General features: G+C 32.8%; 42 protein-coding genes (2 of these 42 only partly in view). 16 read left to right on the top strand and 26 right to left on the bottom strand.

Annotation, left to right across the window (positions count from 1 at the left end):
- From ABEY15_RS07715 to ABEY15_RS07700, 4 genes are all read right to left on the bottom strand, one after another.
- Positions 1-1,148, bottom strand: partial view of a UDP-glucose dehydrogenase family protein gene (locus ABEY15_RS07715; RefSeq protein ID WP_429889536.1) — the 5' portion only. 163 nt of this gene lie to the left of the window's left edge; only the first 1,148 of its 1,311 coding nucleotides appear in the window; the start codon lies at positions 1,146-1,148; its stop codon lies beyond the left edge, outside the window.
- A 1-nt stretch (position 1,149) separates the two neighbouring features.
- Positions 1,150-2,055: a UTP--glucose-1-phosphate uridylyltransferase GalU gene (galU, locus tag ABEY15_RS07710; RefSeq protein ID WP_429889535.1), complete on the bottom strand. Its 906-nt coding sequence runs from the start codon at positions 2,053-2,055 to the stop codon at positions 1,150-1,152.
- A gap of 135 nt (positions 2,056-2,190) precedes the next feature.
- Positions 2,191-3,912, bottom strand: coding sequence for a glycosyltransferase family 4 protein (locus tag ABEY15_RS07705; RefSeq protein WP_429889534.1), 1,722 nt, complete (start codon positions 3,910-3,912; stop codon positions 2,191-2,193).
- Entirely contained in the window at positions 3,909-5,006 is a 1,098-nt protein-coding gene (locus ABEY15_RS07700; RefSeq protein WP_429889533.1) for a CotS family spore coat protein, read from the bottom strand. The genes ABEY15_RS07705 and ABEY15_RS07700 overlap by 4 nt, the downstream gene beginning before the upstream one ends.
- Before the next feature lie 300 nt (positions 5,007-5,306).
- On the opposite strand from ABEY15_RS07700, the gene ABEY15_RS07695 reads away from it, so the two are divergent.
- Positions 5,307-6,275 (top strand): NAD-dependent epimerase, encoded by a 969-nt coding sequence (locus ABEY15_RS07695; RefSeq protein WP_429889656.1) that lies wholly within the window; start codon positions 5,307-5,309, stop codon positions 6,273-6,275.
- Between the two features lie 122 nt (positions 6,276-6,397).
- On the opposite strand, the gene ABEY15_RS07690 is transcribed toward ABEY15_RS07695, so the two are convergent.
- Positions 6,398-7,678 (bottom strand): helix-turn-helix domain-containing protein, encoded by a 1,281-nt coding sequence (locus ABEY15_RS07690; protein ID WP_429889532.1) that lies wholly within the window; start codon positions 7,676-7,678, stop codon positions 6,398-6,400.
- 301 nt (positions 7,679-7,979) lie between these two features.
- Between ABEY15_RS07690 and ABEY15_RS07685 the strand changes: the two genes are divergently transcribed.
- The 4 genes from ABEY15_RS07685 to ABEY15_RS07670 are packed head-to-tail and all read left to right on the top strand — an operon-like array spanning position 7,980 to position 11,949.
- On the top strand, positions 7,980-8,105 hold the full coding sequence (locus ABEY15_RS07685) for a hypothetical protein (RefSeq protein ID WP_091021959.1): 126 nt from the start codon (positions 7,980-7,982) through the stop codon (positions 8,103-8,105).
- A gap of 5 nt (positions 8,106-8,110) precedes the next feature.
- On the top strand, positions 8,111-9,673 hold the full coding sequence (locus ABEY15_RS07680; RefSeq protein ID WP_429889531.1) for a spore germination protein: 1,563 nt from the start codon (positions 8,111-8,113) through the stop codon (positions 9,671-9,673).
- A 25-nt stretch (positions 9,674-9,698) separates the two neighbouring features.
- Entirely contained in the window at positions 9,699-10,802 is a 1,104-nt protein-coding gene (locus ABEY15_RS07675; RefSeq protein WP_429889530.1) for a GerAB/ArcD/ProY family transporter, read from the top strand.
- Positions 10,789-11,949: a Ger(x)C family spore germination protein gene (locus ABEY15_RS07670; RefSeq protein ID WP_429889529.1), complete on the top strand. Its 1,161-nt coding sequence runs from the start codon at positions 10,789-10,791 to the stop codon at positions 11,947-11,949. The genes ABEY15_RS07675 and ABEY15_RS07670 overlap by 14 nt, the downstream gene beginning before the upstream one ends.
- A gap of 56 nt (positions 11,950-12,005) precedes the next feature.
- Here ABEY15_RS07670 and ABEY15_RS07665 read toward each other — a convergent pair whose 3' ends face one another.
- On the bottom strand, positions 12,006-13,046 hold the full coding sequence (locus tag ABEY15_RS07665) for a CotS family spore coat protein (RefSeq protein ID WP_429889528.1): 1,041 nt from the start codon (positions 13,044-13,046) through the stop codon (positions 12,006-12,008).
- Positions 13,047-13,411: 365 nt separating this feature from the next.
- Here ABEY15_RS07665 and ABEY15_RS07660 point away from each other — a divergent pair, with 365 nt between their 5' ends.
- The gene (locus tag ABEY15_RS07660) at positions 13,412-13,621 is read left to right on the top strand and encodes a hypothetical protein (RefSeq protein ID WP_429889527.1); all 210 of its coding nucleotides are present in this window, start codon (positions 13,412-13,414) and stop codon (positions 13,619-13,621) included.
- On the opposite strand, the gene ABEY15_RS07655 is transcribed toward ABEY15_RS07660, so the two are convergent.
- Genes ABEY15_RS07655 through ABEY15_RS07645 form a run of 3 tightly spaced genes read right to left on the bottom strand, consistent with a single transcriptional unit; the run spans position 13,607 to position 17,462 of the window.
- Entirely contained in the window at positions 13,607-14,704 is a 1,098-nt protein-coding gene (locus tag ABEY15_RS07655) for a GerAB/ArcD/ProY family transporter (protein ID WP_429889526.1), read from the bottom strand. The genes ABEY15_RS07660 and ABEY15_RS07655 overlap by 15 nt on opposite strands.
- 9 nt (positions 14,705-14,713) lie before the next feature.
- A complete protein-coding gene (locus tag ABEY15_RS07650) occupies positions 14,714-15,907 on the bottom strand; it encodes a Ger(x)C family spore germination protein (RefSeq protein WP_429889525.1) in 1,194 nt (397 codons plus the stop codon).
- Complete coding sequence (locus ABEY15_RS07645; RefSeq protein WP_429889524.1) at positions 15,891-17,462, bottom strand: spore germination protein; 1,572 nt, start codon at positions 17,460-17,462, stop codon at positions 15,891-15,893. The genes ABEY15_RS07650 and ABEY15_RS07645 overlap by 17 nt, the downstream gene beginning before the upstream one ends.
- Positions 17,463-17,804: 342 nt before the next feature.
- Here ABEY15_RS07645 and ABEY15_RS07640 point away from each other — a divergent pair, with 342 nt between their 5' ends.
- A complete protein-coding gene (locus ABEY15_RS07640; RefSeq protein ID WP_429889523.1) occupies positions 17,805-21,932 on the top strand; it encodes a S8 family serine peptidase in 4,128 nt (1,375 codons plus the stop codon).
- Positions 21,933-22,004: 72 nt separating this feature from the next.
- On the opposite strand, the gene ABEY15_RS07635 is transcribed toward ABEY15_RS07640, so the two are convergent.
- The 7 genes from ABEY15_RS07635 to kynU form a co-directional block, all read right to left on the bottom strand.
- On the bottom strand, positions 22,005-23,483 hold the full coding sequence (locus ABEY15_RS07635) for a sodium:solute symporter family protein (protein ID WP_429889522.1): 1,479 nt from the start codon (positions 23,481-23,483) through the stop codon (positions 22,005-22,007).
- Positions 23,480-23,680, bottom strand: a complete 201-nt coding sequence (locus ABEY15_RS07630; RefSeq protein ID WP_429889521.1) for a DUF3311 domain-containing protein — start codon at positions 23,678-23,680, stop codon at positions 23,480-23,482. Before ABEY15_RS07630 ends, ABEY15_RS07635 begins: the two co-directional genes overlap by 4 nt.
- A gap of 17 nt (positions 23,681-23,697) precedes the next feature.
- Positions 23,698-24,888, bottom strand: coding sequence for a M20 family metallopeptidase (locus ABEY15_RS07625; RefSeq protein ID WP_429889520.1), 1,191 nt, complete (start codon positions 24,886-24,888; stop codon positions 23,698-23,700).
- A gap of 176 nt (positions 24,889-25,064) precedes the next feature.
- On the bottom strand, positions 25,065-26,366 hold the full coding sequence (locus tag ABEY15_RS07620; protein WP_429889519.1) for a hypothetical protein: 1,302 nt from the start codon (positions 26,364-26,366) through the stop codon (positions 25,065-25,067).
- A gap of 203 nt (positions 26,367-26,569) precedes the next feature.
- On the bottom strand, positions 26,570-27,364 hold the full coding sequence (locus tag ABEY15_RS07615) for an alpha/beta fold hydrolase (protein ID WP_429889518.1): 795 nt from the start codon (positions 27,362-27,364) through the stop codon (positions 26,570-26,572).
- A 197-nt stretch (positions 27,365-27,561) separates the two neighbouring features.
- Positions 27,562-28,992 carry an amino acid permease gene (locus ABEY15_RS07610; RefSeq protein ID WP_429889517.1) on the bottom strand — a complete coding sequence of 477 codons (1,431 nt, stop codon included), beginning with the start codon at positions 28,990-28,992 and terminating at the stop codon, positions 27,562-27,564.
- Positions 28,993-29,030: 38 nt separating this feature from the next.
- Positions 29,031-30,317, bottom strand: a complete 1,287-nt coding sequence (gene kynU, locus ABEY15_RS07605; RefSeq protein WP_429889516.1) for a kynureninase — start codon at positions 30,315-30,317, stop codon at positions 29,031-29,033.
- A 221-nt stretch (positions 30,318-30,538) separates the two neighbouring features.
- Between kynU and ABEY15_RS07600 the strand changes: the two genes are divergently transcribed.
- On the top strand, positions 30,539-31,150 hold the full coding sequence (locus ABEY15_RS07600; protein WP_429889515.1) for a TetR/AcrR family transcriptional regulator: 612 nt from the start codon (positions 30,539-30,541) through the stop codon (positions 31,148-31,150).
- Between the two features lie 56 nt (positions 31,151-31,206).
- Here ABEY15_RS07600 and ABEY15_RS07595 read toward each other — a convergent pair whose 3' ends face one another.
- Both ABEY15_RS07595 and ABEY15_RS07590 read right to left on the bottom strand, forming a co-directional pair.
- Positions 31,207-32,739, bottom strand: coding sequence for a long-chain-fatty-acid--CoA ligase (locus tag ABEY15_RS07595; RefSeq protein WP_429889514.1), 1,533 nt, complete (start codon positions 32,737-32,739; stop codon positions 31,207-31,209).
- A gap of 30 nt (positions 32,740-32,769) precedes the next feature.
- Positions 32,770-33,951 (bottom strand): CaiB/BaiF CoA transferase family protein, encoded by a 1,182-nt coding sequence (locus tag ABEY15_RS07590; RefSeq protein WP_429889513.1) that lies wholly within the window; start codon positions 33,949-33,951, stop codon positions 32,770-32,772.
- A gap of 241 nt (positions 33,952-34,192) precedes the next feature.
- Here ABEY15_RS07590 and ABEY15_RS07585 point away from each other — a divergent pair, with 241 nt between their 5' ends.
- Positions 34,193-34,426 (top strand): hypothetical protein, encoded by a 234-nt coding sequence (locus ABEY15_RS07585; RefSeq protein ID WP_429889512.1) that lies wholly within the window; start codon positions 34,193-34,195, stop codon positions 34,424-34,426.
- A gap of 479 nt (positions 34,427-34,905) precedes the next feature.
- Here the strand turns inward: ABEY15_RS07585 and ABEY15_RS07580 are convergent, their stop codons facing one another.
- The gene (locus tag ABEY15_RS07580) at positions 34,906-35,055 is read right to left on the bottom strand and encodes a hypothetical protein (RefSeq protein ID WP_429889668.1); all 150 of its coding nucleotides are present in this window, start codon (positions 35,053-35,055) and stop codon (positions 34,906-34,908) included.
- A gap of 261 nt (positions 35,056-35,316) precedes the next feature.
- Here ABEY15_RS07580 and speB point away from each other — a divergent pair, with 261 nt between their 5' ends.
- The 6 genes from speB (at position 35,317) to ABEY15_RS07550 (ending at position 41,323) form a co-directional block, all read left to right on the top strand.
- Positions 35,317-36,261 carry an agmatinase gene (gene speB / locus ABEY15_RS07575; protein ID WP_429889511.1) on the top strand — a complete coding sequence of 315 codons (945 nt, stop codon included), beginning with the start codon at positions 35,317-35,319 and terminating at the stop codon, positions 36,259-36,261.
- Positions 36,262-36,798: 537 nt separating this feature from the next.
- Positions 36,799-37,380 (top strand): TetR/AcrR family transcriptional regulator, encoded by a 582-nt coding sequence (locus ABEY15_RS07570; protein ID WP_429889510.1) that lies wholly within the window; start codon positions 36,799-36,801, stop codon positions 37,378-37,380.
- Positions 37,381-37,847: 467 nt separating this feature from the next.
- A complete protein-coding gene (locus ABEY15_RS07565; protein ID WP_429889509.1) occupies positions 37,848-39,023 on the top strand; it encodes a glycosyltransferase family 4 protein in 1,176 nt (391 codons plus the stop codon).
- Between the two features lie 12 nt (positions 39,024-39,035).
- On the top strand, positions 39,036-40,082 hold the full coding sequence (locus tag ABEY15_RS07560; protein WP_429889508.1) for a CotS family spore coat protein: 1,047 nt from the start codon (positions 39,036-39,038) through the stop codon (positions 40,080-40,082).
- Complete coding sequence (locus ABEY15_RS07555; RefSeq protein WP_429889507.1) at positions 40,075-41,100, top strand: CotS family spore coat protein; 1,026 nt, start codon at positions 40,075-40,077, stop codon at positions 41,098-41,100. Before ABEY15_RS07560 ends, ABEY15_RS07555 begins: the two co-directional genes overlap by 8 nt.
- Before the next feature lie 16 nt (positions 41,101-41,116).
- Positions 41,117-41,323, top strand: a complete 207-nt coding sequence (locus ABEY15_RS07550; RefSeq protein ID WP_429889506.1) for a hypothetical protein — start codon at positions 41,117-41,119, stop codon at positions 41,321-41,323.
- Positions 41,324-41,465: 142 nt separating this feature from the next.
- Here ABEY15_RS07550 and ABEY15_RS07545 read toward each other — a convergent pair whose 3' ends face one another.
- The 7 genes from ABEY15_RS07545 to ABEY15_RS07515 all read right to left on the bottom strand — a co-directional run bounded on the left by ABEY15_RS07545 (position 41,466) and on the right by ABEY15_RS07515 (position 56,838).
- Positions 41,466-41,720 (bottom strand): spore coat protein, encoded by a 255-nt coding sequence (locus ABEY15_RS07545; RefSeq protein WP_429889505.1) that lies wholly within the window; start codon positions 41,718-41,720, stop codon positions 41,466-41,468.
- Between the two features lie 13 nt (positions 41,721-41,733).
- Positions 41,734-41,922 (bottom strand): hypothetical protein, encoded by a 189-nt coding sequence (locus tag ABEY15_RS07540; protein ID WP_429889504.1) that lies wholly within the window; start codon positions 41,920-41,922, stop codon positions 41,734-41,736.
- Positions 41,923-42,192: 270 nt separating this feature from the next.
- Entirely contained in the window at positions 42,193-43,674 is a 1,482-nt protein-coding gene (locus tag ABEY15_RS07535) for an amino acid permease (RefSeq protein WP_429889503.1), read from the bottom strand.
- A gap of 500 nt (positions 43,675-44,174) precedes the next feature.
- Positions 44,175-45,068 (bottom strand): LysR family transcriptional regulator, encoded by an 894-nt coding sequence (locus tag ABEY15_RS07530; protein WP_429889502.1) that lies wholly within the window; start codon positions 45,066-45,068, stop codon positions 44,175-44,177.
- A gap of 320 nt (positions 45,069-45,388) precedes the next feature.
- A complete protein-coding gene (locus ABEY15_RS07525; protein ID WP_429889501.1) occupies positions 45,389-49,606 on the bottom strand; it encodes a S8 family serine peptidase in 4,218 nt (1,405 codons plus the stop codon).
- 577 nt (positions 49,607-50,183) lie between these two features.
- Positions 50,184-54,389: a S8 family serine peptidase gene (locus ABEY15_RS07520; protein ID WP_429889500.1), complete on the bottom strand. Its 4,206-nt coding sequence runs from the start codon at positions 54,387-54,389 to the stop codon at positions 50,184-50,186.
- A 454-nt stretch (positions 54,390-54,843) separates the two neighbouring features.
- Positions 54,844-56,838 (bottom strand): alkyl/aryl-sulfatase, encoded by a 1,995-nt coding sequence (locus ABEY15_RS07515; RefSeq protein WP_429889499.1) that lies wholly within the window; start codon positions 56,836-56,838, stop codon positions 54,844-54,846.
- 287 nt (positions 56,839-57,125) lie between these two features.
- Here ABEY15_RS07515 and ABEY15_RS07510 point away from each other — a divergent pair, with 287 nt between their 5' ends.
- On the top strand, positions 57,126-57,671 hold the 5' portion of the coding sequence (locus tag ABEY15_RS07510) for a LysR family transcriptional regulator (protein WP_429889498.1). The gene runs 363 nt beyond the window's last position; the window shows 546 of its 909 coding nt (coding positions 1-546); its start codon is at positions 57,126-57,128; its stop codon lies beyond the right edge, outside the window.

Here is a 57,671-nt window from a genome sequence, read left to right as displayed (position 1 = left end):
ACAATAAAAATTGCATCTGTATCAGTTACGCATTCATTTATTGAACTAGCGAATGTAATATTACTACCTAGAATTTTTTTAGCGTTTTCAATTGCAACAGGGTCATATGCATTTACTTCTGCACCTAATTTTATTAAAGAATTTACAATTTTAATAGAAGGTGCTTCTCTCATATCGTCTGTATCTGGTTTAAAAGATAAGCCTAAACACGCTATCTTTTTCCCTTTTAATTCACCAAATCGTTCAATAGCTTTCTTTACAAGCAATTCGTGTTGAAATTTATTTATCGAAATAATTTCTTCTAAAAAACCAAATTCAACCCCATTTAACTGAGCTGTGTGCAATAATGCTTTAACATCCTTTGGGAAACAAGAACCGCCATAACCAATACCTGCATATAAAAATGCTTCACCGATTCTTTTATCTTTCCCCATTCCTTTTGCCACATCTTCAACATTTGCACCAACTGCTTCACAAAGATTTGCAATTTCATTTATATAACTTATTTTGCTAGCTAAAAATGCATTAGACGCATATTTAATCATTTCTGCACTTCGAATACTAGTAATTAAGATTGGTACATTTAATGGTTTATACATTTCTTCAACAATTCTAGCAGACTCTTGATTATTGCTACCAATAATGATTCGATCTGCTTCCATAGTATCTTTAATTGCAGATCCTTGTCTAAGGAACTCAGGATTTGACACGACGTCAACTACAATCTCTTTACTGCAATTTTGTTGAATAATTTCCTTTACGATTTCATTCGTGCCAACCGGAACTGTACTTTTTATAGCAATAATTACATCATGTTTAATATTTTTTGCGATATCAATTGCTGCACTTTCAAGATAGGATAAATCTGCTCCTCCATCTTCTCTTTGAGGGGTACCTACTGCAATTACAATAACTTGAGCAGCTTCTAATCCTTTATCGTATGAGGTTGTGAATAATAATTTTCCTAACTTTATATTTCTTGTTATTAATTCTTCTATTCCTGGTTCATATATTGGAGATATACCAGCACATAAATTATTAATTTTAAGTTCATTTATATCAATACAAGTAACTGAGTGACCAATCTCTGCTAAACAAACTCCTGTTGTTAAACCTACATAGCCCGTACCTAATATAGAAATTTTCAAGTTATTCCACTTCCTGAATCTTCATATTTGGGGCTTCCTCTGCTATGACCTCATTTAAAAAAGCAATTACTTCATTTTTTATATCTTCTCTATTGATTGCAAAATCAATCGTAGCCATTATGAATCCAATTTTATTTCCAATATCATAACGTTTCCCTTCGAAATTAAATGCTAGGACAGACTGATCTTTATTTAATTCATTAATCGCATCAGTTAATTGCAATTCACATCCTTGTCCAACAGATAGTGTTGATAAAATATCGAAAATTTCTGGAGTAAGAATGTATCGTCCCATAATTGCATAATTTGAAGGAGCATCTTCTAATTTTGGTTTTTCTACAAGACAATCAACTTTAAATAAATTTGTATCATAAGTACTTTCTTTAGGTTTAATTACTCCATATTTACTTACTTCTTGATCAGGAACACCTTGAACTGCTATAACTGGGGCATTATGTTTCTCGTAGACTTTAATAATTTGCTGTAAGCAAGGTGTTGTGGACTTAACGATGTCATCTCCTAGCAAAACAGCAAACGGTTCATTTCCTATAAAACTCTTAGCACATAAAATTGCATCCCCTAATCCCTTTGGTTCCTTCTGACGCACATAAAAGATTTTCACCATATTGGATATCTTCTGCATCTCTTCCAATACTGTTAACTTGTTTTTACGAGATAATGATTCCTCTAATTCATATGATTTATCAAAATGATCCTCGATCGCTCGCTTGCCTCTACCACTAATAATAATGATTTCTTCAATTCCAGAAGCTACGGCTTCTTCAACAATATATTGAATAGTTGGTTTATCAACTATAGGTAACATTTCCTTTGGCAGTGCTTTCGTTGCCGGCAAAAAACGAGTCCCGAGACCGGCAGCGGGAATAATAGCCTTGCGGATTTTCATTATACTTACCTCCAAATATTTGTTCATTCTACTTTATATGTAAATAATGGTGTACTTGTCACCATATATACCTATTAGGCTTAGAAAATTTAAGGCTTAGAAACTAGTAAAAAAAAGCATGTAAAATCTACATGCTTAAACGGTTTTATTTAGATATAAATCAATTACACTAGTAATTCTCTTTAATTTCTTTTGTTCTGCATTAACCCCAGAATTTTGTTCGTTACTTCTAATTTCTAAATTTGTTACTTCATTCACTTTTTCATTTATAGTAACCTTTTCAGTTACTTTTCTAATACGTTTTAATACCATTGGATTAGGATTAGCTGTCAACTCACTAACATCTAGTTTTTCTCGAGGAATTGACCTCGCTTTTTCTACTAATACTTCTTCCATTGTCTTTGATTCAGTGTTAGATTTTGATTTGGATTTCGCTACTAATACTTCTTCCATTGACTTGATATCAGTAATTGATTTTGTTTTTGTTTTTGTTTTCTCTACTTTTACTTCTTCATTTACTTTTGTTTCAGTAATTGATTTTGTTTTTGTTTTTGTGTTTGTCTTTGTTTTCTCTACTTTTATTTCTTCATTTACTTTTGCTTCAGAATTATTATTTGTATCATTCATAACTGCAAACTCTAAATTTGGCACAACTGATTTAGATACAGCCTTTGATTCAAATTGCTCTAATTGTTCTGATGAAATTGATGAATTAAATTCAGCTTGCTGCCATACTGATAGAATATCATCCGCTACACGGTTCCATAAATATTTAGAAACTGCAAGCTCTCTACCTTTTCTTCCCATATTCTTCATTAAAGTTTTATTTGATAATATTTCTGTTATTTTAGTGGCGAATTCATTTGGGTCTTCTGGATTTTCAACGATTAATCCGTTCTCTCCTGGTATTATTACTTCAGGATTTCCTCCCCTAGCTGTCGTTACAATTGGAAGACCAGCTGCCATAGCTTCATAATGAACCCTTGCAAGCGGCTCCTGCCATAAAGAAGTACATACAAATAAATCGGCTACTGCAAACCAGTTTTGAATTTCAAATGGAGATACAAATCCTGTTGTAATAATCGGAACATCTTGTCTTTTTGATATAGCTCGAATATAGGCAACATAGTCCGTAACATGATTTTGACTAAACCAATTGCTACCTACAATGACTAAAGCTAAATTATTAAAGGATTTTGAAAGTGTTGGTAATGCTCTTACTAAGCGATCTACGCCTTTGTTTTCTGAAAGTCTTCCTGCAAATAAAATTACAGTCTTATTTTCCAAACCAAATTCTCTTCTTAGCGTATCTCGCGTATTTATGATCCTCGAATCATTTCCAGGTAAAAAACGATCAGAATCGACGCCTGAGTAGATTGTACTAATCTTATTAGCGCTTTGTGGATAAAGCTCACGAATTACATTCCCAACATAATCGCTAACTGTTACGATCCTTGAAACTTCTTCTACTACTAAATTAGCCTCATCAACATCGATTTTTCCTATATTAAACATATCATTATGCATACTTAAAGTGATTTTTGCTTCGGGAGCCACTTTTCTAATCGGTAGAACAAGTCGAGGTCTGTTAAAAATGTGGATCAAATCAAATTGATTTCCTTCAATGTATCGAACTACCCCTTCACGATATAGTTCCAATACTTTACCAGGGACACGTACATAATGTACACCATCGATTGTTTCTTCATCTGGTAATGATGGATCGTTTACACCTAATATCGTTATATTGTGAACTTTGCTTAAATAAGGTAAACTACCTGCAATGTAAGTCTGAATCGCACCACCTAATACTGGAGGTACTGGTAGGTTTTCTGTACAAACCATTAATATTTTCATAAATTTCCACTCCAGTCGTTGCGAATTTCATTCAATGTAGCCCATTTTGATTCCTCTAAATCAACGATTGATTGAATTAATTGTTTTGTAGTTTCGCCCAAAAATAATTCTGGTTCATAAAGAACTTCTTTAATATTTTTATAAAATTCATTTGGCATTGCAAAATCAATCATCAATACGTCATATAACTCTGGTGAGATTGGATTTGCCTCATGATATGCGTTAATCATTTCCCTTACCCATGTTACATCCCATGCGAATAAGTCAGACATTGTGCCAGATATAAGTTTTCTAAGATCACGAATTGGCAAGTCAAATGCAACTCCATCTAAATCAATAATCCACATTCCATTCGGACCCATTTGACCATTTGACCATCCGTAATCCTGGTGAACTAAGCCCCAGCTTGCGTTTCCTTCTTTTACCATTGTAAAATAACCTGAATTATTTAGGTCTTCGATACATTTTCTTGCTTGCTCTTGAAAAGTATCTACTACATATAATAAATCCTGACTAGCAGGCATTTCTTCATAAGCTATCGCAATTGTTCGGAACCAATCCATTTTGTTATATACTTTTTCATAACTTTTTGGCCATTTGTGTAATCTCGATGCAATCTCTGCTTGGTTCGGTGGTTCATATCCTTTACTTAAGCGATGAAACTCACCAAGTGCGTAACATAGCTGCTTTGCACCTTCCAAATCTTTAGAAACAGGCGCCAACTCTTCAATCCATTCTGCAACGAACCAAAGCTTACCACCTGCTTCTACAAATTCCTCACCATCTCTAGTTCGAACGATTGCTGGAACTCTTGCATTTTGTACTTCAACTAAATACTTTTGAGCCCCTAAACTAAACATACTTCTAGTAGGTCTCCTGTGTAAAAGTTTAAAGCTTTTTGGACCATCGTTTGTTTCAATTTTCCAAATCGCTCCACCTTTGTCTGCCTTCGTAGTAATTACTTGCATACTGTTGACTTGAAGATCATAAAACTTAAGTACTTCAAGACCAATTTGTTCAATATATTCAGGCACATAGAACTCATCATGAATAAGCTCATCGACGATCCATGGCTCAATTATTATATTATTCAATTTATCCCTCCTACTTTTTAAAGCCCATAAAAAAACGAACATTTCTTTTTATGTGAAATGTAATAAAGAGTTACTTTTCTTAGATATCATGCTCAAAGTGAGCTTAGACCTACTGTATAAATATGATTTTGTCCAAGTTTTGTGAGGGTAAATGTGTATTCTACTAAAAGTATTTCTCTTAATCTGGTTAAATACATATTTCTTAATGTTTTCGAACTTTTGCGTTTCAACCTACATATGATATTGCAACTCTAGTTAAGTAAGGAGGTTTTTATAATTAATAAAACTGATACTAAGAGCATCTTGATTACTGGATGTGCTGGATTCATTGGTTTTCATTTAAGTAGACGCTTATTAGAGCAAGGTTCACATATCGTAGGCATTGATAATATAAATGATTACTATGATAGAAGTCTAAAATATGATAGATTGGATCTTTTAAAAAATTATGAGAACTTTAGTTTTGTAAATGGTTCAATCGATAATATGGAACTGTTAGAAGAACTCTTCGAACACAATGATTTCGATGTAGTTATTAATCTAGCAGCACAGGCTGGAGTAAGATATAGCTTAGAAAATCCCGGATCATATATACAATCTAACCTTGTAGGTTTTGCCAATCTATTAGAGTGTTGTAAAAATCATCAAATAAAACACCTCATATACGCCTCTTCAAGCTCTGTTTACGGTAATACTAAACAAACTCCCTCTTCAATTAATGATCGAGTTGACCAACCAATTAGTTTATATGCAGCTACAAAAAAATCAAATGAATTAATGGCACATTCTTATAGCCATACATTTAATCTACCTACTACTGGTTTGCGGTTTTTTACTGTATATGGACCGTGGGGTAGACCAGATATGGCATTATTTAAATTTGCCAATTCAATCATTAATGGACAACCAATAGATGTTTATAATTATGGAAATATGAAACGAGATTTTACTTATATTGATGATGTAGTTGAATCGATAGTTAGAATCATTAAAAATGGGCCACCAAATGAATCCTCCTCGTATTATAAACTTTATAATATTGGTAACCATAGCCCAGTTAAATTAAATTATTTTATCGAAGTTTTGGAAAAGCAACTTGGTATAAAAGCAAATATTCGATTATTGCCGCTGATTTCAGGAGAAGTACTTGAAACATATGCCGATATTGATCAACTTGTAAATGATATTCAATATAGTCCAACTACTTCAATTGAAGACGGTATTGCTAAATTCGTTGAATGGTTTAAGGAATATAAAAAAATAGACTAATAACTTATATAAATAAGGTTACAAATGAAATAGCCACAAGGATTTCAACCTTGTGGTTCATTTGTCTAATCTAGAAATAATTTTCAGCTATTGCTGTTTAATGACAAAAAAAGAAGCCCAGTTTAAGGGCTCACTACATATAAAATATTCGCCTGATTCCGATCATCACTTAACATTTGAATATAATCCTCATTTAATTGATCTGTTAAATGATCTCTATAGTGCCAAATTGATAATAAGCATAGTTTAAATTTTTCAATTATACCTACGTTTTTAACTTTTCTAGCTACATTTATTAAATCATTTAACCCTTCAATATATTGTTTATTCTCACATTTTAAAATTGATTGTGCATAGCAGAAATCCAAATACAAATGTTGTTTATACAAATTTGAACTATTGGCCATTTCATTAATTATCTTTTCATGATAATTGATTAAAGCTGAAGCATCTCCTAATCTTCCTAGCTTTACATAGGATTCAATAATTCTCGGAATGCCTACATATAGATCATCTCGATCTTTAATCCAATCGTAGTATTCATCAACAAAATGTAACTCGCCGAAATCAAGTAATGTAACATATCGGTTCCCAATCGCAGCCTCTGCAAAAAAATCATTTATTTTACCGTACTTCTTTATTATTTTAAGCACTTCATCTAAAGAATTACTTAACCTATTCAAAGCGAAGCCTTGGTATACTAATGCATAGCCGTAATGTTTTTCATTTTTCGCCATTTTTTCTAACCGCTTAGCATAATGAAGGACTTTGTCCCATTGTTTTAACATATAGTAAGTAGCCGTAATCCATAAAATCGTTAATTCCTGAAAATCATCTGGCATATAGCTCACATATTCTAGAACATGAACAAGAGTTGCTGGTCCTTCCTCTGTTAGTCTATTTAAATAGTACTTTCTAAAATAGCTAATAGCAACTTCCTCTGCTGTTTGATCTGGCATGTGATGAATAATGATTTCATATAAAGGCAAAGCCTCTTTTTCTTTACCTTCAGCAAATAACTTTTCAGCGATCTCATATAAATTTTGTAAATTTTTTGTACGAATTGTCTTAGATTTCTCCTCTAACATTTCAGAAATAATAAAGTCTAACTCTTTATTAAATCCATTTATTGCACATTTATAAATAAACGCTACACTTCTTCGTTTATCTAAATATCGATTCTGATTAAAGCATAATTGTGTATAGCTTGAGTAAAAATATCCTTCTGCCAAACCGAACGCTTCTGTAATTGCATCTAAATAATGCAAAGAAAGAGGCTTTTTATTGTTAAATACTCTACTAATATCACTAATATGGATTCCAGAATATTTAGCCAAATCAGCTTTATTCCAATTTTTGTCATTCATAAATGTAAGAAAATCATATAGAAGTATCTGATTCATAAGCTTTCCTCTCCATACTCGGTAATATCTTTTAATTCAACGATTCCTCCATTTTGTCTAGATGAAAAATGGAAAATTAGGTAAAATCACACGTAATCTACTAGGTTTATTATACTATTTTGTCATTTTTTTAAAATAGGAAATATTCAATTTTTTATTAAAATTGATTAATTTTTTAAATTCTGTTTCTTTATCAATTGTTTTTATTTCAGTATGTATAATACTTTTCCTACCCTTTGCGCATTCTTTTCCTATAATGGGAAATAATACCTTTATCATTTTAAATATTGGGGTGGATTAAATGTTCAAGAAAATTATTTCATTTATTCCGGAGTATCCGATTTTCATCCAAGCTTTTGTTACCTTTATCGTTCCTGTAGGATTATCAAAATTTTTCAAATGGGTTCATATTATGGAGAAAGAGTGATTTAAATGAAGCGTTGGAGATCCAATAAAATCTCAGAAAATATGGCATCTCTAAATAATGAATCTCAAAATAGTAATGAAATCTTATCCAGTGATCTCCAAGTAAATTTGGATTGGATTTTTAATGAAATTGGACATAATTCTGATGTTAAATTTAGAGAATTTTTATTAGGTGAAACAGATATTCAAGTAGCAATCATTTTTATTGATGGCTTATCTAATGCAGACTTAATTCAAAAGCATATTTTGGGCGAATTAATGACGGGACTTACTGCCGTTGCAATCAATCAAAAAAATAATGGGCAGTCTCTAAATATGGAAGACATTAAAAGATGTATTAAAGAGAAATCACTTACTGTTTGTACAATTGAAGGTGTCACTACTTATAAAAAATTAAAATCAGATGTTCTATTTGGTTCAATTGCTTTGTTAGTAGATGGTATTTCTGAATGTTTTTTAATCGGTGAAGCACTAACAAAAACTAGAGAAGTAAGGGAACCTGATTCTGAGGCACTTGTTCGTGGGCCAAGACTTGGCTTTGTTGAAAGCTTAGCTGATAATACAGCCATGTTAAGACGCGCCGGTAAAAACCCGGATTTAACGATGATTGGTTATGAAGTTGGAGAAATTTCAAAAAAACAATTAGTTATAGCATATATCTCAACTATTGCCGATTCTCAATTTATTGACGAAGTAAAAAAGAGAATAAAAAGGATTGAAATTGATAACGTTCCCGATTCTGGCTATATCGAACAATTAATAGAAGATGATTATTTAAGTCCTTTTCCTCAGATTCAAAGTACTGAACGTCCTGATCGGGTTATGAGTGCTTTAATGGAAGGTAGGGTGGCCATTATATTGGATGGCTCACCATTTGCATTAATTGCTCCTGTAACGTTTCAAATGTTAATACAATCCCCTGAGGATTATTATGAGAGATGGATTGCCGCTTCTTTAGTTCGATTATTAAGATATCTTTCTTGTTTTATTTCATTGTTTGGACCATCTTTATACATTGCTTTTATTTCATTTCACCAAGGCTTAATCCCGACGAAACTTGTATTCCATATAGCGGCCACTAGAGGTGGTGTCCCTTTTCCGCCACTAATTGAAGCACTTATAATGGAAATCTCGATCGAAGTCTTAAGGGAAGCTGGACTACGTTTGCCTAAACCAATTGGGCAATCTTTAGGAATAGTTGGAGGATTAATTATCGGTCAAGCCGCAGTTGAAGCAGGTATTGTCAGTACGATCATGGTTATTGTAGTTGCAGTAACGGCAATTTCGTCATTTACATTACCTCAATATAATGTAGGAATTGCCCTTCGTATGCTTCGTTTTTTATCAATGCTTTTTGCAAGTGTGTTCGGTTTATATGGAGTCGTTTTATTTTTCCTATTGCTTTGTAGCCATTTAGTTAAACTCAAAAGCTTTGGTGTTCCTTATCTAAGTCCCGCTTCTCCAATTCGATTTGGTGATTGGAAAGATTTCTTCATAAGAGCCCCAATATTTTTTATGAAAAACCGGCCAAAAAGTATGCAAACAAAAAAAAATACAAGGATGAAATAGCTTAAGAAAGGAGGAGTACTAGGTTATGAATTCAGATCCTAATGATCGAATATCAACAAATCAAACTGTTATGTTTTTTGTAAATTTCATTTTTGGTGCAGGTATTTTAATACTACCAAGAACGATTACCGACAAAGTAAAAACGCCAGATGGTTGGATTTCCGTTGTCATATCCGGCTTACTTATTACCCTCTTAGTCTTTTTACTAGCTATGCTGTGTAAACAATATCCTAATGAATCATATTTTCAATTTACACAAAAAATAATTGGTAAATGGTTAGGAATTACATTATGTATTTTTATTATTATATATTATATTTGCCTTTCAGCTTTAGAAGTTCGGGTAATGGCAGAAACTACACGATTATTCTTACTACAAGGTACTCCTTCTTGGGCTATTTTAATTCCTTTCCTGTGGATTGGTTTATATATAGTTCTAGGAGGGATCAACCCAATCGCGAGATTATTGGAAATTATTTTTCCAATTACTGTATTATTCTTTCTATTAGTTATTTTTTTAGGAATAGGCATTATTGAAATAGACAACCTACGTCCTGTTCTTGGAGATGGTTTCAAACCCGTTCTTAATGGTCTTAAAACAACTTCCCTTTCATTTTCAGGTTTTGAAGTGATTTTATTTATTTTTATGTTTATGAAGGATAAAACGAAGGTATCAAAATCAATTATGTTAGGGATCGGTATACCTTTTGTTTTTTATACGATTACCGTTGTCGCTGTAGTCGGTGCTTTCTCAGTGAATGGAGTTTTATTACAAACTTGGCCTGTACTTACTTATATCCGAAGCTACGATATACAAGGGCTATTTGTAGAAAGATTTGACTCACTACTTCTAGTCATTTGGATTATGCAAATTTTTGCTACATATATTATCGCATATTATATTTGTACCCTTGGAATGGCGCAAATTTTTAATAAAAAAAGTATAAAGCCGTTTCTTTTTGGTACATTACCATTTATTTACATTATTTCAATGATTCCTAAAGATATAAATCAAACTTTTACAATGGCTGCTACGATCGGTAATACTGCATTTTATTTATTTGGAATCATCCCAATTATCCTACTAGTGATTTCATCTGTGAGGAAAAAAATAAATGAGAAAATGTAGGTTAACACGAATCGTAATTTTAATTTCTAATACTATTCTCCTAATTTTATTATCGGGTTGCTGGAGTAGTAGACCAATTGAGGACTTAAACATTATCATAGGTTCTTCATTAGACAAGGATGGTGACGGAAAAATAAAATCGACTTTACAATATGTCGTTCCCGAGGCATTGGATACAAAATCTGGTGGAGATAATGCATCAAAACCTTATATAAATGTGATCGGTAAAGGTGTTTCGTTAGAACCTACAGGATGGGACACTACTTTAAGTAGACAAGGATACATTTTTGGAGCACATCAAAAATGCGTTATTATTAGTGAAGAACTTGCTAGAGAAATAAACCTCCGAGAGCTTACTGATTTATATTTCCGTGATATCGATATTCGTGGAAGTACACTAATATTTATTGCAAAAGGTGAAGCCACAAAGGCATTAGAAACGACTGAACCAAATGTCATTCCTTCATTACGAATCGTTGAAATTGCAAACGAATCATTAACTTCAGTAATTGTCAGTAAAACACCGTTAATAAAAATTGGTGGATTAATGAATTCTGGTTCTAGTTTTCTCCTCCAATTATTAGAAACAACTGATAAAGGTGTTAAGTTTTCTGGCGGTGCAATTTTTAATGGTAAAAAAAATAAAATGATTGGCACTCTTAATCCACAAGAAGTAGAAGGAATTAATTGGATCACTGCACAAGGAAAAGGCGGAGCAGTAAAGGCATACACGAAAAAATCAAATGGTCCGACTTGGTTTCAAATTGAATCGATGAAAAGTAAAGTGACACCTCATATAAAAGGTGATAAAATCACTTTTGACGTCAAAATTGAGTCCGAAGGTAGAGTAGCAGAATATTGGAATCCTAAATTAAGACCTTTATTTGAAGAAAAAAATATTAAAAGGATCGAAAAAGCAACCGATGCGGAAGTCACAAAAATAGTAGAAAATGTAACAAACAAGCTTCAAAATGAATTTAAAACAGATGTTGCTGGATTTGGAAACGAAGTAAGAATCCAATACCCCCAAAAATGGAAAAAAATGAGTAAGAATTGGGATGAACTATTTAGTAAAGCTAAAATAAACTACGATGTTCATATTACGATCAAAGATTATGGAATGATTGGAAAGAAAAAAAACAAATAATAAAATAAAGCTCGAATCCATAACAGGATTTGAGCTTTACTATTTTAAATGAAGTTTTATCGATCATTAAGTGCTTCGTTTATTCGGACAAAGAATGGAGAAATTACTCTTTCTTTATTAATTTCTAATGTTATTATTTTTTTCATGTTTGAAACTAGACAGGGATCAACCAATTGTGCTTCCTTATTTTCGTAATGTGCCGAAAATACGTCATAAAATAAATGTGGAAATAATAAATCAGCTTTTAGAACCTGGTACTGTATACATGCTAACGGATTGATTTCCTGATATGCGATGATTAGTTTCTTCAATAACTTTGGATTCCAATTTTTTTCTTTTTTCATTACGATATTTAAAATTCTTCTCATATCATGAATCGGCATTTCCATTTTTAACGAGCTCATATTTAAGAAATAGAAATTCGCGTCTTCTCCAATTATCAGATCGTTTACATCAAAATTCTGATAACATAATGTTTTCGTTTTCGCTGTCTCTTCTACCACTTCGGCAATATATTTATCAATTATTGCTAAAGCTTTTTCACATTGCATTAAAACCGTGTTTATATTTTTTAAAAACAGCTTATCGATTTCATTTTGATACTTTAACTTAGCTCGTTCTTCTTTCCATTTTGTTAATTTTAAAAATTTATTTTGTAAATCATTTTTCCAATTTGATTGAATAGATGAAACTTGCTCAGTTGTTAATTCTATGCCTATTGAAGCTTTATGAAAAGAAGCAATCCCATTCATCAACAGAATAAGATCTTCTTCACTCTCAAAATTTGGTCTTCTCCCATTAACAGCTTCAAATAACATAAAATAGTCATCTTTCATCTTTACAAAGCCATCACCTAATTTGGTTGTTAATACCTCTGGTGTAAATACGCCATTATCTCTAAGATAGTCAATTGCATAAATCATGAATTCAATATACCTTTCATCAATTAAAACTTTCTTCAATAATACTTCTCCGATATTAGTATCCATGGGCCATTCTGCTTTTTTTTCATCAATGTATTCTAAAGATTTATGTTTTACTTCTAAAGGGTAATTTGCAATTACTTTTTTTACTAAGTCACTAAAAAAAGCTTCCAAAAAAGATACCTCCCAAATAATACTTATCCACTGTTAATCTATGAATATGTACAAGTTTAGAGACGGCTAATCTACTAAATAAATTGAAAAGTACTTTATTTTCTAGGTTAATTTATTTTTAGTAAAAAAATTAGTTGGACCACCTGTTTTCACTTCTGTACTAATTAATGCTTACTATACAGTTTACTTTTATTAAACTAATTAAATACAACAATATCCTCTTTTATTTTAAATCCTAAAACACAAAAAAACCTAAAGTATATAGATGATTAAAACTTTAGGATTTTATCTTATATTAAGCAATGCTTTATATGCGTAAAATAACCTCTAATTCCTCATAATATTAAATAAAAGGAGTGTTAAGAATGAAAGAACTATTCATCTTTATTTTATTATCATTTTTTTGTTTTTTATTTATATATGTCCTTACGTTATTACAAGGCTTTGATCTCCATTATTTAACTTTAGCGTTTGCATCTAATAGAGTTGGTTTTATGAAGCTTGATAAAATATTGTTTTGTTACTTCCTACTTTATTTTGGTTTAACGATATTTTTTAAATTACGTAAGCGATAATTTTTTCTGAATCTTTAAAGTCACAAAAAGAATAATCGGCAATATAATTTGAAACGGCACATGTAAATATCTAGGAACCAAATCAATTCCTATATGAACATGCTGTGCGTAGGAGACGGTTGTAAATATACTAAAAAAAATAATCATTATTCCTATTAAAAACGTAATTAACCAATTTTCTTTTAAATGAAAAAGTTCTACTGTCCCCACAACTGCTCCAAAAAATAAAATGGATATTTTAATAAAGCCCAAAATAACAAAAACAATTACTGCCAATGACTCAAGTCTAGTAAAGAAATCCCCAATATTAATCAAAGATATACTAGAAAGTACAGGATAAGTTGATGCTCTAAAAATAATTTCACCTAAATTTGCAAGATGAATGATTGCTGAGATTGAAAGAAAAATGCCTGCGTAAATCATGGCCGAATAACCAATTTTAGAGGCATTTTTTGGTTGATCATAATGTTGTAATAACAATAAAAATACGATTGACTCCCCAAATGGGAATGTTAGAGTAGTAGGATATACCGATTTAAAAACTGGTTTCCATCCGAATTCAAGGATTGGTTTTAAATGGCTTAAATTGAAAAAACCAGTTAGTAATTGCGAAAAAATTAGAATAAATACAATAAACCCACTTAATAGAAAACAAATCCAAACAGTCCTTGCAAAGCTTGTAAAACCTTTCATAACAGTATAAATCATGAGAAACAACATTAATATTGATATGGTGAATAGGCCCGTATTGTCTAAGGCGACTATTAAAATTAGTTCTGCAAAATCTCTCATAACTCTTGATGCAATATAAATACAGTAAACGATATATAATATGCCAATTAAGCCGCCAATATATTTTCCCCATGCTTTTTGCAAACACTGAATTAAAGAGTTTGATGGGTTATTTTTATATATTCCTAAATACAAACTAAATAATAATAATCCACCTACTAGGCTGATCAATATCGCTATCCAGGCATCCCTTCCAGCATCTTTAGCAGGGTCGATTGCTATTGCACTCCCTATTAAATAAATAGCCATTAAACTAAATAATTGTTCTGAATTAAATTTCATATTTTGCATTACTTCACCTTATTTCTTCTTCATGATTACAGGTTCCCCTAATAAGCCACTTCGTTTAATAATCACGGTAATTTTCACATTTACTTTTGCTTTTGAAAAATCTTCCGACCAATGATTTTTAATTTGTTTCCACTTTTTTGGATCACTCGTATGTAGCATATCCCCGAATCCAAAAACATCACTTTTATAAGTTTGAGCTGATTTTATGCTGTTCTCAATCTGCTGTTTGATTACTTTTGCAGCTTGTTTTTCAATCTTGATTAACCCTTTAACAGTTTCGAGATTAACAGAACAACCCGTTTCATCAAGTAATGTTAGTAGAGTATTATCAATATTAATAATTGGATTATTCCCCTTAACTTTCACATCAGTTTTTATTTCCTGAGCTTGTAGCCGTAGAGAGCTGTATTTATTATTTCCACAGGGTACAGCAAAATTTGTTTGGTAAATTTTATCCATTACCATTAAGACACCCCTTACATCACGTCCAGAGATCCAACCAACTAGTTTACTACCTCGAAATATAGCTAAGTTATCGATTTTGGTTTGGGCTGGTTCCATCGTTTCTAAATTAGTTAACGTATTTTTTTCTTTATTATTGTTAACAATTTCAACCCCACTAATGGCAATCTCTTTCCCTGCATAAGTAAGATCTTCTCCTAATTCAAATACATTTGGGTTGACACTTTCACCTAATGAAAAATTAACATTTTGTATTTTTGAAACCATTTCTGTTGATGAAACTTTATTAATAGGCGTCATTGTATTTAATATCTGTTCAGCTGTTGAATTTTTAGCTACAAGAACAGACATAAAAGCAGAGACCCTTGGTTCACGAATAATCGCGTCTACTATTTCTTCTATACCATGCTTTGCTGCATTCTCTCCTATTACAGTTAAACCAACATGAGTAAAGTCTTTGTTCTTCGTTATTTTTTTACCTGCTTCTCTAATTGCCTCTGATAATGTTTTCCCATTACATGTATAAAGAATTACTGGTGAAGAATTGCCACCACCATTTTGACCAGTAGCTAAATCAGTTGGATTAATGACTTGTAATGTAACCTTAAAATTAGATTCGTCAGTCCAGTCGACACCTAATCCTGTAATAAATGAAATTTTATTTAGTTCCATATAATTATTACATCCTGATAGTAAAATTACGATTGCCATTAATAAATTGAATTTAATTTTTCGATTCATTGTCTTCACCGTTATTCGTTTTTTGTCTCTTTCTAATCCGTGAGGAATCAGGGACCACCTCAGATATTGATGTCTTTAAATCTTTTCTAGGTAATCGGATTAATAGATCTTCATTATCTCGAAACGACAATGGAGAAATTGGCATCAAATATGGCACTCCAAAAGAATCAATTGTATTTAAGTGAACAAGCCAAAATAAAAACATTAATGCAATACCATATAAACCAGCAACACCCGCACTTAATATAAATAAATATCTCAGTAATCTTGCTGAAGCAGCTACACTATAATTCGGTATTGTAAAACTCGAGATTCCCGTGATTGAAACAAAGATAATCATAGCCGTTGAAATAATTCCTGCTTGTACAACAGCTTGGCCGATGACAAGAGCCCCTACAATCGCAACAGTTGAAGCTAAAACTCTTGGGCTACGAATACTAGCTTCTCTTATAATTTCAAAGGCAAATTCCATTAATAGTAGCTCAACGATCGCTGGAAACGGTACACTTTCTCTTTGGGCTGCAAGACTAACCAATAATGGTGTTGGAATCATGGATCGGTGATGTGTAATTAATGCAAGATAAAAAGCAGAAACTAATAAAGAAATTAAAAAAGCTGTGAAACGTAAAAAACGTAAAAATGTCCCTACTATATAACGCTGATTATAGTCATCAGGAGACTGAAAAAACATTGGTAATGTGGCTGGTAAAACAAGACCAATTGGACTCCCATCCACAAGAAGCCCGACGCGTCCTTCCAGTATATTTGCTGCAATAACATCTGGTCTCTCAGTGTCCATTACAGTTGGAAATGGACTGTAAGGTTTTGATTCAATTAAAGACTCAATATAAATAGATTCTAAAACTCCGTTTATCTTGATATTTTCAATTTTATCTCTAATTGAATTCAATAACTCTTTATCAACTTTTCCATCTAAATAGGAAAGAACGACATTTGTATTTGTTACATCTCCTACCTTCAACATTTCCATCTTAAAATGATTATTTCGAATTCGATAACGAAGCAGCGACATATTCGTTGCAATTGATTCTGTAAAACTATCTTTTGGTCCACGAATTATTGTTTGACCAGTTGACTCTGATACTGAACGGAATTGCCCACCTTTTGTATCAATCAACAATACTTTTAACTGATTATCAATAAAAATTACTGTATCTCCATTTAACACTGCCATCATTATGTTATTCCATTCATTTTCAGTTTTAACTAGTGGCACATCAAACGTATTCTCTTTCATTTCGTTGAAAAAATTAATATCGTTTAAACTATCTATATTCGAATTTTTCCATTTATGAAGAATCGGATCAACGACAAATTGACTAATCGTGTCACCATTTGAAATACCTTGCAAATGGATTAGAGCCAATTTTCTTTTTTTGCTTTCCCCAACCTCGAACTCTCTAACGATTAAATCTGCACAATATTGTAGTTCACTATTTATATTTTGTAAGTTTTTTTGTAATTCTGATGATAAAACAACTGGAGCTTTAACTTCTTTTGATTGTCTACTTCTCTGTGGATAAACCAATCGCATACCAATCACCTATTAATTTATTTATTACTATTTAAAATTTGTTAAATGTAGAAAAATTATGCTATTTATTACCATTTTCTAAAATCACTGAATAGTTAACGTGAAAAATCACCTAATTCCTTCAATAGGAAACGTTTAAACTCGACAAAATTCATTTTTTTACTATGTTTTCTGGGTTTTTTGAACAATTTTCTTATGAATTTTGAAAGATTTATATCCTTAATTGGGAAAAACGTTGATTTTATAAGGAATAAATAACCCAATTGACTGGTTATTAAATTTTCTTAATAATCAGAATATAAGGTTGATTCCTTAAGAGAAAATTGAAGGGGTGTATTGTATTTGAAAAGAGATTTAGTATTGCCACTCAAGGTTATTTCTACTAGTTTTATAGCAGCTAGTTTGCTATTTTCTAGTCATACTTTTGCATCGGTTGATTCTGCTTCTCAAAGTGGCAGATCAAGCGTAGAACAGTATTTAAAAAACTTAACAAAAGAGGATCGAGATCGAGTACATAGCAGTGTTGAAACAAAGGATCAAGATAAATATTTATCACCTAAGCTCGATATAACTAGTAATAAACCAGTAAACATCATCGTTCAATTTGCACAGGATCCGGCTAAAACGGATGTGAAGAAAAACGAAGAAAAAGGAATTGAAGTCTCTTTAGACGAGGCAAAAAATAATGTAGAAAAATCTCATCAAAATTTTAAACATAAAATTGGACAAGCAAAAAATGCCATGTCAACTATGCAAATTCGTAGAGAGTACCGCCTGGCATTTAACGGAGTTGCGATGACTGTACCTGCTAATGAAGTACATAATATTCTAGATATGGATGAAGTTAAAGCAGTATTTGAGGATAAAATAATCAAAATAGATCCATCTCCTTCAGAGGTTCAAGCAACTGAGTCCAGTAGTCATTCCCCTTCATTAGATAGTACAGAAAATATCGGTGCAACAAAACTTCATGAAGAAGGTATTACTGGTAAAGGTGTTAAGGTTGCTGTAATTGATACAGGAATTGATTATCATCATCCTGATTTAAAAGATGTTTATAAAGGCGGATATGATTTCGTGAATAACGATTCTGATCCAATGGAAACAACATACGATGATTGGAAAAAATCTGGAGAACCTGAAATCAATGCATTAGCTGGATTTACATATTATACTTCCCATGGGACACATGTATCTGGAACGATTGCGGGTCAAGGTAAAAATAAAACAGATTATGCAGTTACCGGAGTTGCACCTGGAGTTGATCTGTATGCATATAAAGTGCTTGGGCCATATGGATCAGGTTCTTCAAGTAATATCATCGCTGGAATCGAAAAAGCAGTAGCAGACGGAATGGATGTTATTAATCTATCATTAGGTTCAAATTATAATGACCCTCTTGATCCAAATGCAATCGCAATAAATAATGCTGTTTTAGCTGGAACGACTGCTGTTATTGCAGCTGGTAACTCTGGTAGTGATTTGTATTCACTTGGTTCACCTGGTACTTCACCACTAGCTTTAACAGTTGGTGCAAGTGATTTTTCAATGACAATTCCTACGGCTACTGGTACGGTTAGTTCAACTGATAATCTTTCTTTAACAAATTTAAGACTTCTTGCAAAAAGCTATGATGACGACTTAAATACATTAAAAAACCAACAACTACCAATCGTATTTGTAGGTTTAGGAAATAGTGAAAGTGATTATAATGGCAAGGATGTAAATGGAAAAATTGCGCTAATTGAACGTGGAATACTATCCTTAAATGAAAAAGTAATGCTTGCAAAGAAACACGGAGCAAAAGCGATTTTAATGTACAATAATAACCCAACGGAAGGTCAAATACCGCATTATCTTGGAAACGGCTTTGACTTTATTCCTTCCTTTACTCTTACTAATGAACAAGGATTAAAAGTTCTAGATAAAGTAAATCAAGGTAATGCAACATTTTCTATAAACTCAATTGGCGAAATGAAAACTGGTGGAGATAATTTAGCTGATTTTAGTTCACGTGGACCTTCAAACAGATTTTATGATATTAAGCCAGAAGTTACTGCACCAGGAGTTGCTGTCTTCTCAAGTGTACCAGCTTATCAAAACGGACCAAATCATCTTACTGATTATACGAATGCATATATGAGTGCTTCTGGAACATCAATGGCTACTCCACATGTTGCTGGAGCTGCTGCCCTTCTTTTACAAAAACATCCAGAATACAAACCAGAAGATGTAAAAGCAGCTTTAATGAATACAGCCGATAAACTACAAAAAGATTATAGTGTATTTGAAGTAGGTGCAGGAAGAATTGATGTTTATGAAGCAGTTCATTCTGATTTGCATATCAAGGTACTAGATAAAACGATCAGCACAAAGGATGGTCAAGATATAACTATACCAGACGTTACAGGAGCATTAAGCTTCGGACCACAAGTTACTGCAGGTAAGGAAAAAACAGACTCTCGAGTAGTTTCTATTTCGAATACAAGTAACAAAAAGAAAACATTTAATATTCAAGTTAAGTTTAATCAAAATGTAAAAGGAGCTAAAGATGCGAAAGCAAACAATGTGACTGTAGATGTACCTGAAACGATTACACTTAATGTAAACAAAACAATTAAAATTAAACCAACAATTCATATACCTGCTTCTGCAGAATTTGGTATCTACGAAGGTTATATTTATATTACAAGCAATAACAATCCTGATGAAGTTTACCAAATACCTTTTGGTTTCAAACATTTACAAGAAGGCATTAATACAATTAACGTTTATGAAGACGCCTTTACAACACGACGTGATTTAAATCATAGTTTCCCATCTGGAACAGCCATTGAATTCTCCCTTAATAGCCCAATGGAAACTGTAGATTTAGTTTTAAAAGATGCGAAAACAGGAAAAGAACTAGGACTCGTTGATGCATATCAAGGTCTTTTTACGGAAGATACGATGTTCGAAACTGAATACGGATTTAATGGACTTTATAGTGCATTTACGGGTCATAAGGATCATCCAATTTCATATTCAAAAAGGCTTGCTCCTCCAGGAAAATATGAATTAGAACTAATCGCTACGAACAGAGAAGGTAAAACATTTAAAAAGTCTGATATATTTTATATCGAAAATACTACCCCGATGGTAAAAATGCAGCAACCAGGCGGAGTTTATGAAGTAACCCAAGACGGTATGACTTTAAGAGGCAACATATATGACCAACAAGTAGATATCATGAATCAAAATGGATTTAAATGGGATCAGTCTTCCAACATGGTTAACTTAATTAATAAAACTAAATTCTCTTCAACACCTTTAAAAATTGAAAAGAATGGCGACTTTGAATTTAAAACTGGTCTTTTAGACGGTAAGGATGTAACAAAAATTAGTCTTGACGCCTATGACTACGCAGGAAACGGAATGCAGGATCACCCTGATTTCTCATACACGTTTGTTAAAAAGGGACTTCCATATGCAAAACTAGTCGCAAACAAAAATGATGTGAAATATGGTGAAAATGTAACGCTATCACTAAGTGCAAATAATGTTAAAGATTTAACAGGAGGAGAATTTACATTAACATTCCCTTCAACAACATACGACGTTGCGAGCGTTTCTTTAAATAAGGATTATGTTTCTTATGCTAAATCACATGGTTTAAATGCTGATCTTAAAATCATTGAGCAGACCGCAAGTAAAATTACACTTAATACACAATTGACAGGTGATTCAATCCAGCCTATCCAAACGAATATGCCATTAATTGATGTAACATTTAAGGTGAAGGAAAAACCGAGCACTTATATAAAATGGATTCAAACTATTGATCTTACAAAATCTACAGCGTTCTCTTTAAATCAAGCACCTACGACAATTCAATGTTTTGGTCAAGGGATTAATATTGTACCAACCTACTCTCAACTTGAAGGTGGAATACTTGCAGATGGATTTTTAGATGACTGGGGTATTTGGCTAGACTACAAAAAAGATTTCTCTAAAGCTGGCATGACTTTAAAGTTAGTAGCTAAAAATGGAAAGACATATACAGGAGAATTTAATAGCAGTGCACGCTACTTTGTTAAAAATCTCCCAGCTTCAAATGAAGATTATGATTTAACAGTCAAAATTCCAGGACATTTCGACCGTCATGTAACAGTTAATGATTTGTATGATGTTACGAATGGAGATGTTGTTGGTAGACTATCCTACATTTTATATGCTCCAGTAATGGGTGGAGATGTAAATAACGATGACGTAATCGACGTTTTAGATGCTGATTATATTAAAACATACTGGGGCACTAACAAGCGTGCAGCCGATATTAATTTTGATGGGATCGTAGACGCAAAGGATATGAGTTTTGTTCAAAAGAATTATTTAACACCAAACCCTGATGTCCAAGACGTTCCTAAGGGTAAAACGAAAATCAAAGGTGAAACTTTAGGTGACATTTTGAAGGACTTAAACGTTCAATAAACAATTTAATAGAATAATAGAAAAACGTCGGATCTTTAGACCCGACGTTTTTCTTCTTTAAAATCACCCTTATTATCCAGCTAATATGTTACTCTTCTTATTCGCAGATATGCTATTTTTTGAAATAAGACTAATAACGATCATAACAAGTACATTTATAACTAGTGCAACAATCCCTACATTTAAGTCTTTCATTAGCTGTGGAAGATGAGGAAAAGTTTGAGCAAAGGTCTTTTCGCCTAAATCAAAAATTGAAACGATCGCTCCTCCAAATATAATCCCAGTAATAGCTCCGTATTTTGTGACAAAGTTCTTTTTCATTAAACTTAAGAAAAATGGTGGAGCAAGCTGTGTGATAAAATTATAAGCAACTATCGCAATGCTAAATAAAGAATTTCCACCTTTAAAGGTAAAATACACCCCTATTAGAGTAATGAACGGCACTACGAATTTTATTAGTTTTGCAATCTGACTTTCTGATTTAGTAGGTACAATTACTTGATAAATATTTTTTACAAATAATGTAGATATTACCATTAGAATCATAGAAGCAGGAACTAGTGCAGCTAATACTCCCGCCCCCCCTATTAAACCTACAAACCATGGATCAAATGTCTTTTTCGAAAGGAGTAATAGAATCTTGTCTCCTTCACTACCTTGCAACCCCTTAATTTGTAAGATTGCTGCAAAACCTACGAAAAAAGCAAATAATAATATTAACTGATACAGCGGCATGATGATTGCATTTTTTCTTAAAACCTTTGTATTTTTCGCTGCAAAAATTGGTGGGAATGAGTGAGGCCACATATACATCCCTATTCCACTTAATATAATAGTAGAAATATACCAAGTTAAGTTCATACCGTGTTCTGGAAGAATCGTAAAGTTTGGCTTCGCTTGTTCAATAGCCTGATACATCGGCTTAATACCGCCATAAAAATGAACAGGGAAATAAATTCCTAAAAATAGAATAATAGCGAGAATTAAAATATCCTTTAAAACAGAAGTCCATGCAGAACCATGTATACCAGATAGCATAACGAATACAGTAACACCTAACGCACCAAATAAAATGGCCATTTTAGAAGAAATAAATCCATAAGACGTAATCTCAACTATGTATCCTAATCCTTTAAATTGTAGAACTAAGTAACAAAATAAAGCGACGATTCCAACAATAGCAACAATTACTCCAAGGATCTGACTATCATACTTTTTTGCCATAAAATCTGACTGTGAAATTAATTTATGTTTCTTAGAGTATTTCCAAATCTCAGGAAAAGCCCAATATGAAATGATTGCTGCAATACATCCGTAAGAAACGATACTAAAAATGGACCCTCCTTCACCATATGCTGAACCACTTGCGCCTAAAAAGGTAAAAGTGGTATACATTTCTCCAGCTGACAATAAGAAGATGAAAAGCGTCCCCATACCACGGCCACCAACAGACCATTGTTCTAAGTTCATTTCTTTCCCTTTTTTAGACCATATACCTATAACAATCGAAATAAGAAAAAATAAGAAAATAAATAAAGTACCAGTATTCATTCTATTTCCTCCTCTTTATTCGCAGGATCAAATAAATAGATTAAACCTAAAAATGCAGTAGTAAGTACTGACCATAGTACGATGGAGAAATGAAAAAATGGCATACCAAGTACATAAGGAGTAACTTTATTTGAAAACAACGCACCTATTACAAAACCAATAATCGGTATAAAGCCAAGTAAATAGATTTTTTTCATATGCATTCTCCTTAATTTTAGTTATTTAATATGTTAAAAGCTCCTTGAACAAAGGTCTTTACTCCATCCTTTAAAGCTTTCTCATCAATATTAAATTTCGGATGATGGTGAGGATATACTATTCCCTTTGTCTCATTTCTTGAACCTACAAAAAAATAAGCTCCAGGTACTTCATTAAGAAATGCTGAAAAATCTTCACTTCCCATGATTGGGTTAATTAATACACGATTTTCTTCTCCAAATAGTTCACAAACAGTTTTGTCTATTAAACTAGTTACTTCTTGATCATTAATGATCGGTGAATATCCAAAATGGTAATCAAACTCATATTTTGCCCCATGAGCATCAGTAATACCTTTTACAATTTGTTCGATCAACTTAGGTATATTATTTCGAACTTCAGGTTTAAAGCTCCGAACAGAACCACCAATTGTAACAAAATTTGGGATAACGTTTACTGCAGTTCCTCCATTAAATTGGGTCACTGAAATAACAGCTGTATCGATTGGGTCAATCTTTCTTGAAACAATGTGTTGAATATTTGTTACAACTTGAGTTCCAATTAAAATTGGGTCGATTGTTTGATTCGGCTGTGAAGCATGACCACCTGCACCAATAATTTTGATCTTAAACATATCTGCCCCGGCCATAATAGGTCCATAATTCAACCCAATTTTACCCGTTTCCAAATTACTCGTTAAATGAGCCCCAATAATCAGATCAACGCCATCAAGCACCCCCGCATCCACCATCTCAATTGCACCACCTGGTGGTAATTCTTCTGCATGTTGGAAAATAAAACGGATTTCACCTTTTATTTGATTTTTAAAACTACAAAGAAGTTTCGCTGCTCCTAAAAGCATCGCAGTGTGCCCATCGTGACCACATGCATGCATAATTCCATCCTTTTTAGACCTAAATTCAATTTTATTTTCTTCATGAATCGGTAGTGCATCCATATCCGCTCGAATTGCAAGGACTTTTCCTGGATGATCTCCTATTAATCTAGCAACAATACTAGTCCTAGTTGGTCTAGAAATTTCGAAGTCTCCAAATGATTTTAGTTTGTCATACACAAATTGAGCAGTACTATCTTCTTGGAAGGATAACTCAGGATTTTCATGCAAATACCTTCTCCATTCAATCACTTCGTCGTTAATCGAACTAACTAATTCATCTAAGCTTAATTCAGAAAAAATTTCATACACTATTGAAACACCTCCGAGATTCATTCAAATTGTTTTTAAGGAATATTTACGGTCATTTTCCTTATATGTTGATTTTATTACGTGAAAACGGTTTCTACAATACTTTTTTATTTAAAATTCAAAATATTAACAAAATTTAACTCTACAAAAAAAATAAACACTCCAATTTGAAATGTTTATTTAAAGCGATAGATTTTACTAGGTCTCCCACGAAAAGATAAAGATTCCTCGCCAATACATTCTAGTAATTCTACTTCACACAAATCTGCAACTATGCGTCTAGCATTTCGTTCTGTCATATTAAGCTGTTCAGCTAAATTCTTTGTTGTAAAATCGGACCACCCCATTCTCTTAATGAGATTTTGGATTTTATGAAATGTCTTCACGCTAATATTGCCTAATTTAAGTTTTTGCAACAATTCTTGGTCATCTGTTCGATAAGCATATGTAAACTCTTCTTCTCTACCAACTGACTCGGTGATTTCTCCGTTCTCTTGGACAATTATGATCTTTCGATTATTCGTTTCTTTTGACTGTTGAATTGATTCAATCGCATGTTTCTCTGCAGAAAAAACAGTCTCCCCAAAACCAATACCTACGGAGACTTTTGAATCAGATTCTAACGATAACTGTTCAACCGTATTTTCTAACATTTTAATCTCTCGTTCAATTACACCTCTAGAACTGTAAATTAAATATTTCCCGTACCCTTTTTCAATTAAAGAACCATTTAATTGTTCACAAAGTGTTAGAAGCACATTCTTAATACGAAGCTCGATGTGCTGTAAATGATAAGGTGATTTTGCTTTCTTAATAATCTCCTCAAAATTTTCTATTTCAATCAACTCTACTCCAATTTGAGAGTCTTTAAAATAAAGTCCTTTTACTTTTTCCGTTAATAGCTTTAATGTTTGTCGAATATCAACTCTACTAGTAGAGATCCATTCTACTGGAACTTCACGTTTTTTTAATTCCTGATAAATAGTTGGAAAATTAGTCAAAACACCTTCAGTTTTATTTGCTTCCCATAATTCAAGATGAAATTGTAATATCTCCTCTAAATTTATCTCTTCTCCTTCAAACCTTTTTATATAAAGCTGATCAAATGGGGTATTCAGCTGCTCTAAAGCATCCTCTAATAGATTAGAATACATTGGCATATCAACGCTTAATTGCCTAATTAACTTACCAGTATGATACATAATATTAAGCAGACTTTTATATACCGTAGCCTCAGTATGAGGAATATACAATAATTTTTCACTAGAATGTAGTATTTTTTTGGCAATATTATATGGTAATTGCCCTGAAAAAAGCCAGACATCAACATCTTGATCATGTTTCTTTACAATTTCTTTTGTTTCTACTGGCTCCTCATAGGCAAATGGGAAAAACTTCATTTCTTGTTCATATTCTTTAGAAAAACTTAAAATTCTTTCTATAGACCACTCTGGGCCGACCAGTCCAATACGATACATTATTACACTCCCAAATACTCACAGATTTGTTTTATTTACGATTTCATTATGTACTTTGTCTAATTAATCTTAACAGTAATACACCTTAATTTACCACGTTTATTAAAAATTGATTGCATAAAAAAAGACTTTTTCATCAAGATCTTGTACTTGAATAAAAGCCTTTTTAAATAATTTACATTGCATGTTCTATTTTTCTGCCGTTAAAACGAACTTAAATAATCCTTTATTTCCTTTATTAATTCTTCAGGAGACTCATACATACTCATATGCCCTGCGTTATTCAAAGTTGCAGTCTTAATATTTTCTTTTTGGACCGAAAAAGTCTTTTCAGGTGGAATAATCTGATCGTCTTTACCTGCAAGTAAAAGAACAGGTAAATTCGTATCATTAAGTACATGATTCCTATCAGGTCTATTTTTCATGCTAATTAAAGCCTTAACAGTCCCATCTACTGAAGTTTTATAACCGATCTGTTTTGCTATATCTATTTCTGAACTATTTTTTTGAATATTCTTTGGAGAGAAAAGTTTCGGAATTAACCCATCGACTACGTTTTTCACTCCTTCATTTTTGACTTTTTCAGCAGTTGCCTCTCTACCTTTTTTTGCTTCCTCACTATCTGGATAAGCAGTAGAGTGGATTAATGAAAATCCATTTAAATAATTAGAGTATCTTTCCGCAAATGCAAGTGTTATATAGCCTCCAAGCGAGTGCCCAAACATAGTTGCTTGCTTAATGTTTAATTGATCTAGTAGATCTTTCAAAACATCTGCATAATCTTCTATTGTATGCTCTTCTTTTATAGCAGTAGAATCTCCATGTCCTGGCAAATCAACTGCGATTACTCGATAATCCTCTGCCAACTTTGGAACTACTTTTTCCCAATATGCATGACTACCCATAAAACCATGAATTAAAACGATTGCCTTCCCTTTCCCTTGATCCTTATAAGCAATTGATAAATTTTCAAGTTCTACTTTACTATTAATGATCATTCAACTCCATTCGAGAATATTAATATCGTACTATTTACTAATTAGAAAATACCTTTATTAAAAAAAACTAGCATAAAAGAATCTTATGAACAAAATTCTGCACTTAATTATTTTCTCCTCTCTTTTCTCTAAATAATCTTTAAATAGAAAAGGAGTGTCTCAAAAAATGAGAAACACCCCTAATTACTAGAAAGACCTTAAAATTTATCTACTTTCTCCTTAAAAACTGCATCGTTACGTTGAATTTTCTGACCCTTATTTTTATTTATAAATAAGTAAGCCACAAATAATACAATTAACCACGGTATTCCGAATTGAAGCATAATCTTAAAGCCAGTAAACCAAGAAGTAATTGTTAATCCTAATAATAAAATTGCTCCTAGTATTGTGAAGTAAGGGAAACCGATCATTTTTACTGGTAATTTACGCCCGCCTGATTGTTCCCATTTCCTTCTAAAAAATAGATGCGAAATAAAGATTGTCATCCAAGTAAACATCGCACCAAACATTGAAATTCCCATCATAAATGCATATGAGGAATCAGGTAGTACTGCATTTACAATTCCAGCAACAACAATACCAATTGTTGAAACTGCTAGAGCATTTACCGGAACACCTTTTTTACTTACTTTTCCTAAAATTTTTGGCGCATGATTAGTTTTTGAAAGGGAATAAACCATACGGGTTGAAGCATATAGTTGGCTATTCATCGCTGATAAGGCTGCCGTTAAAATAATAAAGTTCATAAATCCAGATGCAAAAGGTATATTTAATATTTCCATTACCTTTACGAAAGGACTTTCATCAACGCCTGCCGATTTCCAAGGAACGATGATCAGCATGATTGCAATTGTTAATACATAAAAAATTGATAAACGAAAAACTGTTGCTTTAAGAGCTTTTGGAACAGCAATATCAGGCTCTTTTGCTTCACCTGCTGTAACCGCAATCATTTCAGTTCCTAGAAAACTAAATAATGATATAAAGACGGCTACCCACATGCCCCACCAGCCAAATGGCATAAATCCTCCATCATTTGTTAAGTTCTCTACACCAATATTTGCATGGTTAGATGAACCAAACAAAACATACGATCCAAGTAGGATAAACCCAACAATTGCGCTTACTTTAATCATTGAAAACCAATACTCAAATGTTGCAAATGTATTAACACTAGTCGCATTTATATAGATTAATACTGCTGCAAAAAAGGTGATCCAAACGAATCCAGGTACAGTTGGAAACCAATATTTCATATAGACTGCAATTGCACTTACCTCTACTCCAACAGCAAGAACTTGTGCTACCCAATAGGAATAACGAACTAGATATCCCGCCATAGGATGAATATATTTTTCGGCAATTGTTCCAAATGAACCGCTAGTAGGATGTGCAACGGTCATCTCTGCTAAGCACCCCATGAGCAGTAAAACGATAAATGCACCAACTGCATAACTGAGTAATACGCTTGGACCAGCAGTTTTTATTGCTAATCCGCTTCCTAGGAATAACCCCGTTCCAATCGCACAACCCATTGCAATCATCGTTAGTTGACTAGTTTTCAAATCCCTTTTTAAGCCTTTTTCTTGCTCGTTTTCAATTTTATAATTAGTGGTGGATTTCTTCATAATCTCATCCCCTTGTCCCCTTAGATAGCCAACTAAACTTATGCCACAACTTCACGTTCATTTTTAAATTTTTCATATTGCTTTTCATTCATGATTTTCTTAAGTGTTTGGACAACTTCCCAAACTTCCTCGTAAGAAGTGTAAAGCGCTACTGGTGCTAGACGAATTATATTTGGTGCTCTGAAGTCAGGAATAATACCGTTTTCTTTCAATGACTTACAAATACGCGCTGCTTCTTCATGCTCTAGACTTACATGTCCTCCTCGACGAGAATCTTCTCTAGGAGATCCAATGAAAAATCCCATTTCTGCTAATTCTTGTTCAATACAATCCATTAAAAATTGATTTATTCGAAGTGATTTTTCTCTAATCGCATCAATTCCAGCTTCTGTAAAAATCTCCAAAGATCCGATTAATGGTGCACAGCTTAACACATGTGGAGTTCCAATTTGATAAGCTCCAGCATTTTCAGCAGGAGTTAGAGTGTGTTCCATATCAAATTGCTTATCTTTTCTTGAACCAAACCAGCCAGCAAGTCCTGGCAATGCACCAAAATGTTTGCGATTAACAAATAATCCACCTACACCACCTGGTCCACCATTTAAGTGCTTATAATTACACCAATAAGCAAAATCAACATCCCACTCGCTAAAAGAATGTGGAATTGATCCAACTGAATGGCAACCATCAAAACCGATTAAAATTCCCCGTTTATGAGCTTCTTCAGTTAAGCGCTTCATATCTAAAATTTGACCACTACGGTATAAAACTGTTGGTAAAATAATCAATGCGATTTCTTCCGTCATTGCATGAATAATGTCGTCCTCATCTAAATAACGTCCATCTTTGCTTTTTACGCAAATTAGATCTAGCTCAGGGTCTAATCCGTGAATACGTAGTTGACTTTGAAGTGCATAAATATCTGATGGGAATGTAAGTTCATCAGCTAATATCTTTTTTCGATTCCCCTTTGGTTGGAAAAAAGTAGCTACTAACTGATGTAAATTAACCGTCGTGGAACCGGTTACAATTACTTCCTCAGATGAAGCACCAACTAAAGGAGCTAATTTTTCTCCTAATTTTTCAGCCATGAAAAACCATGGATGATTACCATTTGTCCAACCATCTATTCCATAGTTCTTCCAATCTTCCAATGATTCTAGTAAAGTACGTTCAGCTCTTTTAGAAAGTAGACCTAAAGAATTACCATCCATATAGATTGATTCAGGATTTAAGTAAAACTCATCTCTATACTGTCTAAGTGAATCAAGACTGTCCATCTTTTTGGCGTATTCTAATGTTGTTTCTGTAACTTTCGTAATCATAATGTTCCTCCTCTATCAATCTACTAATTAATCTATTGTGAAAAAATCATATCAAAATAACTGACATCATGTCAATGACATCATGTCAAATATTCTGATAATAAAAATTTTACTTATAAAGAGCTGGTTTTATATTAATCGTACATAGTTTTTCTGTCATTTCTTCCATTTTTATAAATTTACCTATATGCTAGAGGTAACATATGTTGGAGGACCGTAGTATGAGTAATGACAAAGTAGAATCTAAGCGTCAATTACGTTCATTAATGACAAGACAAAAGCTACTAGAAGCTGCTAAAGAAGTATTTCTTGAAGAAGGATTTCAAAAGGCGACGATAACACAAATGATAAAAAAAGCTGATATTGGCTATGGAACAGCTTATGTACACTTTAAAGGTAAAGAAGAGCTTTTAATTGTGTTAATGGAAAATGTAATGGAAAGGTTTTATGAAATTGCCGAAACTCACTTTTTTCCTGAAACGAAAGAATCCGCTGAATCGATTATTTATAAACAAGCTACTTCCTTTCTAAAAATGGCAGAAGATGAGCGAAATATGATGCAAATTTTTGAACAAGCTATTGGAGTATCTGAAATCATCTCAGACAAATGGAAAACGATTCGTGAAAAGTTTATTGATCGCATATCACTCGATATTTCTTATGCACAAGAAACAGGAATAGCAAGAAAAGAACTAAATCATGAACTAGTCGCGCGTGCTTGGTTTTTTACAAATGAGATGTACTTATGGGAAATCGTTCGAAATGAACAACATTATACCATTGAAGAAATTGCCCAAACGATCACATCACTATATACAACTGGTCTTTATTAAGAACCAAATAAAAGAGCTCAAACTTTCACTTCTAAAGTTTGAACTCTTTTTGAATTCTATTTTGAATTAGCACTACAATACATTTCTCGTAATATAAACTTCTGAACTTTCCCAGATGCATTTCGAGGAAGCTGCTCAATAAATTCAACAACTCTAGGAATCTTATAACCTGCCATTCTTTCACGGCAAAAAGAGCCAATCTCCTCAATAGATAAACGATGTCCTGGTTTTAATACAACAATACCAGTTACCACCTCCCCCCATTTAGCATCAGGCGTACCGATCACTGCTGCTTCCAAAATAGAAGGATGCTCATATAATACATTTTCAATTTCAACTGAATAAATATTTTCGCCACCAGAAATTAACATATCCTTACTACGATCAACTAATGTGATATATCCTTCCTCATCTACTACAGCTAAATCTCCTGTATATAACCAACCATCTTTAATCGTATCTGCTGTTTCTTGCGGCTTTTTATAGTATTCCTTCATGATTGTTTCACCTTTTAAGATTAATTCACCAACTTCACCAGGTAAAACTTCTTCATCTTGTTTATTGACTACTTTAATAATTGTATAGAGTAAAGGTGTTTTCCCTGTTTTTCCTAAATGATGTTCATGATCTTCTGGAGAAAGATAAACCCCTGTAGGTCCCCCTTCTGTTAATCCACATAAGCTGAAGAATTGTTTTGTATTAAATAATTTCATACTTTTCATTAAGATTTCAGGTGGCATAGGAGCTGCTCCGTATGCACATCTTTTTATAGAAGAAAGATCATATTGGTCAGCATTTGGGACTTGCTGTAAATAGTTATACATTGTAGGGACACCAAAAAATAAAGTAATTTTATACTTTTCAATATCCTTTAATACATTTACTGGGTTAAAGTCTCGGTGGATCACATTTGTCATTCCCAAATATAAACCTGGTAATAGAAAGATTACAAGCTGAGCACAATGAAACAATGGAGCAACATGTAAAAGACGATCCTGGCAGCTTTGTCCCATTACCGCACTCAATCCATTGATTAGTTTTTCAATTCGTTTATAGTCGAAAAGCGCACCTTTTGGTTGCCCAGTCGTACCTGAAGTATATAGTAAATGAAAATCATCATCTCCGGAAATCTCTACTTGGGGATCTTCATCAATTGATGACAATACATCAAAGAAGCTTAAACAATCCGGCGATGAAGTTGCTGGAGCAGTAATGACATTTCTTACTTTCAATGAGGTTTTTGAAGCATCTATAACGACTTTTTCTAGTTCTGAATCACAAACCACAATGACACTATCTGATTGCTCTAAAATATATTCAACTTCCCTGGAAACAAGACGGAAGTTAATTGGTACGACAACTGCTCCTATTTTTACAGCAGCACAATAACTAATCGCAAACAAATCAGAGTTTGCCATCATTAAAGCTAGTTTTTCACCTTTTTTTAAACCTAGTTTCTGTAATCCCCATGCAAAACGATTAACCACTTTATTGAATTCCTTGTATGTGTATGTACGGTCTTGATAGACTAATGCTAATTTGTCTGGGTGCCTTTGTGCGTTTAGCGATAATACATTTCCAAAACTCATTTGCTTACCCCCATCTTAACTAATTTAGATTCAATCAACTGACCTAATAACTCCCTTTTCAATGAATCGATTAATTGTTTGATCATCGTATCCTAAATTAAATAAAACCTCTATTGTATTCGTGCCAGGCTTTACGCCAACATGTTGATAAGTAGGATTAAACACAGAAGATTTAAAAGGTGAAGCAATTTGCAATTGATTTGTACCGTCATTCCTTTGGACGTTTACTAAAAGCCCCCTTTCCTTTACTTGCGCATGTTGACATGCTTCTTCAAAAGTTAAAACTGGCTCAACACAGGCATCAAATTTACTAAAAATTTCTTTTAACTCATTAAACATTTTCTTACTAAATGCACGCTTTACTTCATTTTTAAATAAATCTATCTCATCCTTAGCCTCACTATAAGAATAAGGAAGAAATTGCATGATTTCTAATGCCTCACATAACTGTTTTCGAAATGAAGGTTCAAGACTGCCAACTGAAAAAAATCGTCCATCTGCTGTTTCATAATAGTCATAAAACACGCCTCCATTTAAAAGATGTTCCTCAGGCTTTGGATTAATTTGTTGAGTTAAAAAACCAGAACCCATTAAAGATTGCAACGCAAAAGTACAATCTGTCATGCTAATATCAATCCACTGTCCTTCTCCAGTTTGCTCACGATGAATAACAGCAGATAAAATTCCGATAATCGAATGTAACGATCCACCTACTTGATCTGCAACTTGGATGCCCATAGGAACTGGGCTTTCATTTTTTCTAGTCGAATAACTCAACACACCAGTTAATGAAAGATAATTATTATCATGCCCTGCTCGATTTCGATATGGACCTGATTGACCATATCCAGTAATTGAACAGTAAATTAGTTTCGAGTTAATTTTCTTTAATTGCTCATAACTTAAGCCAAGCTTTTCCAACACTCCTGGTCGAAATTGCTCTATGACAATATCGTATTCCTTCACTAACTTATGGATTATTTCAGTACCTTCTTTGCTTTTTAAATCAAGGGTAATCGATTTTTTAGAACGATTAATTGTTTGATGTGCGGCAGATTGCTCCCCATCAAAGGGAGGTGAAGTTTGTAATAAGTCGGGATGATATGGAGATTCGATTCGTAATACTTCTGCACCTAAATCCGCTAATATCATAGTTGCGTAAGGACCAGGTAAAAGGCGTGTGAAATCCAGAATTTTCAATTTATTTAACATGCAGTAAACCTACTTATCATTATAATTTTCCCCCTCCATCTCTATAGTTTTTCGTGTACATTAATTATTCTAGATTACTTGGTATCTCTCCTTTTTTAAAAGAGAATGATAAAGCATATTATTGAATATTGATTAAAAACAACCATTTTTAACCTACTTAGTTAAATTAGAAAAAAGGGTTCACTTATCGGTTGTGGAATATTATTAACTTCAACAAAATAAAAAAAGTAGGTGCATTTTTATGAAGAGATCACATGAAACCGAAATCTCTGATGGGAAAGTTAATTTGGAGGAGCACAGAATATATTCACCAATAGAGGATCTACAAAAAATAGAAGGTGTTAGCCCTTTAAAAAGGAATAGTTTGGACTTAGATAACAAGCCAAAAGGGATTAGATTTATTGGATATTTTATAATTGGATTTATTGTCGTATCTACTTTATTTGTTCTAATTGCAAATTTATTTTACAACTAAAGTCATTACTTAGATCAGCTGAGTAGTAGTAAGTTTGATTTTCCTTCACAATGACATAGTATTAGACGAAATTTTGCAAGTAGTATTGGACAAAATTACACTATTTGTATATTTATTATAGTTTTATAATAAATATACACCATTAAACATTCCTAATACTTACGTTAATTCGTACTTGTAAATTTCGTTCATTGAAGGAGACAAAATATGTACAATACACAAGCAAAGTTTAACAATCGATTTAACGGTATAACATTAACAAACACTTATCCAAACGACATTTTAATTATCGAACCTCAAAAAAAACGATGAATTCGAAGTAAGTGGCCTTTATTAATAGCTTATTTAACAATTAAATGCAAAAAATGAACCGATCAGAAATGGTCGGTTCATTTTTTACAAATTTTCATTATTTGTTCTTCCATTCGAAAAAAACGATACACACGTGAAATGCACTGCTACCACTAAAAAGTGGTTTTTTAATCACGCATTGCCCCTGCCTCACGAGAAGTCATTGCTCCTTGGCCATGGCTTACATCATTTTGGATTTGTTGTTTTACTTTTTGTGGATTAGTTCCTGATTGCATATTAGTTCCCATATTCCCTTTACCTTGCTGATTCCGTGGCATAAAATCCCTCCTAAGATTATTGTTAAACAATCATATTATTTACAAAAACCCTTCGCATATCCCAAGGAATTTCAAATAAAGACGTAAGCAATTTTTAATGGATTAAAAACCTGTCTAAATAGACAAGCCCCTTTTTTAAATCAATAATAAGCATCATTTTCCAAATTAATTGTTTGACTATTCAGATTTAATAAACTATAATCATATTAAACTAACTACCGGTAGTTAATAACCGGAATAAAAAATTAGGAGATGATTTTTGTGAAATATCCACTTTCACCTGATGTAAAACCTGAGTTTTGTACAACTGGAACGTTTATGAGATTACCGTCTGCTAGAGAAAATGCAAAATTAGCAATCGTTGGCATGCCGTTTGATACTGCAGCTTCATTTCGTGTTGGTGCACGCTTTGCTCCTCAAGCAATCCGACAAGCTTCTATGACTTTATTCCCATATCATCCGATTCATAAGGTTTATCCATTTGACGATAGTAATGCGATCGATATTGGAGATGTATCGGTTATTCCTCATAATATCCATCGAAGCTATAAACTGATCGAAGACGCAATGTTTGATTTAATGGAAAGCAACATTATTCCAATTGCCTTAGGTGGCGACCACTCCATTACATTAGCAAACCTACGAGCTGCGGCTAAAAAACATGGTCCAGTTGCGATGATTCATTTTGATTCACATACAGACACCTGGGATACATACTACGATGAAAAATATTGGCACGGTTCACCGTTTATTCGTGCTCACGAAGAAGGACTTCTAAACCCAAACAAGGTATTCCAATTGGGTATTCGAGGTACGTTGAATCATCCAGGAGATATAGATGCTAGCCATGAGCTTGGCTACAATGTTATTACTACTCCTGAAATGTATGAACGTGGTTTTGAAGCTATTTTAAATGAAATGAAAGAGGTAATTGGTGATACACCTTGCTTCCTAACTTTTGATATTGATTTTGTCGATCCTTCTTGTGCTCCAGGAACTGGGACTCTTGAAGTAGGTGGATACAATAGTATGGAGACATTAAAAATGATTCGTTCTTTAACTGGCTTCAACTTTATTGGCTTTGATATCGTTGAAGTACTTCCATCCTATGACCCAACTCAAATCACATCACTATTAGCTGCAACACTTGTTCATGAATTTGCTAGTTTAGCTACATTGCAAATTAATAAAGAAAACTCAAAGTAATTTAAAAAGCTCTGTTTTCTTTAGACAGAGCTTTTTTCCGAGTATTGAACATTGCCAAATATTGAATAATACGAAAACTAATTGCAGATTCTCCTTTACTTTCTCATGAACCCTTTATGAGTAAGGTAATTTCATCATTTTGCTTTTTTACTAACTCATGAACCCTTTATGAGTTAGTATATTTCATTATTTTGCTTCTATACTAACTCATGACACCTTTATGAGTTAGTATAGATCCTCATTTTCCTTTTTTACTTACTCATGAACCCCTTATGAGTAAAGTATCTTCACCTTTTTCCTTTTTTACTTACTCATGAAACTTATGAGTATGGTATTTTATTTGCACTTTCTCTAATTTGTTAGCAGTTTATGCTTTGTTATTTTCACCACTCTTTGATTTATTATTTTTTCTACAACATGAACAATGATTTGTCTCCTCTAAACGAAGCTTTTTTTAATAAATCTAAACATTATTTAGACTTCACAAAGATTTGAGTTTATAATCTAGCTAACAGGAGTTAGTTTCGGAGGATGAAGATGACAAAGGATAAGATTATTGCAGCAGCACTTGCCCTATTTTCCAAAAATGGCTATGAAGGTACCAGTTTAACTGAGATTGCAAAAGCAGTTGGAATTCAGAAACCGTCAATTTATAACCATTTTAAAAGTAAAGAAGAAATCTTTCTTACCATTTATGAGAATATTTTATGGCTTCATGTGAAAAAAGTAGACGGGCTGATGGGAGAAATAAGCGAACTATCTGCGAAGGAACAACTTTACCAAATTCTAAACGTAACATTTGAATATTATATTGAGTTCGAGGAGCAATCTACTTTCGTTAACCGCGCTGTCTTTTTTTCTCCTGAACCATTAAAAGAACAATTACATACACAGTTCATGGAATCAGAAGAAGCGATGTCAACTATATTAAGATCAGTTATTGATAAAGGTATTAAAAATGGAGAAATTCGAATTGGTAATGTTGAAGATTTTGTTATGTCTTATTATTGTTTAATTGATGGCATATTTATCGAACTATCCTATTATGGAGCCGAAAAAATGAAACCACGAATTTCGAACATCTGGAGAAATTTTTGGTATGGTCTAAAAAATGATTAAATAAACAAAGGGCTTTACTAAACAAGATTATCGATTTTAAAAGAAATTCATAAGGTGCGAGACTTCTGTAGGAGACTCTGAAGGCATTAATGATCGAGAAGTTTCACCTTAACGCCCAAGTTCATATAAAAAGGCATTCCAAATTTATTAAAAATATATAAATACGATTATTTACTGATATAAATAGCCTGTATCTTTGATTACCAATTGATCATAGATACAGGCATTTTTAATTTTTATTTAATAGTCACGACTATTTATTCAATAAGAGCATCCCTTTCTAATAACGGGACATTTTGCTCCGGATTGAAGTTGCCTGTTGAACGAAAAAAAAGCGGATTCAAATATATCATATTTTTTGTAAATTTCATTTTTAGTAGATACGCCGTTACTTTACAAAGAATTAATCATAAATTAATGTTAGGTCCTAAAAGTTTAATAAACTATGACTAAATTATTGAAAGGAGTTGTCTCCGATTAAAATCGCACTCATTTGTACAGAAATGTTTCCCGTCCCTCCTGTTGGTGGAGGTGCAATCCAAGTATTAATTGATGGGGTATCACGGTATTTAAATATAGAGCATGAAGTAACGATTTATGGTATTACTCACCCTGACCTTCCAGATAGAGAAGTTGTTGATAGAGTCGAATACGTTCGTGTTCCAAAGCAAAATTATGTGTATAACGTTGGGATTGAATTATCAAAAAAACGGAAAGAAAAGGAGTTTTATGATTTAGTTCATGTATTTAATCGCCCAAGAGACTTACTAATTTATAAAAATTCAATGCCTGAGAGTAGATTTGTTTTGAGTCTTCACAATGAAATGTTTAGGGAAGGTAAAATCTCTACTGAGATGGGAAATTTAGTTATTAAAGCGGTAGATCGAATAATGACAATTAGTGAATATATTGGACAAACTATCGTATCACGTTTTCCTTCAGCCAAAAGAAAGATAAAAGCTGTGTATTCTGGAATTGATTTGAATCGATATAGACCAGTTTGGGACAAAGATGTACTAGCCCAAAGAAAAGAACTACGTCAAAAATATGGTATAGACGATAAGCGTGTTGTTTTATTTGTAGGTCGATTAAGTGCAGTAAAAGGTCCAGATATTCTTTTAAAAGCAATGGAAAAAGTATTTGAAAAATATAGCGATACAGTATTAGTAATTGTTGGAAGTAAATGGTTTAGTGATGACCGAATGGATGAATTTGGATTAAAGCTTTATCAGCAAGCAGAAGCACTTGGTAAAGATAAAGTAATCCTCACAGGTTTTATTCCCCCAAAAGATATTCCTTCACATTTTTTAATTGGTGATCTTTTCGTCTGTAGTTCTCAATGGCAAGAGCCTTTGGCTAGAGTTCATTATGAAGCTATGGGTACAGGGTTACCAATTATTACTACAAATAGAGGTGGTAATGCAGAAATTATAAAACACCTTCAAAATGGTTATCTCATCGATGATTATTCAAATCCTGAATCATTTGTAGAAGCAATTTCATATCTACTTTCCAATAAACTAGAGGCTAATCGATTAGCGAGAGCTGGAAGAGCATTTGTAGAAACAAATTTTGGATTTTCACATGTTTCAAACCGATTAGAAAAACTTTATGAAGCTGCCGCAAAAGGCAATAAAAATTAGGGAGGTGTCTAAATGGACACAATTTTTGCTGATGTTGTGAAAAAAGTAATTTCTCAATATCCTGTTGAAGTAAAAAATATCTACTTGCTTTCATTTAAAGGAAAAAAAGCTGTATGGTCTATTGAAACAGATATTGGTGAAGTTATTATGAAGAAAGTTCCGTTTGATGAAAATCATATTAAATTTATGGTTCATGCGATTAACTATTTAATTATGAATGGTATTAATACACCAAAAGTAATTAAAACAAAATCAAATGAAGGATTTGTGAAAATTGATGACGAGTATTTTGTTGTATTTGAAGCAGTCTATGGAAGACAGCCAGAATATAAGTACGAAAACGAATTGAAAATGATATTAAATGGTATGGCCTCATTTCATAAGGCATCTACTGGAGTAGAATTTACTGATGGAGAGTTTCCTTCTTATTTATTAGTTGAATGGAAATCAGATTTAGTAAGAAGATACGAGAGATTAGTAAATTGGAAGGAAGAAAGAGCTAAGGTAACTGAAAAAAACGAAGTGGATATGCTATTTTTGGAACATGTAGATACATTTTTAGTACAGTGTCAAAATTCACTCTCTATATTAAATGCTTCGTATTTTGAACAATGGATGGAAGAAACAAATAAGGTTAAGACATTATGTCATCAAGATTATGCAGCTGGAAATCTAGCAATTGGCAATGATGGTAAACTATATGTCTTTGATATGGATTCTTTAACTGTGGATTTCCCAGTACGAGATATGCGAAAAATTTTGAATAAAGTAATGAAAAAACAAGATGCATGGGATTTAAATCTGATGACTACTATGTTGAAAGCGTATCATGAAGTAAATCCTTTAACAAAAGAACAATATCAAATTCTAAAAGGAGATATTCTTTTTCCACATTTATTTTATGGTCAGATTTCAAAATACTATGAAAATAGAGAAGCAAAATGGACCTATGCAAAGCATTTATCAAAAATTAAAGATATGATCTCTACTGAATTAAGTAAAGAAACTGTTGTACAAAAATTTTTCAACAGTATCGATGAGGTGTTATTAAATGGATAATTTCGATAGTTTAGTAAATGATCTAGAATTAGGTAAGAAATTAATGAATGAATTTTATCCAAGCATTACAATTAATGAAATTAAGATCATTCAAGGTGGAGGTATTAAGACGATTTGGAAAATCGAGTCGTCTATAGGTACCATTTGTTTAAAAAGAATAAGAAAAAATATTCCAATTGTTAACTTCACAACTGCAGCGCAAGACTATCTTTACCAAAAAGGAGCGCTAGTGGCTCGCATTATACCAACAAAGGATAATGAGCTATTTTTTGTTCACGAAGGTTTTGGACTAGTTCTATATGAGTGGATTGATGGTACTGATCTTGATATGGAAGAAAATCAAGAGCACTTAGATATTGGCTTAAAGGGACTTGCACAATTTCATTTAGATTCGGTTGGCTTTGCACCTCCAGATGATTGGAAAACGTATGACCGAATGGGTGCTTGGCCAAGACATTACAATACAATGCTAGAGGAAATGAAAGAATGGAAAATTATTTCACAATCAGAGACTTCTGAATTTCATCAAGCATTTTTAACAAGCGCTGATGAAATGATTGAAATGGCACAACTAGCTGTGGACATGCTAAATAATTCAACATACACCAAATGGGTAGATGATATTGGGAAATTTGGATATATGTGTCATCAAGATTACGGGAAAGGAAATGCGCTCCAAACTGAAAAAGGTGTATATATATTAGACCTAGATAATTTGGCATATGATATTCCTTTAAGAGATGTTCGTAAATTAATCGTTGGTCGTATAGAAGAATTAGGAGCCTGGGATTTAGAAGAAATGGAGCGATTAATTGACGTTTATGCCTCAGTTTTTCCTTTGACCGAGGACCAAAGAAAAATAATTTATATCGATATGTTATACCCACATAAATTTTACGGTTATGTAAAAAAACCTTTTAAAAAGAAGGAAGCAGGAGAACTAAAGAAACTTAACAAAAGCTATATAGTTGATAAAGAAAAAATAGCTGTTCTAAAATTAGCATTAAATATAAATTAAATCGAGGTGAGATTCAATGAGAATGGAAGAAGAATTTGTTGGTAAAAAACTTCAGTTTGCTGAACTATTAAAAAAAGTTGCAAATCAAATTGAAACTGATCAATTTTTAATTAGAGGCAGAGAAATTAAAATGTCAGATGAAGACATGGAATTTAAAATTAGCCATAAATCTGATTTCGGTATGCACAAATTATCCATTTCAATCGAATGGCTTGAACAATAATAGAAAATGCTATAAGAAAATTTGTTCTATAGCATAAAAATTCAAAAAAGCTCAACCTTACATATGTAGGATTGAGCTTTTTTATTAGATTTTTACTTCTTATCTATTTAACACAATTCATCCAATTGCATTAATTATATTATTACTGATTTGAAGTCAATTCAGATTTGAATTGTTGTACGATCTCATCTGATGCAGGTGCAGCAGGCTTGTAAAATCCTTTTTGAAGTGCATAATTGTACAGTGCACGCTGACGTGCTTCATCTTGATTACGTAATTGAATTAAAGTTTGTCTTAATTCGTTATTATTAGACTCATTAATGAATCCAGCGTAAGCTGATAAACTAGCGTTAAGCCCTGCTAAATAATCATTGACCATATCTTTATCTTGAAACATTATAACAATCCCCTTATCCTAAAAAATTTAATAGCTGTTGTTTAGATTGCGTTGCTGATTGGGCGTCTCTTTGTAATAAGGCTTTTAATTCAGGATCAGAGCATTGTTGCGCATATGCTTCTAATTTGTTTGCGATTGTACTATGCCCTCCGATTATATGACGAAGGTTTTCTAATTCAAGTTCTGTTAATGAATTGCTCATTATTAATACCTCCTTTCGAAAAAAAATTACATTCAGACTGTTGACAAACGCTCACTTTCTTCGTTGCTTCGCCTGCCTCCGGTGTTCAATACCTTCTTTAGTAACTCCGCTCCTCGTTAGACTTCGCGCCTCGAAAAACAGACGTTTTCAATCACTCTGATGTTCATGGTTTGTCTACATTCTGACTTTATTAATTTTCCAAAATACTGTAAAAAAATACGCAAAAAAGCTCAATCTATACAAATAATAGATTGAGCTTTAATTTAATTATTACTCTCTGCTGAAGTCAGCTTCTTCTAATTTAACCTTCTTCGTTTTCATCACTACTTTATAGCCAAGGTATCCAAGAATAAATAATGGTAGTCCAATATAAGAAACTGCAATACCATACCAGTCAATTTTTTCTTGGAAAAACGCTTGATAATTCGTTCCAAGCATTGCAACTAAACATAAAACTGTTGCTAAAACTGGACCAAGTGGGAACCATTTTGCTAAATAAGGTAGATCTTTTAATTTTCTTCCTTGAGCGATATACGCCTTTCGGAAACGATAATGCGTAATTGAAATGCCTAACCAAGAAATATAACCAGCTAAGCCCGCTGCATTTAATAACCAATTGTATACTGTACCATCACCAAATAATGAAGTTAAAAAGCAAAGCGCACCAATTAGAGTTGTCGCAATTAATGCACTTACTGGAACTCCACCTTTGTTTACTTTTCTTAAGAACTTTGGTGCTTTTCCTTCTTCAGCTAATACCCATAATACACGAGAACCAACGTATAAGCTTGAATTACCTGCTGATAAAACTGAAGTTAAAATAACTGTATTCATTGCAGCAGCTGCAAAAGCAAGTCCAGCGTGTTTGAATACTAAAGTAAATGGACTAATCGCAATACTATCAACATCTCCACCTAATAAGTTTGGATCTGTATAGCTGATTAAACAGCCGATAACGAAAATCGCTAATACGTAGAATAATAAAATACGCCAAAAGATTTGTTTGATTGCTTTTGGAATATTCTTTTCAGGATTTTCACTTTCCCCTGCAGTTACTCCAACCATTTCGGTTCCTTGGAAAGCGAAACCTACAATCATAAATACACTAAAGATCGATAAGATACCACCTTTAAATGGTGCTTCTCCTTTTGTGAAATTATCAAATCCACCTGTATGACCACTCATAATACCGAAAATCATTAATAATCCAATTACAATAAAAATAATGATTGTAGCTACTTTAATAATTGAAAACCAAAACTCAGATTCTCCATATCCTTTTACAGACAGTACATTTAATCCAAAAATTAAAATAAGGAATATAGAACTCCATACGATCCCTGGAGTATGTGGGAACCAATATTTCATAATTAAAGCCGAAGCTGATAATTCTAAAGCAAGGATAATTGCATTGTTATACCAATAATTCCAACCAACAGCAAAACCAAGAGCTGGATCGACAAATCTTGAAGTATATGTGCTAAAAGAACCCGAAATTGGAATAAGAGTTGCCATTTCAGCCAAGCTAGTCATAAGGAAATAAACCATGATACCAGCGATTAAATAAGCAACAAGGGCTCCACCTGGCCCTGCATCATGTATTGTTGCTCCACTCGCTAGAAATAGACCAGTACCAATCGTACCACCCATCGCGATCATCGTTAAATGTCTTGTTTTTAGTTTTCTCTCTAAATGCTCTTTTTGAGGAGCAGAACTTTGAATAAAATCATTTTTACGGTTTGTATTTTGCATGAATACACCTCTTTTATGTTTGAATTGAAAATTCCCCTAATACGAAAAGACTGCTTTTATTTATAAGTTGTTTCAATACTCTTCTAATCTAAATATCACATAAATTTGGTGACCTGTGGTAATACACAGTCTTAACTACCTAAATTAATAGTAATCCTAGATGATTAATAGTGTAAAGATGTAAATCCTCCCTCCTTTATGTAAAAAATAGTAAAACAGTATTTATTTCCTAGATTCTTAAATGTGATAGCGTTTTCATTTTTTTTACTCTCATTAGAGCAATGCACTTAATTAAAACTATCATAATTTGACGAAAAATAGAAGTAATTTTTTTACAATTTAGACTATTTAGAGTAATACAAGAATAGTATTTCTAAATAATTTTGCATATTTTTTCATTATACCGAATCAATATTAGTTTTGGGAATAGAAAAATCAAAAAAAAAGTGGATGAAGTATTCATCCACTTAAAAAATTAAAATATATAAAATAATGACAAATTAATTTAATTCTTCTTTTAAAATTGCAATATAATCTCTTATCAACCTAGATAAATGTTTTTTACTAGACATAATCCATACATAATGAAAATTTACTTCCTCGTAGTCAACTATATCAATTAAAACATATTGATCACCAAAATTGTAATCAACATTTTTAAAATCTGGTACAAATGATACGCATAAAGTATCCGATATCGTATTCTTTAACATATCAATATTAGTTGTTGCAAATAATTCATTCATTTCTCCAAATTTATTAAAGAAATTACGCTTAAAAATTTGAATATATTCGCCGTTATAAAGTATAAGAGATTCTTTCACAATTTCTTCTGGTGTAACAAATTTTCTTTCAGCTAACGGCGATTTCTTACTAACTAGTAACTTCATTTTAGCATCTAAAAAATGCCTAGTAATAAGTTGATCATTATTTTCAAATATTTGATTAAAAAATGGAACAATCCCTATATCACTTCGTCCTTCAATAATATCATCAACAATATCGTTTCCTGGTTTCTGGTAGATTTCAATGTTGATTTTAGGGTATTCATTTTTTATAGATGAGATTGGTTTTGAAAGAGTTGTTGTAAAACCTGGTACAGCTGAAATTTTTAATTTACCTGAAATGTTGCCGTTAATAACATTCGCTTTTTCCACGAGTTCCTGAAACTTAATAAACATCTCTTTTGCAATCGTAATAATTTCTTCTCCTTCAATTGTTGGAACTGCACTATTCCCTCTTGATCGTTCGAATAATTTCACACCTAGTTTTTTCTCTAAACTGACGATTGACTGACTAATAGCTGACTGACTAACATACAGATTTTGTGAAGCAATTGAAAAAGAACCCGTTTTTGCTACCTCAACAAGATACTCTAATTTTTCGATATTCATGTATTTCCCCTTCCAACAATATCCCATATCGACCGACCATTATGAAAAAAGACCTATTTTTTAAATATTCTCTCTCTTTTAATTAGGCCTCTATTACAATAAACTTATTTCTACTATTATATATTCTATTTACTTCTACAAATTCATACAAAATACCTGTATACGAATTCCCTGTTTTTCAATCTATATTTAAGATTATATCACCCTATTTACCTATTAACTTATAAAATTAATATAATTCAAATACAATTTTATCCAATCACAATTATAATCATATAAAAGAGCCTGTTCTCAATCTTTTGAGAACAGGCAACTTCTTATTATAAACCTAATTCACTCTTAATTGTTTCTAGCGTTTCACCTTTATACTTTTTAACTGGTTTTGGTGGTGCTGCAATATATTTATTTTGCATTAAGTAGTTCTTTTCAACAAATGCAAAGTCTTTCGCATCTACCGTACCGTCAAAGTTAATGTCAGCACTGCGTTTATTCGTGCCCCAATATGTTTGAATTGCTTGAGCATCCTTAATATCAATCACATCATCTTTGTTAACGTCACCAGCTGTTGCATAAGGTGTTGTCTCTAACCCTACTTGATATACTCTACCATACAATACTCCATCTAACTCTTCGTAAGTATTAAACTTTTTATACGTCGTAAAGTGACCTGGAATATCTTGAATGAATGTATAATCATCTTTAGTCGGAGCCAATCCTAAAATGTCAAATGTACCATTCTTAGCTACAACATTAGATTTTACTTCTTTTCCTTTACTATCAACAATTGTTAATGTTGGTGAGACTTTAGAGTAATCTCGAGTTCCATCCCACTGACCATTTACAGTTAGACCTTCTGCATGGATATATCCTCTAATTTCTGTTTGGTTTGTAAAGATAGCCATTGGAGTTATAACAGTAAACGGTCTTGTAGTAGTATTATCTAAATTTGTAAACATAGATGATACAGATCTCAATGTACTAACTCCATCACTCGGAAGAGCTGTTTTCGGAACTTCAATCGTTAAATCTACCATTGGAATATCACCAGATACTCCTGTTGAATTATTAAAGTTTACAGTAACATCTGATGAAATGACACTACCCGAAGTAGTTTGTTTAACATCAAGTGTTCCTCCAAGCTTCTGTGCTTCAGGATTTAATGCGATATTTGTTATTTTATTACCTGCTGTATCTGAGAACTTGTAGTTCGCTTTCATTATTTTTGATACATTGTTAGCAGTTAAAGTTAATGTAAACTTATCACCTGGTTTTAAAATCGCGTTATTTAATTTTGTAGGTATATTTGGTTGACCATATACATAAGGCGTATGCTCATTTACAAAATAATATTGCTTTTGTAAATAGCCGTTTGTAGCCTCATCCATTCCTTCAAATTTTACACTTAAAGCTTTTAAACTAGGCATCATCTCGATCTCATCTGCTGCATTTCCGTCTTTATCAAGCGTTAAATTACCGTTAGGGAAGAAATCATTATATGTGTAATAAATTTCATTTTGCGATTGATCGGCATTCATTCCAGCAGCTTTTTTTACAGCGATATTATCATCTGAAATATGGGCAGTCATAGCTAAAGTATTTTGACCATCTTTATATTCAACAATTTGCTTTCCTGGTACTTCACCTTCTACTTGCATGTCCCATTTCGGTTTGGTATTGTCGACGAAGAAGTCATCAGAAACTGTAAATGTTTTACCATTATCATTTTGACCAATTAATTTAAATGTATATTGTCCAGCTTTTGGTACAACAAGATCCTCAATATTAGTTGCAATTGGATTATCTGGATCATTTGTGAATGGCATATAGTATCCTTGATAAAATTGACCAACTGAGTAATTAACACCTTCATTCATAAGTAAACCGTAAAACGTTCCAATATAGCCTAAATCTTTACCTGTTTTAGAATCAGCTATTACCACATCGATTGTATTCATATGTGACTTTAGACTTAAATTTGCTCCAATCCATCGATCCCATTTTTGACTTGATTGAGACAATGATTCTGGAGAAGAATGTCTACTTAAAGAGAACGAGTCAAACCCTTCTTCAACATAGTGAACTCCGAATGGAACTTTATATGTTTCTGAAGAATTATCTTTGTTTGTATAAATGACATAACCCTCATAAAGGCCTTTATCCGCTGTTTTTGGAATTGTTAATGTCACATTTGTTTTCTTTTGTGCAATTCCTTTTAATGTAATTGTAGAATCTGTTTGTAATGTTACACCGTTTGCTGCTGCATCCTTTGAACCACGTAAATTCGTATTGAATTTAACACTCACATTAAATGTTTTCGCCTTTTCGCTCTTATTGAACAATGTAACAGTACGAGTATCCACTGTATCATTGCCGTCAAAAGCTTTATTGCCAAAGCTAATTGCACCAGAGTTTTCTTTTACTAATTTTTCTTTATTGTTAATAATTGTTGGGAACTTCTCTTCTACTTTAATCTCAAAATTCGAATGAATAGCGCTGTATGGATCAACGCGGCCTGCACCAACTTCGAATACGCTATAATCCTTACTTAATGGGTCAGCCGTATTCATTAAAATTGCTTTTACATCCTCTGGTTGTAAATCTGGTTTAGCTTGTAATAGTAATGCTGAGATACCTGCAACATTTGGCGTAGCCATTGATGTACCAGACATTCTTTCGTAAGCAATTTTGTAATCGGATGGATTATCATGATTATGAACAAATCCTGGTACTGTTGATAATACACTCACACCAGGTGCAGTAACTTCTGGTTTGATATCATATGTGATTCGTGAAGGGCCACGAGAACTAAAATCTGCTAAATTGTCGCCAGCTAAGCCGATTTTACCAAGATCACTAAATGAAATGCTTTTAGTAGTGTATTGAGGTATTTTTTGATTTAGCACAAGTCCATCTGCATTCGTCATAGAGAATGTAGGTACGAAGTCTACTCCTTCACCTAAGTTAAACGGTAAATGACCTTCTGCTACATTATTATTGTAAATAATAACGCCAATTGCACCACGGTTTTTTGCCTGTAAAATTTTATCATTAATTGTGTTTGAACCACGCTGAATTAATGCAACTTTACCGTCTATACGAGCATTTGCACCGAAATAGTTAGCTGAAGTGCCTAAACCAACATTAATTACTTGAAGTGGCTGAGATGGCGATAATAATGTGCTTAAATTACTATCAAATCCGGTTGCCATTAATCGTAAGTCAGATGTTTGATCATCAACTTTTGTTTTCATTGTTGTGATTTCACTTGGAACATCACTCGCTCCAACAGTAAGTGCTAATGAAGCATTTCCTGGAGTACCTAATGTGTACATTCCATTTCCTGCGTTACCTGCCGCTACAACTGCAGTTACTCCACTTAATACAGCATTATTAATTGCAATTGCTTCGACTGACATCGGATTATTAATATTCGCACCTAATGAAAGGTTCATAACATCCATACCATCTGCTACTGCTTTTTCAATACCAGCAACTATTCCGTCATCTGCTCCACTTCCACCAGGGCCTAATACACGGTATACATATAGATCTGCATCTGGTGCTATACCAGTTGTTGAATAATCACTATCATTTTTACCTTGTCCAACAATTGTTCCTGAAACGTGCGTCCCGTGTTCAGTATAGTATGCACTTGGATCTGATACAGGTTTTCCAGCTTTAACCCAATCCGCATAAGTAGTTTCCATCGGATCAGCATCATTGTCGATGAAGTCCCAACCTTTTACCGAGTTTGGATTAATTGTTTTAGGATCAACACCTGGTTGTGCACGGTATCCTTTATACGCTGGTGAGATATCAGGATGATTATAGTCGACACCTGTATCAAGTACCGCTACTTTAATCCCTTTACCTGTATAACCTTCAGCATGTAATTTATTTACATTTAAGAAATTGTTTTCTGCAGCCATCCCGTGTACTGCTGCTTCTTTAGAAGGTGTTGCTTCACTAGTAGGCTTCTCAGATTGAACTGTTAAGTTACTATAAATCGCTTTTACTGCTTTTGATTTTAGAAGTGCTTTAATTTTATTTGCAGGGATCTTAATCGATACACCATTGAAAGCATTTTTATATTCATGACTAATTTTATAAGTCATTTTTTCATCTTTAGATAGCGCTTTCAAATCTTTGTCAAATGTAGCGTGGTCACCATCTACTAAACTTTTAGCCTGACTATCTGTTAAACTAGTTCCTTTTAGTGCCGCTTCTAATACCGCTACTTTATGTGGCTTTTGATTAAATTGAACCATTACAGAAACTTCGTCTGGACTATCTAAGTCGATTTTTGAACTCAAAAATAAGCCAGTTTGATCATCTGTTGAAAGCTGTTTTAATGCTTGTCTTTGAGCTGGTGTCAATTTAGCTAAAATTGACTCAGCATTTGTTGTAAAAGAATCCGCTTTAGCCTTTGATAAAGAATGAAAATATGAAGATTGGAAACTACTTGCAACTAAACCTACACCTAATGTAAGTGCAGTTGCATTTTTAACAAATTTCTTTATTGCAAAACTTTTCCCCATTTCAACAAACCTCCTGCGATTATTAAGTTAAATTTTGATAGAATTTGTTCAAGATCCATTACGAGATTTTCTCTAATGAAAGTGAATGAACTTACTATCTTTCGAATAAATCTTTACCCCTCTTCTCCTTCCTCTTGGTGTTAATTAAATTATATAAAATCAGAATTTTCTAATAAAATTAGAAATCATTATAACTAAATAAGAGAAACTTATTTCATTGAAAATAACGTCGAAACATCTTTAAAAATCATAAAAACATTGAATATTCACCTCTTATTTTCTTTATAAAATTACAATAAACTACTAAATACCTTATTATTCGACAATATTCTTTGTCGTAAAAATAATTGTATTTTTACGTAAAATAACATTAAAATTTGTCTAATTATTTATAATCTGATCTAATAACTCCAAAATTAAAGTTATTTTAATAAACTATTAGAATAACCTTTCAGCCAAGTTAAGTTTCAAGTAAACCTAATTGCGTTTACTTGAAATTAAAGCTATGAAATGATATTATCCATACAAAAAAAACCTGTTCTCAAATTTGAGAACAGGCAATTTTATATATTAGTGATCAGTCTAAGCTTAATTGATTCATAATTGATTCTAATGTATTCCCTTTATACTTCTTAACTGGTTTTGGTGGTGCAGCAATTGTTGGATTTTGCATACCGAAATTCTTCTCAACGAATGCAAAATCTTTTGCATCAACTACACCATCAAAGTTAATATCAGCACTACGTTTATTTGTTCCCCAATAAGTTTGGAATGCTAACGCGTCCATTACGTCAATAACATTATCCTTATTCACGTCACCTGCTGCAGTTTCTTTTGGCCACAGAGTTTCTGTACCTAAGCGTTGGTAGAAACCTGAAACGTCTCCATCAAATTCAGTTTGAGTATTAAATGTTCCATAAAATGTGAAATGTCCTGGAATATCTTGAATAATTTTATAATCTTCCATTTGAGGTGCGATTCCTTTAATATCAAATTGACCTCTACTGTCTAGCGTACTTGATTTTACTTCAGTTCCATTTTTATCAATTACAGTGATCGTTGGATTAATTTTTGTGTTATCCATAGTTTTGACTCCTAATATAGGATCCGTTAATGCTTCAGCCTGAATATATCCAAATACTTCTGTTGTTTTTGATAAAATTCCAATTGGAGCAATGTACGTAAATGGTTGTGTTACTGTATTATTCACATCTGTCAATTTCGTACTTACAAAGCTAAAGCTTGAAACCCACCCTGGTCCAACATTATCTGGAATTTTAATCGTTACGTCAACCATTGGAATATCGCCAGAAACTTCTTTACTTCCATCAAACGTTACATTTACATCATTTTTTACGTTTGTTCCTGAAGTTGTTTTATTTACAGTAAGTGTTCCACCAAACTTTTGTGCTTCAGGATTTAATGAAATGTCTTTTATTTCTGTATTTGTTGTATTTGTTGAAAAATTGTAATTAACTTTTGTTAGCTTGCTAACATTATTTGCTGTTAATGTTACTTTTATAGTATCACCTTCATTTGCCAATACTCGGTTTAATTTTGTAGGGACATTTGGTTGTCCGTAAATATAAGGTGTTTTTTCATTTACAAAATAATATTGTTTTTGAATGTATCCATTTGATGCTTCGTCTGTCCCTTCAAATTTTACAGGTAAAATTTGTTGTGATGGTAGCATCGCAATTTCATCAGTAGCATTTCCGTCTTTGTTAATATCAAGATAACCATTTACATACGGGCTATTATATGAATAGTAAATTTGATTTTGTGATTGGTCAGCTTGCATACCTGCTGCTTGTTTAACAGCAACATTATTATCTGTAATATTAGCTGTTAAACCAAGAGTAGCTTGTCCATCTTTAAATTCAACAAATGGATTATTAGGCTTTTCACCATCAACATGCATATCCCATTTTGGCTTCGTTTTATCAGCAAAGAAGTCTTGAGTAACCGTATATGTTTCACCATTATCATCAGTTCCAACTAATTTTAATTGATATTGACCTTCTGTTGGGTTTGCTGTATGAGACGAAATTGGATTGCTTGGGTCATTCGTTAACGGATAGTAATATCCTTTATATAGGTAAGAAGAAATATCTACTCCCTCATTTAATTGAATACCATCCATATAACCAAGATAGCCTATATCTTTACCTGTCTTAGGATCTGTTACAAATATATCAACATATCTCATATGCGATTTTAAATTAAATGTACCAATTAACCCTCTGTTCCACATTTGACTTGTTTGTATCGTTGATGCTGGTACTGAATGACGATCTAAAGTAAATGAATTAAATCCTTGCTCCACATAATGTACGCCAAATGGAACTCGGTAAGATTCAGCTGGATTATCTTTGTTTGTATAATTAATGTATCCTTCATAAATTCCTTTTTCAGCTGACTTTGGAATCGTTAATGTTACATTTGTTTTCTTTTGCGAAATTCCTTTTAATGTAATGGAAGAATCAGTTTTAACTGTTACACCATTTGCTGCTGCATCTTTAGATCCACGTAAATTTATATTGAATTTTACACTTACATTAAATGTTTTAGCTTTTTCAGCTTTGTTAAATAATGTAATTGTGCGAGTATCAGCTAAATCAGAACCTGTTGCTGCCATGTTTCCGTAACTAATTGCGCCTGTTTTTTCATTTATTAATTTCACTTTGTTATTAATAACTGTTGGTGCTTTTTCATCTACTTTAATCTCAAAGTTAGAGTGAATAGCACTGTAAGGATCAACACGACCTGCTCCGATTTCAAATACGCTGTAAGGCTTGCTTAATGGATCTGCTGTATTCATTAAAATTGCTTTTACATCTTCTGGTTGTAAATCTGGTTTAGCTTGTAATAATAAAGCTGCTACCCCTGATGTAAATGGTGTAGCCATTGATGTTCCTGACATACGTAGATAAGCATTTTTATAATCTGTTGGGTTGTTCGGACTATTAACATAGCCTGGAACTGTTGATAATACATTTACACCTGGTGCAGTAATTTCAGGTTTAATATCGTACGTTAATCTTGAGGGACCACGTGAGCTAAAATCAGCTAAGTTGTCACCACTCATTGTAAATTTTCCTAAATCACTAAATGAGAAGACTGGGTTTGTTGTATTTGCAACTTTTTGTGCTAATGCTAGGCCATCTGCATTAGTTAATGAGAATGCAGGGATAAAGTCATTCCCTTCACCTAAATTAAACGGCAAATGACCTTCAGCTGCATTATTGTTGTAAATGATTACAGCTGCTGCACCGCGTAATTTTGCTTGTAGAATTTTATCATTAATTGTGCTTGTGCCACGCTGAATTAACACAACTTTTCCATCAACTCGTGCATTGGCACCGAAGTATTCAAAAGATTGACCAGTACCAACTGTTACGATTGGTAATTGCTTTGTCAGTAAATCATTGATATTATCATTAAATCCTTTTGCCATTAAACGCATATCTACTTTTGTATTGTCAAGTGTACCTTTCATTGTTGCTACATCATTTGGAACGTCACTTGCACCAACAGTTAATGCTAATGACGAGTTACCTGGCGTACCTAATGTATACATTCCGTTCCCTGCATTTCCAGCTGCCACTACCGCTGTTACTCCGCTTAATACAGCATTATTAATAGCAATTGCAGTTGGGAACAATGGATCATTGTAATTTGCACCTAGTGACAGGTTAATTACGTCCATTCCGTCATTTACTGCTTTTTCAATCCCTGCAATAATTCCATCAGATGAACCTCCACCACCTGGTCCTAATACACGGTACATATAAAGATCGGCATCTGGAGCAACACCATTCGTAGCATAGTCACTATCATTTTTACCTTGTCCAGCAATTGTACCTGATACGTGTGTACCATGTTCGGTGTAATAAGCGCTTGGATCAGCTACTGGTTTTCCAGCTTTTACCCAATCAGCATAAGTTGTTTCCATTGGGTCTGCATCATTATCGACAAAATCCCAACCTTTTACTGAATTCGGATCAACCGTTTTCGGATCAACACCTGTTTGAGCATGGTATCCTTTATAAGCAGTTGTTAAATCAGGATGGTTATAATCGATTCCTGTATCAAGAACACCTACTTTAATACCTTTTCCTGTGAAACCTTCATCATGTAATTTATTAATGTTTAAATAACTATTTTCTGCTGCCATACCGCTACCTTTAGCTTCTTTAGAAGGAGTAGCTTCTGTTGCTGGCTCTTCAACATGTACCATTGTGTTGCTGTATACTGCTTTAACAGCTTTTGAGTTTAATAGTGATTTAATTTTATTTGCAGGTAATTTTAAAGATACACCATTAAATGTATTTTTATATTCACGATTGATTTTATAAGTCGTATTATCTGCTTTTGCCATATCTTGTAGATCATCTTTAAACGTAGCATGATCTCCATCTACTAAACTTTTAGCTTGACTATCTGATAAACTATTACCTTTTAAAGCTGCTTCTAAAACGGCAACTTTATGAGGGTTTTGTTTAAATTGGACAATAACAGATGTCTGCTCTGAACTATTTAAATCAACTTTATCATTTACAAATAATCCAGATTGATCATTTGTTGTAAGCTGTTTTAATGCTTGTCTTTGAGCATCTGTTAAATTAGCTAAAATCGTCTCTGCACTTGTTACACTTGCAGCATTTGCTCTAGTTGGTGAAGCAAAATAAGAAGCACCATAACTACTTGAGATTAACCCTGCCCCTAAAGCTAGGACAGTGGCATTTTTGACGAATTTTTTCTTTACGTTTCTCTTTTTCATATCCCCATTCCTCCAGATTGTCATATTTTGTAGATTTTGTTCAGAAATTGTAATTTCGTCCTCTATTGTGACAATATACAACTGGACAAACACTCTACTTTCTCCCGATTTCGACTTTATTCATCTCTATCTCTCTCGGTTGTCTTCATTGTAAATAATCTGAATTTTATAATAAAATTAGAAATTTAAATATAGATATAAGAAAAACTTATATCCTTTGGAATTTTTCAAAAATTTTGTCGAATTTCCTACTAAATTTAAGTGAGAACTCACCATTTTATAATAATCCCTTAAAAAACTAAGACTATCGACCTATCGAATCGACAGGTTGTTTTGTCGAAAAACAATTAGTTTTATTTTCGTAAAAACATGTTAAATTTGGAATAAAAAAGACATTCCTTCAAAAAAAATGGAAGAATGCCTTTTTTTACCTCTCTAAATTTTTGGCAAGTGCCTATGGAGTTACGATATTTAACCACGGATCGAATTGATCAAATAAACGTAACATCTCTACAAATTTCTCTTTACTTCCAGTAATTTCTACTTTTCCATTTGCAATTGCCTTACCCAAGTCTAATTTCCCTAAAAAAACTAAATAAAAAGTCGCCTTATCAACTAATATTGTTGCATCTGGATTCTGAGCTACAGTGTCTTGATGATAATGTAAAACAGAATTTCTTATATCCAATGAGTAGTTTGTTTTCAAATCTGTAAAATCCACATTGAAAGCAAAATTTTTCCCCTCAGCTTTTGGGCCATTCAATTTTATTGAGATATAATTTAAGAAATCATTTACCGGCATATTTAATACTGTTTTTAGGTTAACTGTAGGTGGTTCCTTTGAATTGTCTTTCACAACACCATTTCTTAGTTCTTTAGCACCAGTTAAATAAAAATTGCGCCAAGCAGCAGATTCAGCCTGGTAACCTAATTGTTCATACGTATTAGCAAGTAATTTTTTTGCCTCTTTATTTTCTGGATTAGTCATCACTACATTTTTCAATACTTGTGCTACCCAACGATACTCCCCATTTTTGTAGTCCACTTTTGCTTTCTTCAAAACATTTTTTTCCCCACCCATATATTGAACATACTTAGCACCTGTTTCATCCTGTGGCAATGGGTCCAAATCAGATGGATTACCACTAAAAAAGCCTAAGTAAAAATTATATACTGCTTTTGCATTTTGTTTTAAATTTCCATAATACCCCCGATTTGCCCAATATGTATCTAAACTTTTCGGAAGTTTTATTTGGTCAGCTATTTCATCTGCTGTGTATCCATGATTTGCTATACGAACTGTTTGATCATGAATATATTTGTATAAATCACGTTGTTTTGAAAGTTGCTCTAACACTCGTTCCTTACCCCATAATGGCCAGCTATGAGCTGTTACCATCGCATAAATTTCTTCTTTACCAAATAGATCAATCGTATGATCTAATGCTTTAACCCATTCTGAAGCGTCTCTTGTTTTAGCACCTCTTAAAGTATAAAAATTATGCATCGTATGGCCTGTATTTTCCGCTACGACTAGCGTTTTGTATTCGTTAATATAGTAATGCATTTCAGACGGAGCTTCGGTATTCAACGTTAATAAAAACTTGAACTTAATTCCATCGATTTCCATTGTTTGAACTGAGTCTTTAATTTCAATCGTCGGTGGAAGAAAGCTGATTGTACCAGTACTAAGTCCTGGACCAACACCTGCTGTTACAAACCCTTTCTCATTTACAGGTAATAAACTTCCAAACATATAGCTTGCACGGCGTGACATGATGTTTCCTAATAGGATGTTTTCGCTAATTACTTCTTTTGTAAAATTACTAGGCACAATAATTGGAACATTTTCAGGATTTTTTCCATATTGAACAACACCTTCCACACCACCAAAATGATCTGCATGGCTATGACTAATGATAATTGCACTGACAGGTTTTTTGGGACGATTGGCGTAATATAACTCCATTGCAGCTTTAGCTGTTTCAACAGAACTTAATGTATCCAAAACAATTAGACCAGTTTTCCCCTCTACAATCGTCATCACAGAAACATCTTGTCCACGAACTTGATACACACCGTCAACTACTTTATACAATCCCGACGTATTTTGTAATTGAGCTTGTCTCCATAAGCTTGGGTTAACAGTTAAAGGAGATGACTCACCTTCCTTAATAAATGAATATTGCCGATTATCCCAAATAACTCTTCCAATTGAATTTTTAATTGGTTCAGGATTTAAAGGAGCAATAAAACCTTTATGTGCATCTGCAAAATCTTGCTGATTCGAAAAGTTCAATTCACTAAACATTTTTGCATTGGATTTCGTAGTATATTTTGTTGGGGGCATTGCTTTCGAAAATGCTTTACTTCCTATATTTGTACTACAAAAAAACATTAAGCTAATAAGAAAAATAGATAGACTTTTTGTCATCAATTTTTTATACATGTTTCTACTCCAGATCTTATATTTCAAAGTGACCAATAAAAAAGATTTTCGATTAGGTTTTCCCAATAATTTTATATTATGTAATTTAATGGAATCTCATAGAAACAAAAAACTACCAATTTCTCTAAATAAGAGATTAATAGTTGGATTAAATTTTTGCATTATGTATAGCACTATCACATTTTCTTATATTAATATCAAAAACTTTAATATATAAAAGAAGAGGAAATATGTTAAATTTACATAAAAATAATTAATTTGAGTGTTATCAATAGGTGGTATAAAAAATGCATTTGCAAAAATTAGAATTTATCGTGGAAGTCGCTAAAACTGGGTCTATTTCATCTGCTGCGGAGAATCTTCATGTAAGTCACTCCGGAGTTAGTCAGGCGATTACAAAGGTTGAGGAAGACCTTGGAATAAAAATTTTTAATCGATCTCGATTTGGTGTCACTTTAACAAAAGAAGGTACAAATATTATCAACAAAACGAGGGAAATCCTTTTAAAATATGAAGAATTAAAAGAAGAAGCACGAAGAAGTAAAGAACAAAATATAAGTGATTTTAGTGTTTCAACAATTCCAGCATTTATTAATCATTTTTTAGCACCTTTAATGAAGTTTAGGAAAAAAAATGAAAATATGACGATCGAAGTAGTTGAAAATAGCACGATTCGAACGATTGAATCTGTTTTTAAGAACGAACATGATATTGGAGTTGTTTGTCTATACGGTGAGCTTTTTAAGGAGTCGGATCAGTTAATTTCAGAAATTATTCTACAAGGTAAAATGAAGGTATTTGTAAGCAAAAACTCACCATTTGCAGTTTCAAAA

This window comes from Gottfriedia acidiceleris (assembly GCF_050457485.1).
In the GTDB taxonomy this organism is placed as follows: Bacteria; Bacillota; Bacilli; order Bacillales; family Bacillaceae_G; genus Gottfriedia; species Gottfriedia acidiceleris_D.
The sequence above is the reverse complement of the archived record's forward strand: the minus strand, read 5'-3'. Positions and strand labels throughout refer to the sequence as shown.

Excerpts from the sequence above, each read along its gene's own strand:
- ABEY15_RS07550 (WP_429889506.1), top strand. The coding sequence starts at position 41,117 with ATGAGAATGGAAGAAGAATTTGTTGGTAAAAAACTTCAGTTTGCTGAA.
- ABEY15_RS07670 (WP_429889529.1), top strand. The coding sequence starts at position 10,789 with ATGAGAAAATGTAGGTTAACACGAATCGTAATTTTAATTTCTAATACT.
- ABEY15_RS07630 (WP_429889521.1), bottom strand. The coding sequence starts at position 23,680 with ATGAAAAAAATCTATTTACTTGGCTTTATACCGATTATTGGTTTTGTA.
- ABEY15_RS07645 (WP_429889524.1), bottom strand. The coding sequence starts at position 17,462 with ATGCGATTGGTTTATCCACAGAGAAGTAGACAATCAAAAGAAGTTAAA.
- kynU (WP_429889516.1), bottom strand. The coding sequence starts at position 30,317 with ATGATTACGAAAGTTACAGAAACAACATTAGAATACGCCAAAAAGATG.
- ABEY15_RS07620 (WP_429889519.1), bottom strand. The coding sequence starts at position 26,366 with ATGTATCGTATTGGACTGGTCGGCCCAGAGTGGTCTATAGAAAGAATT.
- ABEY15_RS07690 (WP_429889532.1), bottom strand. The coding sequence starts at position 7,678 with ATGAATCAGATACTTCTATATGATTTTCTTACATTTATGAATGACAAA.
- ABEY15_RS07590 (WP_429889513.1), bottom strand. The coding sequence starts at position 33,951 with ATGTTAAATAAATTGAAAATTCTGGATTTCACACGCCTTTTACCTGGT.
- ABEY15_RS07545 (WP_429889505.1), bottom strand. The coding sequence starts at position 41,720 with ATGTTTCAAGATAAAGATATGGTCAATGATTATTTAGCAGGGCTTAAC.
- ABEY15_RS07650 (WP_429889525.1), bottom strand. The coding sequence starts at position 15,907 with ATGAATCGAAAAATTAAATTCAATTTATTAATGGCAATCGTAATTTTA.
- ABEY15_RS07570 (WP_429889510.1), top strand. The coding sequence starts at position 36,799 with ATGACAAAGGATAAGATTATTGCAGCAGCACTTGCCCTATTTTCCAAA.
- ABEY15_RS07560 (WP_429889508.1), top strand. The coding sequence starts at position 39,036 with ATGGACACAATTTTTGCTGATGTTGTGAAAAAAGTAATTTCTCAATAT.
- ABEY15_RS07615 (WP_429889518.1), bottom strand. The coding sequence starts at position 27,364 with ATGATCATTAATAGTAAAGTAGAACTTGAAAATTTATCAATTGCTTAT.
- ABEY15_RS07660 (WP_429889527.1), top strand. The coding sequence starts at position 13,412 with ATGAAAGAACTATTCATCTTTATTTTATTATCATTTTTTTGTTTTTTA.
- ABEY15_RS07515 (WP_429889499.1), bottom strand. The coding sequence starts at position 56,838 with ATGTATAAAAAATTGATGACAAAAAGTCTATCTATTTTTCTTATTAGC.
- ABEY15_RS07675 (WP_429889530.1), top strand. The coding sequence starts at position 9,699 with ATGAATTCAGATCCTAATGATCGAATATCAACAAATCAAACTGTTATG.
- ABEY15_RS07600 (WP_429889515.1), top strand. The coding sequence starts at position 30,539 with ATGAGTAATGACAAAGTAGAATCTAAGCGTCAATTACGTTCATTAATG.
- ABEY15_RS07585 (WP_429889512.1), top strand. The coding sequence starts at position 34,193 with ATGAAGAGATCACATGAAACCGAAATCTCTGATGGGAAAGTTAATTTG.
- ABEY15_RS07635 (WP_429889522.1), bottom strand. The coding sequence starts at position 23,483 with ATGAATACTGGTACTTTATTTATTTTCTTATTTTTTCTTATTTCGATT.
- ABEY15_RS07530 (WP_429889502.1), bottom strand. The coding sequence starts at position 45,068 with ATGAATATCGAAAAATTAGAGTATCTTGTTGAGGTAGCAAAAACGGGT.
- ABEY15_RS07705 (WP_429889534.1), bottom strand. The coding sequence starts at position 3,912 with ATGAAAATATTAATGGTTTGTACAGAAAACCTACCAGTACCTCCAGTA.
- ABEY15_RS07525 (WP_429889501.1), bottom strand. The coding sequence starts at position 49,606 with ATGGGGAAAAGTTTTGCAATAAAGAAATTTGTTAAAAATGCAACTGCA.
- ABEY15_RS07540 (WP_429889504.1), bottom strand. The coding sequence starts at position 41,922 with ATGAGCAATTCATTAACAGAACTTGAATTAGAAAACCTTCGTCATATA.
- ABEY15_RS07610 (WP_429889517.1), bottom strand. The coding sequence starts at position 28,992 with ATGAAGAAATCCACCACTAATTATAAAATTGAAAACGAGCAAGAAAAA.
- ABEY15_RS07580 (WP_429889668.1), bottom strand. The coding sequence starts at position 35,055 with ATGCCACGGAATCAGCAAGGTAAAGGGAATATGGGAACTAATATGCAA.
- galU (WP_429889535.1), bottom strand. The coding sequence starts at position 2,055 with ATGAAAATCCGCAAGGCTATTATTCCCGCTGCCGGTCTCGGGACTCGT.
- ABEY15_RS07595 (WP_429889514.1), bottom strand. The coding sequence starts at position 32,739 with ATGAGTTTTGGAAATGTATTATCGCTAAACGCACAAAGGCACCCAGAC.
- ABEY15_RS07655 (WP_429889526.1), bottom strand. The coding sequence starts at position 14,704 with ATGCAAAATATGAAATTTAATTCAGAACAATTATTTAGTTTAATGGCT.
- ABEY15_RS07520 (WP_429889500.1), bottom strand. The coding sequence starts at position 54,389 with ATGAAAAAGAGAAACGTAAAGAAAAAATTCGTCAAAAATGCCACTGTC.
- ABEY15_RS07685 (WP_091021959.1), top strand. The coding sequence starts at position 7,980 with ATGTTCAAGAAAATTATTTCATTTATTCCGGAGTATCCGATTTTCATC.
- ABEY15_RS07535 (WP_429889503.1), bottom strand. The coding sequence starts at position 43,674 with ATGCAAAATACAAACCGTAAAAATGATTTTATTCAAAGTTCTGCTCCT.
- ABEY15_RS07680 (WP_429889531.1), top strand. The coding sequence starts at position 8,111 with ATGAAGCGTTGGAGATCCAATAAAATCTCAGAAAATATGGCATCTCTA.
- ABEY15_RS07555 (WP_429889507.1), top strand. The coding sequence starts at position 40,075 with ATGGATAATTTCGATAGTTTAGTAAATGATCTAGAATTAGGTAAGAAA.